Raw genomic sequence first — 57,671 nt, forward strand, 5'->3', positions numbered from 1 at the left:
TATAATAAACAAAATGTTATTATACACTAACCAGGAAAAATAACTTCACTTCCAGACTTGCTTCGTTTTGTAATCGCAATTTTTAGATATGCCCTCCATTCGATTTGCATAACTTTTTTTATAAAAAATTTTTCCTGATTATCTATTGAAATAAATAATGAAAAAAATTCATATCGCGTACACCTGCAATATCAGGAAACCAGACATGGAAGATGAACGCTACGGAGAATTTGAAAGCCCGGAAACTATTGAAGCAGTCACAAGTGCTTTGGAACGATCTGGTGCTACAGTCGAGTTGATTGATGTCGATTCCGATATATATTTTCAACTTGAAAAACGCCGCAACAATATTGACCTGGTTTTTAATAACGCTGAAGGTCTTTATGAAAAAGAATTACGCGAAGCCATTGTTCCATTTTTTTGCGAACATTTGCATATCCCTTATACCGGCAGCAGTCCGAAAACATTCATTAACAAAATGGACAAAACTGTAGCAAAAAGAATTGTGGCTTATGATGCCGTGCCAACCGCGCGTTTTCAATTGATGAAGCCAGGCGACCCTCTTGATTTACCGGCCTTTCCTCTGATGGTCAAACCTTATAGCGAAGGAACGAGCATAGGCATCAGCCAAAAAAGTAGAGTAAATGATATGGCTGAGCTTCAGGAAATGGTTACCAATATCCATACGCTTTACCATCAATCTGCTTTAGTTGAAGAATTTCTACCCGGAAGTGAATACACAATTGGTCTTATTGGAAATTATATCTTCCCAATTCTGGAAATTGATTTTGCCAAAATTCCTGAACAGCCATGGGTACGCGACCCGTATGTAAAAAACATCGAGAATCCCTATATTTCCCACCTTGACTGGACCGGTCAATTAAAAGAATTTGCGTTGCTGGCTGTTGCTGCACATGAATCTCTGGAAGTTAAAGATTATAACCGCATGGATTTTCGGAAACGGGATGACCAGTTCTATTTTCTGGAAGCGAATGTCATCCCAGGTATTCATCCAACAGAAGCAGATCTTACAAATATGTGCCGCCATGCCGGTATTAATCATGCAGATATGATTGCATTAATTGTGCACACTGCTGTCCAGCGGCTCTCAAAAACCTTCCCGGAACGGTTTTCAGGTAAAACCGAGCTGCTCCAGAATCAAATCACAAACGTAATGGCCAATATCGTTCCAGCAGGCACGATAACTTATCGGAATCAGATCTACACACTGCTTGACAGAAAACATGGAGCACAATAACAAAATGATCGTACCTATCTCAGAAAGTCTCTATCCGGATCTGTTGAGAATAGCCCTACAGGATATAGGAACCATATACCGATCGGAAATTGAACAAGAGTTGAATGATATTTCTTTTGGGAAATGCTTCGGTATCAGCTTAATGCACAATGATGAGTCCATTGGTTATGTCATTGTAAAAAAGACAATTGATACCTATCACCTGATGACCATTGCAGTTGACAAGAATCATCGTGGCAAAGGCTACGGTTCAATGATGCTCGATGGCATCTTCACCGAAATTGAAAAACGAGGTGGCAGAATTCTTAATGTCACTACGGATGCAGATGCAAATGCAAGCCTGTGTTTCTACCTGAAAAATGGGTTTGTTCTCACCGGAATAGTTCAGGACGAATTCATTTCCGGCGTCGCGCAGGCCCATCTTACCAGACGTATGGGTTACAAACCCTGAAATGTGCGACAACAAAATACTGGCACAACTTTTCCGTTCAACGCATACAGACCTTCAACCTGACCGCAGGCTTACGTACGCGCAATAGACGTAACCATCTCTTCATAGATTGCAAAGGATAAACGATGAGAATCAAAGCAATAAAAATGGACGGGTGTGGTAATTCATTTCTGGTTGTAGATGAAATGAAAACACCACTGGCAGAAATGGATAAAGTGCATCTATCCAAGGCGATGGCTATTCAACATGATACTGACGGAATTTTATATGTAAATTTTCTACAGGGCATGCCAACAATGCGAATCTTTGATCGTGATGGTACCGAAGAAACCATGTGCGGCAATGGATTACGCTGTGCAACTCGATATTTTCGAGATAATTATATACCCAACGACTGTTTCACAATCATGACTGGTGATGGCATTAAACATGTACGAACAAATAATCATACTGTCGAAGTCAATCTTGGAAAAGTTCGAGAGTACCAGCAAATTAATGAGCAGCTACATTTTGTATTTACCGGTGTCCCGCATGTTGTTGTTATTGGCTATTGCATTGATATAGATACAGCTCGAAATCTGGGCAGATCTCTGCGAACGGAAAAATCCTTATGTGAATTTGTAGGTCACCCAGAGGGAGTGAACGTAAATTTTATCTGGCTTGAAGAGGATAGCATTTCAATACGTACCTACGAAGTGGGTGTCGAAAATATTACACAAAGCTGTGGTACTGGCAGCGCAGCAAGTGCTTTTGTTGCTTCGCGTGTCTTCGAAACAGCATTTCCAATCAACACGAGGTCTTTAGGTGGAAACCTGGAAATTACATACGATGACGAATACTTATCCATTAGCGGATTGACGCGGTATCAGGGAAGAATAACAGGATTTATTAATACCCCTTTTACCAAACCGGTGTCTCCAGCTTACTATTGGCCACGCGAATATGCATGGGACAGTCTATAGATTAAGACAGCCTGATGATAGTTTGATGAAACTGACCAATAAAACAGGTGTTTCAACGCAAGGCCGGTCTGCGTCTGAAGAACCTCAAAATACAGCAGACATCATTAATTTCCATTTATTTGACTCTTGATATGGATTTCTCAGTCATAAAATTTTTATTAATTATGATGGCAATGGCACTTGCAGATGTATTCTGGACGCTTTACTTTATCGACGTGGAGGGTAGAAAGGCTCATAACGCATCCCTTTGGTCAGCAATGATCATACTGGTTACTTCATTCACTGTTACAAACTACGTCGAAAATGAAATTTATATTCTGGCCGCCTTCATTGGCGCTTATCTGGGAACATACTTCACGATAAAATGGAAGTTGCGAATAGAGTCAGGTGAAGAGAATTTCTGACTGATTACAGAGCTCGACATCACACCAGTCTGTCACTTGATTTAACGTATAAATTCAAAGTTTATAAATAAAATGCCAGATTGGTTTAATTGATAGGTTGATCTTATTTGGCTACAAAAACTGAATTTTCTAATTTTCTGAAGAAAACCGAGTTGCGCGCATACAAACAAGCATTGTTTGCTGTACGCAACGAACAGGATGCACTGGATATCGTCCAGGATGCAATGATGAAACTGACTAGGAAATATAATGACAAACCTGTTGAAGAATTACCCCTTTTATTTCAGAAAATTTTACAAAATACCATACACGATCATTACCGGCACCAGAAAACACAGTTATTTTTGACCACTCATTTTTCCTCATTTACTTCGTACCAAAAACGCAATGAAAATGATTTGCATGATTATGATTATCTGGAAGCAGTACCCATGCCCGATAATCTGGACTTCGGCAGAAACCCTGATTCTGCGCTGGAACAAACACAAATAATAAATATTATTGAAAAAGCATTGGAAACCCTGCCCTCACGTCAACGGGAAGCATTTTTACTACGTTATTGGGAGGGTATGGACGTCAATGAAACTTCCATAGTCATGGGTTGTTCAGAGGGAAGCGTAAAAACACATTGTTTTCGCGCAGTAACAGCACTTGCCAGTATTTTGCAAGAAAGAGGTATCAGATTATGAATGATGAAGAACTGACAGGAAAAAAAATTGCGAAACTATTAAACCATAGCCTTAATGAAATTGATCAAGATACAACCGAGAAATTGAAGGCTGCCAGAAAAACTGCCCTGGAAAAACTCGGATCATCGGAAAGTATCATTCATTCCGGGAAAAATATTCTGGAACGCCGTGGATTTTACTGGCTTAAAAATATCACACTAACGTTTTTATCTATGATTATTCTGTTTCTGATTTGGAATGGCTACACTTCGAAAATAAATCATGAAAATGCTAACTCAGCTATCACTAATGGCTATATACAAACTGATGACCCGATCGAAGACATATTTCCGGATGATGAATAAGCAGTACTTTTCACTTTACATATAATCGTTCAGTTATACATATTTTATAAAAACATTATTGCTGATTTAAAATTTTTTGTGACTGATAACAGTTATCACTTCTTCTGGGTCTAAATGCAGCAATTGACCAATTTGTTCATAATCCTTGGGCAAGGCGGCGTCATCCCATCCATTGGCGGCATGCCTTGCCAGATTGACAGCCAGTAGTACATTTTTTACACGCTGCTGATCGTGGCAATTATCATCCATCAGGGTTCTTAGCAATCCAGGTAGTTTCCATCGTGTAATCAGTGCGAACTGGAGTGCATGCAGTGAGAAACCCAGTAACTTTTCTTGTATTTGCCTGCTGCGAACGGCTTTATTTTTCGTTTGTAAGTGCTTGATTTTCAGCATTGCTTTTGGCGCATAGCACCACATCAATATTTCCGCAATATCATACATTAATGCAGCTATCCGTATTTCTTCATAATGCAGATCCTGCAAACGAACGGCCCAATCATATGCATAAGCTGATGCCATTCTGTTACGTTGTGTTACTTTCAGCAAACAAACCAGTGCTTCCCTATGGTCAGTTCCCAGTAAATCCTCAACGTATGGTTTAGCAGAAGCAATTTTCAAAGTATTTTCCAATCCAAGCATCAACAGTGTCTGCTCTACCTCCATAATTTCATGAATTTGTGAGCGTCCTCTGTGAAGCTGAAAATATCGCATAAGTTTCACTACCATCAATGGATCATTTTTAATAATCTGAGCGATATTTCGAGCACTGAGACGATCAACATTCTCAATTACAGCAGACAATTTTCGCGCGGTCTGTTTTAGAACAGGTATCTCAGCCTGTGCCAAGTATGTAACGCACTGATCCAGTTTGGAATTGTTTTCTTCTACCATGATCGATGTACAGCACAAATTAACATACTGATTTATATCATGATATATTGCAATTTCTCATTAGGAACAAAGGGCAAAAAAGCTGCTTCTCTTTTAATCAATTCATCCACAACGCCTCCAGATTATAATATTTACGCGTTTCCGGCAGCATAATATGAACAATGACATCACCCATATCCACCAACACCCATTCGCCGGATTGCTCACCTTCCAGTGACAGTATGCTTCCACCGGCACCCTTGATTTTCTCCCGAATATTATCAGCAAGTGCCTTTGTCTGACGTGAAGAACTTGCGCTTGCGATGATAATATAATCAAACATTGATGTTAATTTGGCGACGCTTAATACTTTAATGTCAGACGCCTTGATCTCTTCAAGCGCATCTACAGAAATTTTAACCAGATTATCTGAATTCATTTTTTCCTGAGTACAGGTTATGTGTTTTAATGTAATCTAAAGTGATATCGGGCAACAGATAACGAATACTTTTACCAGTCTTAACAAGACTACGTATTTGAGTTGCAGAAATATCCAGTAATGTTGTATCCGCAGTATAAATCATACCACTGAAGTGCCTGACCAGGTCTCGTGGATCGGTTGTCCATCGTGATGCACATTCAGACAATATCTTTTGTGGTAACTGAGTAGAGTCTGACACACGAATACAACCGGGCCGTTCAACGATAATCAGATGACATAATTGAAACAGTTCACGCCAATGATGCCAGCAATGAATTTTCACAAAAGCATCTGCCCCGATAACGAAACAGAGCACGGCTTTACCGTCATATTCCTGGTGATATTCTTGCAGGGTTGACACTGTGGTACTCACGCCTGAACGTTTTGTTTCACGGTCATCCATGGAAAAACGGGTATTATTCTGAATGGAGAGCGATACCATTCGGACACGATGATGTTTGGATGCACCCGGTGAATCGCGTAAACGAGGTTCGCCGGCAGGTACAAAAAAAAACTGATCGAAGCAGATGGTATCTATCAGTTCTTCAGCTACGCGAAGATGTCCGTAATGTAAGGGATCAAATGTTCCGCCATAAATACCAATAAGTACTGGTCTTTCTGTTGATCGTCCGCTGGAGCATGATAAATCAGCGTACATACAACAAACAGGTTACAGTAATGCCAAACGCATATCTGTTAATACTTCTACCAGATGTGAGGTAAACCGTGCAGCAGCAGCACCGTCAATTACGCGATGATCGTAAGATAACGAAAGTGGCAGTACCAAACGTGGTACAAACTGACCATCTCTGAAGACCGGTTTGTGGCTGGCTTTGGAGACACCCAGAATGGCAACTTCGGGCGCATTGATAATGGGAGTAAATGCTGTGCCGCCTATTCCGCCGAGACTGGAAATAGTAAAGCTGGCTCCCTGCATCTGTGTTGGTTTAAGCCTGCCATCTCGTGCCAGAGATGCCAATTCGCCCAGTTCCCGGGCTATGGCCACTACACCTTTTTGATCGACATCCCGTATTACGGGTACTACGAGACCATTGATCGTATCTACAGCAAAACCAATATGATAATAATGTTTAACAATCAAACTGGTCTCGCCATTGACGGATTTATCCAGTGATGCGTTAAATTCAGGAAATTTTTTTAACGATGCAATTAATGCTTTCATTAAAAATGATAACAACGTTAACTTGACTGAGTCTTTTTTATTTGTTGCGTTGGATTCTTTGCGCAATGCCTCAAGATCAGTAATATCCGCTTCATCAAATTGCGTAACATGCGGAATCATCACCCAGTTTCGGTGCAAATTGGCACCAGCTATTTGCTTGATTCGTGAAAGTGATCTAACTTCTACAGGGCCATGCTTGGCAAAGTCAACTTGAGGCCAAGGCATTAAATCCAGCGGCGCACCCGTTGTGGCGCTCCTGCTGTCCATTTGTATTTGTGATAGCTTGGCTTTTACATATGCCTGAACGTCTTCTTTCAGAATTCGCTGTTTTCGACCGCTGCCAGTAATCATATCCAGATTAACGCCTAATTCACGTGCAAACCGCCGTACGGATGGACCAGCGTGTGCTTTTGAAGGCAAGGATTCTGTTAAAAGCGGATCCGGCGACGCAGGTTGTTCCTTCTTCAGTTTCGTCTGTGGTTGTTCCTTCGTCGACTCTTCCTGTGTTAGAGGTTCAGCTGATTCTGATTCTGATTCTGATTCTGTTTTTGTTTCTGTTTTTGTTTCTGTTATTTCCTGTTGCTCAGTCTCAGGCTGAGAAGCGGATTGTGTGTCTGCTGCTTCAGTTTTATCGGGTTCCTTTTTAACTGAATCCGTCTTTTTCTCTGAATTTTCAGCTAATTCCTTCACTTCCATCACGGCAATAGGTGTACCTTCGGAAACCTTGTCACCTGTCTTGACCTTAAGCTCTTTGATAATACCCGAGTAAGGCGCTGGGATATCAATAGTTGCCTTGTCCGACTCCAGCGCTAGCAAAGAATCTTCAGCACTTACCTCGGAGCCAACCTGAACAAAAACCTCAATGACAGGAACATCCGAAAAATCCCCGATATCCGGAATATGCACTGTTTTAAGTTCACTCATATGCTTTCCTTGAATTTTTTATTGAAAAAGCAATACTGAGGTACTGACAGCACATGAAAATTACACCTTTCGGATATCATTATTACGCCACTTGCAGTATGTATAATATTAAAGGGTCACAGGATCCGGTTTCTCCGGATCGATACCTAATTGCTTGATAGCCTGCGTGACTGCTTTAGCCGGTACTTTACCTTCATCAGCCAGTGCCTTTAATGCCGCGACAGTTATATAATTTCGATCAACTTCAAAAAACTGGCGCAACTTTTCACGCGTATCGGAACGGCCAAAACCATCCGTACCTAATACCCGGTAGGTACCGGGTACAAATTCACGAATCTGGTCTGCGTAGGTTTTCATATAGTCTGTCGCAGCGATTACAGGGCTCTCTTTCCGTTTCAAACAGTCTTCAATATGTGAGATTCTCGATTTTTTCTCAGGATGCAGCATATTCCATCGGTGTATTTTCAAGGCTTCCCGCCTTAACTCGGTGAAACTGGTCACACTCCAGATGTCTGCATTTACGCCATAATCGCGTTTCAAGATATCTGCAGCAGCAATTGTTTCTCGCAAAATCGTTCCCGATCCGAGTAAGTGTATATGCGGATCTTTACTGCGTTTTGCAGCTTCCCTGAACAAATACATTCCTTTCAGGATAGACTGCTCCATACCCTTAGGCATCTCCGGATGAGAGTAATTTTCGTTCATTACTGTAATGTAATAAAATACATCCTCCTGGTTCTGGCACATACGGCGCAAACCATCCTGAACAATCACAGCCAGCTCATAAGAGAAAGCGGGATCATATGATACGCAGTTAGGAATTGTGGATGCCACGATATGACTATGACCGTCTTCATGCTGCAAACCTTCTCCATTGAGCGTAGTTCTACCAGCCGTTCCACCTATCAAGAAACCACGGCACCGCATATCGCCCGCAGCCCAGATCAGATCGCCGACACGCTGAAATCCAAACATGGAGTAAAAAATAAAAAAAGGAATCATTTGAATGCCATGCGTGCTGTAGGAAGTTGCAGCCGCAATCCAGGAAGACAAAGCGCCGGCCTCATTGATACCTTCCTGCAGGATCTGACCATTTTTGTCTTCCTTGTAATACATCAACTGATCTGCATCCTGAGGTGTATAAAGCTGGCCAACGGACGACCAGATACCCAATTGACGAAACATACCCTCCATACCAAAAGTACGCGATTCGTCAGCGACAATCGGTACGATATGTTTTCCAATCTGTTTATCTTTAGTCAGAATATTCAGTATACGCACATACGCCATTGTCGTTGAGGATTCCCGTCCTTCGCCGCTGGGCTTCAACACGGATTCAAATGCACTCAACGACGGCACTTCCAAAGGCTCAGCCTGACGTTTACGGCGATGATAAAAGCCGCCCAATTCAGCACGGCGCTCACGCATATAAACATACTCATCTGAATTTTTCTCAAATGTCAGATAGGGTACGTCATCTATTTTGTCATCAGGTATATTGAGACCAAAACGATCGCGAAATGCCTTTAAGGATATTGTTCCCATCTTTTTCTGTTGGTGGGTGATATTCTGCGCCTCTCCCGATTCGCCCATTCCGTAGCCTTTTATCGTTTTGGCCAGGATCACGGTCGGCTGCCCCTTGTGCTTCACCGCTTCAGTATAAGCTGCATACACTTTATGCGGATCATGCCCACCTCTGTTCAAACGCCAGATATCATCATCCGACATGGTTGCAACCATTTCCAGCAACTCGGGGTACTTGCCGAAAAAATGCTTTCGTACATATGCACCATCTCGAGCCTTGAAATTTTGGTATTCACCGTCAACACATTCCATCATGCGCTTCTGAAGCAACCCTTTGGTATCTTTGGCAAGCAGCGGATCCCAATATGAACCCCAAATAACTTTAATGACGTTCCACCCAGCACCACGAAATGCGGCTTCAAGTTCTTGAATGATTTTACCGTTTCCTCTGACCGGTCCATCCAGGCGCTGCAGGTTACAATTAACGACAAAAATAAGGTTATCCAGTTTTTCACGTGATGCCAGCGTTATGGCGCCCAGGGACTCGGGCTCATCCATTTCTCCATCGCCCATAAATGCCCATATTTTGCGTCCATCCGTATTTGCAAGACCACGGCTTCCAAGGTATTTCATGAAGCGTGCCTGGTATAAAGCCATGATAGGCCCAAGTCCCATCGATACAGTCGGAAACTGCCAAAATGAAGGCATCAGCCAAGGGTGTGGATATGAGGACAAACCATTACCGCCAGCCTCCTGACGAAAATTGTTCAGATGTTCTTCAGTCAATTCTCCGGCTAGGAAGGCGTAGGCATAAATACCTGGTGATGAATGCCCCTGTACATACACCAAGTCGCCTCCATGCTCCTCGCTGGGTGAATGCCAGAAATGATTGTATCCAACATCATACAGTGTAGCAGCGGAAGCAAAACTTGCAATATGTCCGCCCACATTAGTAGAACGATTAGCTCTGAGCACCATTGCCATAGCATTCCAGCGTACGTATGAACGAATACGATGTTCTATTGCATTATCACCCGGCGAACGCACTTCCCTTCCTGTCGGTATGGTATTAATGTACGCCGTATTGGCACTATATGGCAGATATGCGCCCGAGCGCCGCGCCTTTTCTACCAGTTTTTCCAGTAGAAAATGAGCGCGTTCCGGGCCCTCGTTAATCAACACAGATTCCAGCGCATCAAGCCACTCTTGCGTTTCTTGCGGGTCTATATCAGGATGTAAATCCATGTTATTCAATTGGTAGCCATCAATTAATCATCTTGTATTCTGTAGAGTACGTTCTGCCGCGAGTATAGTATTACATAGTAACATCGTAATTGTCATTGGACCCACACCCCCAGGAACAGGCGTTATATAGCCTGCCACCTCTTTGGCCGTCTCAAATTCGATATCACCACACAGGCTCCCATCCGGCAACCTGTTAATACCAACATCAACAACAGCGGCGCCGGCTTTTAACATGTCTGCGGTTATAATTCCTGGCCGACCGGTGGCGACCACCAGAATATCAGCCGATCGCGTAAACTGCGCCAGATCTTTGGTTTTAGACGTGCAAATCGTAACAGTGGCACCTCGCTCCAGAAGCATCATTGCCATCGGTTTGCCGACAATGTTACTACGGCCGACAACTACAGCGTGTTTTCCTTCAATTGCAACTTTGCTGTGATCCAGCATCACCATCACCCCATACGGCGTGCAAGGTATGAAATTAGTATTGCCGGTAACTAAAGCGCCTACGTTACAAAAATGAAAACCGTCAACATCCTTTTCTACTCCAATCGAAGCAATAACTTTGTTATTTTCAAAATGTGATGGTAACGGCAATTGCACCAATATACCGTGAACGTGACTATTACGATTCAAGACATCGATGCAATCCAGTATCTCGTCCTGCTCGGCATTACAGGAAAATTGATGTACTTCGGAATGAATGCCGATTTCACTGCAGGCTTTGACCTTATTGCGCACATAAATAGCTGAAGCGGGATTGTCGCCAACTATGATAACCGCGAGTCCAGGCCTTGTTCCCTGCTTGGTTAATTTTGCTGCACGATTCTTCCATTCTGCACGAACATTCCGTGCAATCAGTTTTCCATCGATAATATATGCGCTCATTTAATCGGCAGCCGTGCTTCTGATTTAAGTCGATTGCTTGTTTTTCTTGATTTTCAGATAATAAATCAATAATCCGACCAAAAATACTGGTATTACAAACAGCGCTGCCGAAATCAGCCCCGCAGCCAGTATGGCTATCGTACTATTACCTGGCATAAATAATGTAATGAACCATATTACAACAAATGCAACAAATAATCCGCCATAGAGCATTATTTTCTTGCCTCGATCATATAGACGCCAGAAAGCGCCAGAGACCTGAATATCATCGATATAATGTTCAAACACCTCTACCAGACTCTGATCATTCGGTTGCGATTCATAACCTATGACGACAGCCAAAGCATTACTTCCATCCTCCATTGACGCCATTCGTTTCAGAAACTCTATGCGTTTGCTGGCTTCTTTTGGCTTGGTTCCATCCCGTATTAGCATTACCTCCATAGCCTCAAATGCCGTTTCACGCGGATTCTGAGCTTGCTTTAACCCTTCAGCATACTTCCACATGACACCAATCAAATACAGTTGTGTCGTCAAATCCCTGAACTGAGGTGCAAAATCATAATTTTTATCTTTGACGAACCCAAGCTGAGTAGCCAGAACATCTCGCCCATAGTCAATACAAGCATCAACTGGTGAGTTATCAGGCACGGTGTTTTCTTCACTGTTCACTTCCACATCATTTGGTTTTTCATCCATCTTGCAATCACCTTAATTATTTATGACGACTTCTTCATATCATATATTATATACCGGCTAACAGGGATGAAAGATGATCCGGCTTATTAAACGCACATGATATTCAGACTGGCGTTAATTTTTCAGATACCCAAGCGTTGCCAAATTTTCGACGTCAGCTCAGCGCTGTTCATGGTGTAAAAATGCAAACCTGGCGCACCTTCTTTTAATAAGCGCTCGCACATATCCGTTACAACATCCAAACCAAAAGCATGGATAGATGCGGTATCATCTCCGTACCCTTCCAATTTTTTACGAATCCAGCGAGGAATTTCAGCTCCACAAGCATCTGAGAACCTCACTAATTGTGAGAATTTATTGATAGGCATAATGCCTGGTACAATTGGGACTGACAACCCCATTGATTCACATGATTCGACAAAATAAAAATATGCATCCGCATTATAAAAATACTGAGTAATCGCAGAATCGGCGCCGGCTTCAATCTTACGCTGAAAATTTTCCAGGTCTGCTTTGTACGAACGGGCTTGCGGATGACACTCAGGGTATGCTGCTACTTCAATATGAAAACCTTGACCAAATGCTTCCCGTATATATTTGACGAGCTCACTTGCATAACGAAACTCACCTGCTTGTGCCATGCCAGATGGAATATCACCACGTAAGGCAACTAATTGCTGCACACCTGCAGCCTGATATGTTTCCAAAATTGAGAATATATTTTTCCTGGTGGAACCAATGCAGGAAATATGCGGCGCAACACTATATCCTTCAGACTGCATTTCGAGTACAGTTTCGAGTGTGCGTTCCCGAGTCGAACCGCCTGCACCAAAGGTCACTGAAAAAAATTTTGGTTTATGCTGCGCAAGTTTTTTGCGCGCTACTCTCAATTTCTCAACACCTAACTCTGATTGTGGAGGAAATAATTCAAAACTATAAGTGGGAGAAAACTTTTTTTGTGATTCCATGTTGGATAATTGGGAAACATTAGAATTTACGCTAACAGACAAATATGATAATTCTTGCGTTTAGAAATGCAGACTTCAAGACACCTGAATTTTCGATGATGTAATGTACTTGCATATCGTGTTTCGAGAACACAAAACTAGAATCATATTACTCAGTATATGCTTTCCGATAGCACAATACCCATGAAAGTTAAACAGGAGCTATGGACAAATACACATCTATTTGTAACCTGCTCAACTAATAAAAAGATCTAAAAAAAGCTAATTGAGTGTTGAGCAAATTTTTTGAATGTTTGTTTTGGCTGTTGTATTTTAAAATCTCAGGTTGAACAAGCTCTGATACTTGATGAAAAGAACTTGTTCAACTTTTTTCAGCCAGTCTTTGAGTAACTTAGTAACGATACATTTCAGGCTTGTATGGTCCGTTCTTGTTCAACCCCAAATAAACAGCCTGCTCATCAGTTAATTCTGTCAACTGAGCCCCGAGTTTCTTCAAGTGCAATCGAGCAACTTTTTCATCGAGATGCTTAGGCAAGACATACACTTCTTTTTTATATTGTTTTCCATTCGTCCAGAGTTCCATCTGAGCCAACACTTGATTGGTAAATGAATTTGACATAACAAAAGACGGGTGTCCCGTAGCGCACCCAAGATTTACCAGCCTTCCTTGAGCCAGCACAATGATTCTGCGACCTGTTGGAAAAATCACATGATCCACTTGTGGTTTGATATTCTCCCATTGATATTTTTGGACAGAAGCGATATCAATCTCGGAATCGAAATGCCCGATATTGCATACGATAGCCTGATCTTTCATTTTCAGCATATGATCGTGGGATATGACTCTCACGTTGCCTGTTGCTGTTACAAAAATATCAGCCTTATCACAGGCATCTTCCATAGTTACCACCCGGAAACCTTCCATTGCTGCCTGTAATGCACAAATTGGGTCTATTTCAGAAACCCAAACGGTAGCACCTAGTCCACGCAGAGATTGGGCACAGCCTTTACCAACATCACCATAGCCACATACCAAGGCTATCTTTCCAGCAATCATGACGTCAGTAGCACGCTTGATACCATCAACCAGTGATTCTCTACATCCATAAAGGTTGTCAAATTTTGATTTCGTGACAGAATCATTTACGTTGAATGCTGGGAATGGAAGCTCCCCGTTCTTTTGCATTTCATACAATCTGTGTACACCTGTGGTTGTCTCCTCTGTAACACCATTGATACTCGCCAGTTTGTTGGAATACCAATTTGGATCAACTGCCAGTTTATTTTTGATTGATGCGAATAATGCCTGTTCTTCTTCATTCGACGGATTAGCAATAACAGAAATATCTTTCTCTGCCTTGCTTCCAAGTATCAGTAGTAAGGTGGCATCGCCGCCATCGTCCAGAATCATATTTGCATTCTGCGACTGATCTGCAGATTTCCATTCAAAAATCTGATGTGCATAATCCCAGTACTCTTCAAGAGATTCTCCCTTGTAAGCAAATACCGGAATACCCTGGGCTGCGATCGCAGCAGCAGCGTGATCCTGTGTTGAGTAAATATTACAAGAAGCCCAGCGTACTTCGGCACCCAGCGCAACCAGAGTTTCAATCAACACTGCTGTTTGAATGGTCATGTGCAGAGATCCGGCAATACGTGCTCCGGCTAATGGTTTCTGTTCTGCATATTCTTCACGCACTGCCATCAAACCGGGCATTTCTGTTTCAGCGATTGCAATTTCTTTTCGCCCCCATTCGGCCAAGGCTATATCTGCTATTTTATAATCTGTAAAATTGCTTCCATTTGGATTAAGCACAGCGTTCATAGTCTTTCTCCTATAACATCGAACGAGCGCCGTTTTATTGATATCCACAAGCTGAGCCTCACGGAATAATTTCCGCTGCAGCGCCCCTCAGCGTTGTGAACCAAATAATTAATTAAAATGAAATGAGTTTTTAGATACCTGCTTCAGCACGCAGAAGTTCAGCTTTATCTGTAGCTTCCCAGGAAAATTCAGGTTCTTCGCGTCCAAAATGCCCATATGCAGCTGTTTTGGAATATATCGGACGCAGCAAGTCTAATGTATGGATAATTGCTCGTGGTCGTAAATCAAAGTGCTTTTCAATCAGTTGAATAATTTTACTATCTGGAATTCTTCCGGTTCCAAAGGTATTAACCATCAAAGAAACGGGTTTTGCAACACCAATTGCATAGGCAACCTGCACTTCACACTGACCCGCAAGACCTGCAGCCACAACATTTTTGGCTACATAACGCCCCGCATAAGTCGCAGAACGATCAACTTTCGAAGGATCCTTGCCAGAAAAAGCTCCACCTCCATGGCGCGCCATACCGCCATAAGTATCAACAATAATTTTGCGCCCTGTCAACCCGCAGTCCCCCATTGGACCGCCGACAACAAAACGACCGGTCGGATTGACCAGATATTGGGTTTGATTATTCAGCATTTCTTGTGGCAGAACGGGTTTGATTATTTCCTCAACAACGGCCTCTGTTAGGACATCATGGGAAATATCAGGGCTATGCTGAGTAGAAATAACCACTGTTTCGATATATTTCGGCTTGCCATTCTCATATCTGACAGACACCTGGGATTTTGCATCGGGGCGAAGCCAAGATAATTTTCCGTTTTTTCGCAAAACTGACTGCCGTTCAACCAGTCGATGCGCATAGTAAATGGGCATAGGCATCAGTTGCGGCGTTTCATCACAGGCATAACCAAACATCAAACCCTGGTCACCCGCACCTTGGTCCATCTCCTCTTCTTTTGTTCGATTTACACCTTGTGCAATATCGGGAGACTGCTTATTAAATGCCGTTAAAACCGCACACGTCGTTGAGTCAAACCCTATATCTGAACTGGTATATCCTATATTTCGTACCGTCTCACGTGCAATGACATTATAATCTATTGTTGCATTTGTGGTTATTTCACCTGATAAAACAATTAGTCCGGTGCTGCACAATGTTTCGCAGGCCACTCTAGCATTGACATCCTGTTCTAAAATTGCATCAAGTACAGCATCTGATATCTGATCGGAAACTTTATCCGGATGGCCTTCTGATACCGACTCGGATGTAAAAAGATAATCGCTCATGATCTACCTTATTTTATTTATAAAAGCCTTAAATAATACCAAATTATCCGTATCTTATAAACCCCGAACCTGAATCACAAAGTAGTCATGCCATTTTTTTATCTTTAAAACCAATAGCATTCTACATCTTTTGGTTACCTAGAATTCAGTTTGACACTATCAATATCACATAGAACAAAATTCGATTTCCGGCAGTTCGACAGTCGTTAGCCATACGATATGTAAACTCAGAAATTCCAAGATGCTATGGGAAAAAAACTATGGATACGCTCTAAAATAAATCTTGTTACAGGGATTTTTATTTGAACGTTTCTATTTGAAAAGCTGGCTAAAATTTGTTAGTGGAAGCTTTAACGGCAGAATAGAGGAAAAAATTAGAACTACAAGTGCTGTTTTTATGAAAAATTGAGGAAATCGTTTTGTTATAGCTTTACTGCAATCCAGCTTCAAACAAAAACCTGTCCTCTAGGACCATATAAAGAGATATTTCCAGCTGCGCTTTGCAGTGAAAGATGAGCACGTTGAGCGTGCTGCAATCGGGTAGAAATCACTTTCCCATTTGTCAGGTTTATCTGCTGGGCGGACTTCGCTAGCTCTATCAATTGAAACCAGCTTGCTGTTAACTCTTTTTTTGGCTGCTTTGCCAACCATGACCGCATTCCACTCTTATCGAGTGAACAACCCGAAATTGATAAATATCGCAACCGCTGATCAGACAAACCTTCCAGCTTTTCTACCAGGCGGGCTTTATCAGAAACCAGCATGTCTAGTTCATCTATCCGTCCCTGAATCAACGCATCTTCTTCTTTTTTCAGTATTTCTATAAAATTTTTAACTGTAGAGATCTCATTATCAATAACAGTTGCGAAATCCTCAAGGCTTTGTAAGTCAATCATTAAGAGCGGTCTTCTTTAGTGTTTATCAATTCTTTCACAGTTTCGAGCAAACGGTCCGCAACCACATCGGGATTGACCTTAAAAGTTCCTTCACTAATCGCCGATTTTATCTCCTGGACACGAGACATATCAACTACAGCGTCATTACTGGATATGCGTTCCGACGATTTCAAATTTATCGCCTGTGCGCTGATATGAACAGTATTACTAGTATTTTCAGGGTTAATGCCAGAAGCAGAGGCATTTTCTGGTCGTTTCTTGCCATCTCCCCCTGAAACATTTGATACTGAATGTATAGAATTGTCGATTTTCAATTTGAAATCCTTATCAATTATTTTAGTTAAATGTCTCATCGACAATCTGGGAAAAAACTTTAGCCAGATTTAACAATGATATTGAACGTTTTATTTTCCACTTTCAATAAATTTTGTGAGTACGCATTAGCTTAGATACTAACGTTGAGATAAAGCTAATGCAAGGAAAAACCAAAGTTTATTCTGATTTTGATGCAAACCATCTGAAATCATACGTATATTACAAATGGTTTTTGGTCAATTTTTATAATTGATTCAACTTCTATTCGTAAAGTCCGTTAAATCTCACTACTTTTCGTGTTTTTTTACATCCAAGACGCTTAATTGGCATTTTGTTCATATTTAACAAAAGGAACTAAGATGGACTATTCCACAATAACAATACTGATTGTTTTAAGTCTGTTGTTGGTCTATATGATTTTGATTTATAACAGCCTCGTTCAGCTGAAGCATAATGTCTCCAAGGCCTGGTCCAATATAGACGTATTACTTAAACAACGACACGATGAACTCCCCAAACTTGTTGAGACATGTAAGCAGTATATGGGATACGAGAAAAATGCATTGGAAGCCATTATTAAGGCACGTTCCGCAGTTTCTCATGCGCAACAAGACTCGGACATCAAGGCATTGGGTGTAGCTGAAACACAGTTACGCTTGGGCCTGGGAAATTTATTTGCGCTGGCAGAATCCTATCCAGAACTTAAGGCCAATCAATCGTTTCAGCACTTACAAACCCGTATCACGGGACTTGAACATGATATAGCTGACCGTCGTGAATTTTATAACGAATCCACAAATATCAACAATATACGTATTGAACAGTTTCCTGATGTATTGATTGCAAAAATTTTTGGATTTAAACCATTTGATTTACTGGAGTTTTCCGAGTCCGACAAGGCAGACGTGAACGTAAGCCTGTTATTCCAATGATATCGATTGAAATTGATGCATTATTAAACGAAGACAGCCAGCTTTTTTTGCTGTTTACCCTCACATTAATGGCACTTGTTTGCTTCTGGCTGGTTTTTTATTACCTCAAGCACGCACGACTTATTGAAGACACACCAACTTCAAAAATTCGGTCCGCCGCCCAAGGCTATGTTGAAATTATGGGTACAGTATCAATGGCCAGCAACCACTTGCTTTCTGCACCACTCTCAGGTACTGCGTGCGTGTGGTTTACATATAAAATACAGCAATATCGACGCACAGGTAAAAGCAGTCACTGGTCGACAATAGAAGAAAAAACGAGTACTGAGCAATTTCTTATTAAAGATGATACCGGGACCTGTGTCATTAATCCCGAAGGCGCAGAGGTTCAAACAACTTACTCGCGTACCTGGTATGGACATACAAAAAAACCGGTCCAGGCCAAAAAATCAATAAATTTTTTCAACATCATCATCGGCAAGCGCTATCGGTACATAGAAAAAATTATACAAGCTGACGACATTCTTTATGCGCTCGGTGATTTCAAGACAAATGGCGGGGGGCGTAATGTACCAGGCATCCACCAGATGACCGGCATAGTAATTCGTGAATGGAGACACAATTACAAGCTAATTTTAAAACACTTCGATCGAGATAAAAACGGAGTGATAGACATGACCGAATGGGAAGAAGTAAGAACGGCTGCCCGCCAGGAAGCTGAAAAACGCAGACAGAAGTTAACGCAACTCCCAACTGTTTTTTCACTCGGGAATACAACAAAGAAACAACAACCATTTATTCTATCTACTCTCGGCCAACAAAAACTGGTCAAAAAATATCGGCTGTTTGCAATCCTCAGTCTGATAGGCCTTTCCTTATTCACCGTACTTGCCTTCACACAGACACAGGCTATTCAATTATCAAATATATGATTAATCCAAACTGACAGGAATTTCTGTTTCTTTTTCCGGTTCGTTTGACAGGATCATTATAGCCACTCGCCGATTGCGCATTCTACCCTCGATGGTGTCATTAGTATCTACTGGTCTGTTCTCTCCATAACCAATTGCCGTTAATCGTTGTCCATCCAAACCACTGCCTATAAATAATCGAATAACGCTGCTTGCCCGTGCAGTTGATAATTCCCAATTGGATGGAAAAAATGCATTATGAATTGGCAGATTATCAGTATGCCCTTCAACCTGAATTTCATGATCGTGGTTTTTTAACACTTGCGCCACTGCCTGTAACGTATCAATTGAATCATCGGATAATTGTGCTTCACCGGGAGAAAAAAGTACGCTGGCATTTATTTCTACTGTAATACCCAGATTGCTCTGTGTGACTCTGACTTTCCCATTATCAACCAATGAAGCCAGCACCTTCAGCACATCTTTTGCCATAGACTGCATTACTTCCTGCTTTTTACTGCGCCGAAACTTTTTTTCTTCAATAATCTTAATAAGACTTTCTTGCTGTAACTCTTTTTGTATTAATAAAGGCGTTTGATCCTGCCGTATAGGTTCCGGCTTAACCACTGGATTTTTAAAAGCGTTTACTAATGACCCGCTCAGTACTTTATATTTGCCTTCATTGATGGAAGAAACCGCGTACATGACTACAAAAAAAGCAAATAGCAGGGTTATAAAATCAGCATACGAAACCAGCCAGCGTTCATGATTCTCATGAACTTCTTCATTTGAGTAGAACTTTTTTCTAGCCATATTCACTTATCAATATTAATCAACCGAGAGCCGCAAATTTATTTTTCCACACAATAACTCATCAGGCGATTCTCTATTAATCGCGGATTTTCACCATGTGCTATGCCAACTAATCCGTCGATCAACATTTCACGAAAAACCAACTGCTCATTGATAATGCTTTTCAGTTTGTTCGCTATCGGCAGAAAAAACAAATTTGCCAGGCCTACACCGTAAATTGTGGCGACAAATGCAACAGCAATTCCGCTACCCAAAAGACTGGGTTCAGTCAGATTTTCCATGACATGTATTAAACCAAGAACTGCGCCAAGAATACCGATGGTCGGGGCATAACCACCGGCTGCTTCCCAAATTTTTGCGGACTGACGCTGAAATGAAACTTCAGTTTCAACTTCTATTTCCAGTATTTCACGCAGTTTTTCTGCTTTGCTTCCGTCTGCAAGCAGCAACAATCCTTTTTTTGTCAGGGGATCGGTCGCAGATTCTGCATGCCTTTCAAGGACAAGCAGACCTTCTTTGCGTGAAAGATACGACCAGCCTACAACTTGTTTGATCAGGACCTGGGTGGGTCTTTTCGGCGGAAAAAAAATCCATTTAGCCATTTTGACACCATTAATTAATACTTTTACCGGGCTTTGCAAAAGAACAGCACCAACAGTACCGCCCATAACAATAAAAAAAGCTGCGAACTGCAATAATGCACCCAGATGACCACCTTCGAGCATCTGTCCGCCCATAATTGCCGCTAATGCCAGAGTAATTCCGGCAATACTGCTTACGTCTATCTTCGTTTTATTACTCATCATCTGTCCCGAAACCACCTGTGAATAATATGTTTCAGGCGTTAAAGATTTCTCAGGCGGCTGCGCAAACGTGCTATGGCCTGTGTATGCAGTTGACATACACGTGATTCACTCACCCCCAGAACTTCACCAATTTCACGCAAATTCATCTCCTGCTCATAGTGCATACCCATTACCATTTTCTCGCGTGGCGGCAGATTTTCTATTGCCTGTACCAGCAGCGCTCGCAGATTTTCATCGACCAGTGTTTCCAACGGATTACTCTTATCATCCGCAAGTAGTCGATCCAAAAATGGTTCTTCATCATCCTGCTGGAAATCTTCGTAATATATCAACTGTGCACCACGAGCGCTCTGGAGTGTCGAATGATATTCATCCAGCGATATATTTAATTCATCGGCAAGGTCCTGTTCACTGGGAACACTGCCGTTTCGCTGTTCGAGTGCGTTCACCGCGGCTTCAATTTGTCGCATTTTTTTTCGCACACTGCGCGGCAACCAATCAGCATCACGCAATTCATCCAGAATTGACCCGCGAATCCGTTGCGCGGCATAACTCTCAAACTGTCGTCCGTAAGACCCTTCGTAGCGATTTATTGCATCCAGAAGACCTATCATTCCAGCTTGAATCAGATCATCCACCTGAACGCTGGCCGGAAGTTTAGCCATCATGTGATAAGCAATACGCTTAACCAAAGGTGAAAATTCACCAACAAAATCTTCCTTGCTTTTAATTCCAGTCGCTGTATACATATTTATCAAACCGTTAAATTTGTCATACTCAAATGACTCGTGTGAATGAGGCGCTGCATAAAACTTTCTACCAATCCGTTAAAATAATCTCTACGCGGGGCATACAGAACATTTTCTGCCAGGAGTCTGAAGTTATTGCCGGTCTGTGAATCTGGAAATAAGCTTAAAGCTGGCTTGCACAATCGTCTTGATTGCGATATTTTTTCATCCAATTCAGTAAATCCTGCAAATTCGGGTGATATCCCCAGATACCTTTGAACAATACAAGCAAAGTTTTCAAACACATTCTGCGCTATTAATTTTGTCTCAGCTTTATTGATAAATACCAAAAAGTGACGCTTTGCATATTCCCTGTTCATCATTTTGATTAACGCGTAGGCACCCGTCAGTGAAACTGCTGAGCCTGATATGACAACCATGACCTGCTCTGATGCAAGACTCAATGGCAGCACTTGTGTTTCAGCATTCATGGCTGTATCAATCAAAATGAAATCGATTGGTTCTGTAATCTGACTAAAACACGTGATGAGTCTTTCCTGATCTGCCCTGTTCAGTCCAGTCAAAGCATGTATGCCTCTTTGAGCGGGCAGAACAAATATATTATCCGGTCCCGGAACAATAACCTGTTCCAGCTTTCTGTCTTGCCTTATCACATGCGCAAGATCAAAGCGCGCTTTTAATCCAAGTCTTGTGCAGATATTATGCGGATATGCATTCTCATCAATCAGTAAAATCCGTTTATTTTGTTCAGCTAATGCCGCCGCCAGATTAACGGTTACTTCTGTTCTGCCTACCCCTTTTGCCCCACCTGTAACGGTAATTACCCGTGTCGAGCTGTCTGTTTGCAAAGTAACCAGATTACGCAATCCAGCCGCTTGATCATGTGAAAAATTAGTCATGTTTTGTACCTGCGCACATTTTTTGTTCATGATTATCCATGTTGGTGTTTTTTGACATGACTAACGCAAATTCAGCATCTTGAAGTGTAAATGCCGGATCACTTGGCTTCGCGCTGAAAATCCGATGTAAAAGATATCTCGAATTTGCTGTATGAATATCTTCGGGTACTTTTTGACCATTGGTCACATAATGAAGCACCAGCTTGCGTCTAATTGCCGCATCAAGTACCACACCCAGCCCGGCAGCCTCATCCACCTTTGTTATGATGCATCCAAGAATGCCGAACTTGCGATAAGCTGTAATAATTTCATCGAGTGTTCTGTCGCTTGAGGCCGCGCTTACTACCAGCATTTTGTTAATATTCGTTTCGGAACTGCTTAGGGTTGCAATCTGTTCAGCCAGCATCTGATCACGATGACTCATGCCAACGGTATCTATGAAAACGATATGCTTATTTCTGAGCTCTGATAATGTAAGCTGGAGATCGTCTGCATCTTGAATGTTTCTCACCGAAATACCCAATAATCTGCCATAAATTCGTAGTTGTTCATGACCGCCAATCCGATAGCTATCTGTAGTAAGCAACGCGACTTTTTCTGCACCGTGTCTAATTACACTTTTTGCGGCAAGCTTCGCTACTGTTGTAGTCTTGCCAACCCCCGTGGCGCCGACCAACGCATATACACCACCCTTTTTAATCATTTCATCATCAGATGCCGTATGCAGGTTGAACGTTAAAGCTGAAACCGCGTGTTTCATACTCTGAATATAGTCAAGCCCTTCTGGTAATTTATCTACCAGGCGTCGCGACAATAATGGGCTGAAACCAGCATTTAATAACGCTCGCAACACCTTCATTTTTTCAGGATTACGCTGCGCTTTGTTCCCCCATGCTACAGTTGCAAGCTGATCTTCAAGCGTGCATTTCATCGCATGAATTTCCTTCATCAAGGCCTGAACAAATTCTTCGGACACTATATTTTCTGGTATACCTGCAGCCGTAGTATCCTCTGTTTTTGGCACATCACTTTGTGACAATTGAGCAGGAGAATAAAAATCTGCCTTGATTTCATGCTGTGCTGGCTTGTTTTTTTGCGGTGATTTTGGTTGATCTGTCTGCTGCGCATCAATCAGGCTGGTCATATCAGTATCAGCCAACGCCATTATTTCAACACCAGCATCGGTCTGCCTGTTGGATAAAATAATGGCTTCGGCACCCAGATCCGCCTTGACTTTACGCAGCGCTTCGCGCGATGTAGCAGCTAAATATCGCTTAACTTTCATGATTTACCTCCAATTAAGGAAGTGACTTTAATTTTCCGGGTATCGGGTACCTCCGCATGCGCAAGAACTCTGATCTGCGGCACGGCTCTGCGCAGAAAATGGGAGAGCAGGTTACGGATTGGCCCGGGTACCAATATAACAGCCGGCAGGCCTAGTTTTTCCTGCTGACTAGCGGCAGCAGCAGCTTCTTTTAGCAACATGTCTGCCAGCCCAGGTTCTATCCCGCCACCCTCTTTGCCGCTGGTTTGTACAACCTGCATCAGAATATTTTCCAGCTCATGATGCAAACTAATTACTTGCAGCTCTGTGTTAGCCGGGAAGAACTGTTCGACAATTGCGCGTCCCAGTGCGGCACGTACGTATGCTGTCAGCTGCACGGTATCCTGAGTAGCAGGCGAATGCTCGGTCAATACGTCAATGATGGTGCGCATATCACGAATATGCACATTTTCCATCAGCAAGTTCTGAAGCACTTTCTGTACAGAAGACAACGGCAGCAGTTTTGGAATCAGATCTTCAATTAATTTCGGTGATTTAGCGCTTAGATGATCCAATAGAAGTTGAAGCTCCTGTCGGCCCAGTAATTCGGAAGCATGCGAATGAATTAAGTGATTGATATGCGTTGTTACGACTGTACTGGCATCGACAACGGTGTACCCGTTTGCCTGTGCCTGCTCTCTAAGTGAGGCTTCTATCCAGACTGCGGGAAGGCCAAATGCAGGATCACTTGTTGGTGTACCTGGCAGTGTTATGGTTACCCTTCCCGGATTAATCGCAAGATACATTCCGTTATATGATTCTCCCTGCCCAATTACTGATCCCTTTAAAGTAATCTGATAGGCGTTGGGTCGAAGTTCGAGGTTATCCCGGATATGTACTACAGGCGGCAGAAAGCCTATATCCTGCGCGAATTTTCGGCGTATACCGTTAATCCGCTTGAGCAAATCACCCTGCTGCGCCTTATCGACAAGCGGTATGAGTCGGTAACCCACCTCCAAACCCAGCGTATCAATTGGGGTCACATCATCCCAGCTTGCATCCTGCTGCTCGATTACAGGTACGACAGCAGGCTCCGACTGTTCTGCCTCCTTCTCTTGGGCACTCTTTATCATAAAATATGCACCCAACCCCAGCGTACTTGCCAGTAACAGGAATACAAAATGCGGCATTCCAGGCACAAGACCCATTACCGCAAGAATACTTGCCGTAATCACAAGTACCTGCGGTTGTGTAAACAACTGGCCCAATACTTGTTCGCTTAAATCTTCATCGGTTGTAACACGACTAACCACCAGTCCGGCAGCAGTTGAAATTACCAGTGCCGGAATCTGCGCAACCAGGCCGTCACCAATGGTTAAAAGTGTATAGTTTCGAGCAGCCGTATCCAGGTCCAAATCGTGTTGCAGCATTCCCACGACAAGCCCACCGATAATGGTAATCAGCATGACCATTACGCCTGCAATAGCGTCACCTCTGACAAATTTACTCGCACCATCCATCGAACCAAAAAAATCAGCTTCTTTGGAAATGGCCGACCGGCGATTACGCGCTTCTTCCTCTCCTATCAAACCAGCGTTCAGATCAGCATCAATTGCCATTTGCTTACCAGGCATTGCATCTAATGTAAACCGCGCACTTACTTCAGCAATACGCCCAGCTCCTTTGGTTATCACAACAAAATTGATCACCACCAGAATAATGAAAACAACTAGACCAACAGCGTAATTACCACCGACAAGAAAATGCCCAAAAGCCTCTATAACCTTTCCTGCCGCATCCGGCCCTGTATGTCCATCCAGTAAAACAACACGTGTAGATGCAACATTTAAAGATAAGCGCAACAGTGTCGTTATTAGTAGAACAGTAGGAAATACCGCAAAATCGAGAGGGTTTCTTGTATACAAACTTACCATCAAAACTATAATGGCCAGCGCAATATTGAATGTAAATAAAACATCCAGAATGAATGGCGGTAATGGCAGCACCATCATCCCGAGGATCATGATGATCAATACCGGACCGGCCAGTGCTTTCAGGTTGTTTCCGGTCATTAAACTGGAAAATGTCAAAGTTGTATTCATGATGTTAAGTTACATTAAAATCCGATATGAGCATCGGTAAATAAACACCTAAATCCCATTGCTTATTCATTATTATCAGACGGAAGCACATCCAGCTCTTGCGGCACATTGATTTCTCCAGGCGGCGCAGGTTTGTCGCCACCGAAATTCTGATAACGCTGCAGTTGGAAAATATAAGCCAAAACTTCTGCAACAGCGGCATATAGTTTTTCCGGTATTTCAGCATCCAGTTCTGCGTGGTGATACAACGCACGCGCAAGTGGAGGCGCTTCCAGTATGGGTATATGATGAGCCTCGCCCAATTCACGTATACGCGCAGCAAGTAAATGTACTCCCTTGGCAACAACCTTGGGTGCACGCATCGAATTACTTTTGTAGCGTAATGCAACTGCATAATGAGTCGGATTCGTCACTATAACGTCTGCTTCAGGTACTTCAGACATCATCCTGCGCCGAGCGGCTTCACGCTGCAAGCTTCGAATGCGGCCTTTAACCAGGGGATCTCCTTCGCTCTCCTTGGCCTCTCGCCGGATTTCTTCTTTGGTCATACGTAATTTCTTGGCATGACTCCATAATTGAAAAGGCACATCAATCGCAACAATTAATATCATCGCGCCAGTAATCAGTAAAAAACTCAATACCAGCAACTCACCTGTTCGGTTAACACCTGAAATCACTGGTATCGCAATCAATGACAATACTGAATCTCTGTTACCCCATATCACTAAAGCAGCAACACTGCCTACGACCAGTGTTTTGGCGATTGCTTTCAGTAATTCTGTCAACCCATGGATTGAAAAAATCCTGCCAAACCCTGAAACCGGATTTAAACGCTTGAAATCGGGAATGAGCGCCTTGGAGCTAAACAACCAGCCACTGAGTAGCATGGGTGCGGCAAACGCTGCAACAATCAACAGAATTAACAGGGGGATTAATGACCAGAGACCTTCAATTGATAATTGGCTCAGACGCTTAACTATCAAATCAGCCTGAAAAGCCATATTTCGATCTATTTGCATACCTGCATGCATAATATCCGACAATTGTTCAACCAGTTTTCCACCCATAAAAATCAGGCCGGCGGCGGCTGTCAGCAATAAAACAAACGTGGTTAATTCCTGTGAACGGGCAACTTGCCCTTCCTCCCGCGCCTTCTGTATACGCTGTGGCGTCGCTTCTTCCGTACGTTCTAAATCACTGTCTTCAGCCATTTCTCCTCCAATTACCGCCATTCATATTATGAGCACCTGCCCAAAATTTGATGTGGAGAAAAAACAAGTTTCATCCCGTTATTTTGTTATTGTCGGGATGAAACATTCTGGGAACTAGCTGACAAACGAGTTAGCTCAGTTCATGTCACACTTCAAGTTATTCGAAACCAGGTTCAGAAATTAGAATTTATACAAGCAATTGATCAATAACAGTATTTGACCACAGTTACAGAATTTACCATTGGATAAAAAGCTAATCTCGGATAAACTGTTAGTCTGATACAAGGTTTTTGTCAATCTGGAGGTAAGTCATTGAAAATTTTAGCAGCGATATTATTTCTCATAATTTTGTACAGTCTCGGCTCGGCCTTATATTACATGTACAAAGATACAGGCAATTCGACACGTATGGTTAAATCATTAAGTATTCGCATCGGTGTTTCCTTGCTGTTGTTTATAATCATGATGATTTATACTTACTTTGAGCATATTGCCTGAATAAGCGATCATTGATTCTTAGGTTTTAAGTTAATACATACAATAAAAACCGGTTCCACTCGCCGGCTCTCCGAGAGAATGAGAAAAACCATCCGAAATATGGATGTAGTAGTCGTTGGAGCCGGAGCAGCTGGGATGATGTGTGCCGCTGAAGCAGGTAAACGCGGACGTTCCGTTCTGCTGGTTGACCATGCATCAAGACCAGCCGAAAAAATTCGTATTTCAGGAGGGGGTCGATGTAATTTTACAAACCTGCATACCGGTGCAGACAATTTTCTGTCAAGTAACCCGCATTTCTGTCGTTCGGCGCTTGCACGTTATACACCGCATGACTTTATTGCATTACTGGAAAAACACAATATACGTTACCACGAGAAAAAAAACGGACAGCTTTTTTGTAACAACAGTGCTCAACAGATCATAGAGATGCTCATGCATGAGTGTAATTTTGCCGGAGTCTCCTTTCAATCACCCTCAACAGTGTCAAAGATAGAGTATTCCGGATGCGGTTTCTCCGGTCAAAACAGGCACAAACGGTTTGTTATTCAGACAGAGCGTAATACGCTAGTTGCACATTCTCTGGTCATTGCCACTGGTGGTTTATCACTACCCCAAATTGGTGCGAGTGATTTTGGTTATCAAATAGCCAGACAGTTTGATATTCCAGTTACGCCGTTACGACCCGGACTGGTTGGTCTCACGGTCTCGTCAGACAAGCTCCCCGATTTTCAAAATATGCCGGGTGTAGCTATTGATTCTCGAGTAAGCTGGCAAAATAAGATTTCATTTAGAGAAAATCTTCTGTTAACACACCGTGGATTCAGTGGACCGGCAATTCTGCAAATTTCTTCATATTGGAAACCTGGCACGACAATCAGCATCGACTTACTGCCTCAAAACAGTCTGCAGGAAATTTTTATTACACAGCGACATAGCAAACAACAATTACATAATCTGCTCGCCGATTTCCTGCCGAAACGGTTTGTAAAAATATGGTGTGATTTTGTTCTGGAGCATTTATCACTTTCGCATTTAAAGGATGCGCCTGTCAGTCAGTATAATAATACCGCGTTGTCGCAAATAACCGAACTGATACACAACTGGGAATTTGCTCCAAACGGAACAATGGGTTACAAGAAAGCTGAGGTAACACTAGGAGGCGTTGATACACACGCTCTGTCTTCGAGCACGATGGAAGTCAAACAAATTCCCGGTCTTTATTTTATCGGGGAAGTAGTTGATGTTACAGGACAGTTGGGTGGCTTTAATTTTCAGTGGGCCTGGTCATCGGGTCACGCTGCAGGTCAGGTAGTATGAAACACGCTACTCTGCGCTTGTCTGCTTATGAAGCAATCATACCCTTTTCATAACATACAGGGTCAAATTCAAATACGACAGAAGAATCGTAAATTAATGCTTCATTATTCTTGTCCTTATAATCCACATGACTCAGGAAATGTTTCATGACATTAATACGTGTACGTTTTTTATTATCACTATGCACAATATACCAGGGCGCAAAAACAAAATTAGTTTTGGCAAACATTGCATCTCTGGCCTCAGAATAGGCCTGCCATAGCGCCTGTGCCTTCTCATCAATAGGACTTATCTTCCATTGCTTAAGAGGATCTTCTCGACGTGCGCTGAGCCGTTTTTTCTGTTCTTGTTTTGAAATATCGAGATAGTACTTAAAAAACACCAAATCAGCATGTGTCAATAAATGTTCGAAATTAGCCACTTCATTCATGAATTTCAAATACTCATTTTTTCGACAGAACTTCATTACCTTTTCAACACCAGCCCGGTTATACCAGCTACGGTTAAAAAAAACAATTTCCCCAGAAACTGGCAAATGCGGAACGAAACGTTGAAAATACCATGCACTTTTTTCACGGTCCGATGGCGCGCCTAATGCAACTGTTCGTACTTCTCTTGGACTCAGGTGTTCGCTGAACCGCTTGATGGTTCCATCTTTACCGGCTGCATCTCTGCCCTCAAAAAGCAAACAAACTTTACGGCCATTTTCAATTACGCTTTTGTGAAACTTAACCAGTTCTACCTGTAGTGCATACAGTTCTTGCTTGTATAGTTTCTTATCCACGATATTCAGTACAACATTACGGTTTTTTTACACAATCACCATCAACATAAAACCACCGTTCTTTTTCAAATACAAACCGACTAATTTCGTGCAACCGATAAGCGCGCCCGGCAATTTTGTAACGCGCTATGAATTCTACAAGCGCAAGTTTCGGTGACAGCTGTTTATGTTGTTTGACAGAAAGATTCAACCATTTTTGACGAGAAGTCAATTCTAATGACAAGGGACGTGTTTCAGGATGCCATGTCTCTAACAGATAATCCTTACGATACAAGGTGTATGCCGAATAACGAGAGCGCATTAATTCTTCGGCGTTCTCAGGCACTTGCCCCATGTCTAGATAACGGCCACAACAATTAACATAAACTGTACTGAGACCGCATATGCAGCTGGCGCCCGCTTCTATATTCATGATCCAAACACTCCTTTAAAGAACACAAGGAAAATCATTAACAGTGTCGGAAATGGCTTATATTAAGGGGTATGTATCGTTTGTAATCAGTCGATTAGTTCACACACAATAGAAAAATGTGAAAGCAAGCCACCATTCCGGAACATACCCTCATGAAATCAGTCTTTTTATTGTTTTTAATAGTCAATGTAGTCATGCCATAATAGTACTATTCACATGACGTTTATTGTTGTTTTCTGGCGATTGTAATTATTTACAAACGCATATGATAATCATTGTGAAGGCAGGGGCGAAAACATTCTTACCACCTGTACAATCGATTGATGTTTGAAATAACTAGCAGCCGTATTAAATAAAGCAGATCAACATATTGTTATAAATATCAATTCTCCGTTGTATCCGTCATTTCAACGGTATTTTCCGTTGACCCGGCGTCATTTTCTTCATTTGCAACTGCTTTCATACTCAAACGAAGCCGACCTTTATCATCTGCTTCGAGAACCTTGACACGCACAGACTGACCTTCACTCAGATGATCGGTAACGCTATTTACCCGCTCATTAGCGATCTGGGAAATATGTAATAAACCGTCTTTGCCAGGTAATACACTGACAATTGCCCCGAAATCAAGCAACTTCAATACGGTGCCATCATAAATCCGCCCAACTTCCACTTCTGCTGTCAAATCCTCAATGCGTTTCTTTGCCAGTTCACCATTTTCTGCATTGACACATGCAATAGTGACCTGCCCATCGTCGGTGATGTCGATCGTCGTACCTGTCTCTTCTGTTAATGTTCGAATTACCGCGCCTCCCTTTCCAATCACATCACGAATTTTTTCAGGGTTTATTTTTATTTTTATGATGCGTGGTGCATGGATAGAAATACTGTCGCGTGTCACCGGCATAACTTCTTTCATGATATCGAGTATATGCATACGCCCTTCACGTGCCTGTAACAACGCTGCATGCATAATCTCTTTGGTAATGCCCTGTATTTTGATATCCATTTGTAAAGCGGTAATGCCTTTATCAGTTCCAGCCACCTTGAAATCCATATCTCCAAGATGATCTTCATCGCCTAGAATATCGGTTAACACTGCAAAGCGGTTGCTTTCTTTAATCAAACCCATGGCTATACCCGCAACATGTGCTTTTAATGGCACACCGGCATCCATTAATGCGAGGCAACCACCGCATACCGAGGCCATGGAACTGGAGCCATTAGACTCGGTTATTTCCGAAACAACCCGAAGTGAATAACCAAATTCCTCCTGTGAAGGAAGCACAGGCACCAGCGCGCGTTTCGCCAAACGTCCATGCCCGATTTCTCGCCGCTTTGGAGAACCGACACGCCCGGTCTCACCCGTCGCATACGGGGGCATGTTGTAATGCAGCATAAAACGTTCAGAATAATCACCCTGCAACGAATCTATTTTTTGTTCATCACGCGCCGTGCCAAGTGTAGCCACTGCCAATGACTGCGTTTCGCCGCGGGTAAAAAGCGCCGAACCATGCGTTCGCGGCAAAACACCGCTGCGAATGGTGATGGGCCTGACTGTTCGTGTACCGCGACCGTCAATTCGGGGCTCACCATCCAGGATTTGATTACGCACAATACTTGATTCAAGCGCAAAAAAAGCCTGCTCAAAAGCACTTTGTTCCGGTCCATCCTCATTTCCAACGCCAAGCGTTTCTATGCTTTTCTGACGTATGGATGCAATTGCTTCCGTCCGCGCCTGCTTCTGCCTGATTTGAAAAGCTTCTCGTAACGCAACTTCGGCGATTTCTGAAACCATTTTTTGCAAAGCCGTATCTTTTTCTGATGGGGTCCAGTCCCAGGCGGTAACGCCGGCCTCATCTGCCAGTTCATTAATTGCATCTATCACTGCCTGCATCTGTTCATGACCGTATACAACGGCGCCCAGCATGATATCTTCAGACAACTCCATGGCTTCGGACTCGACCATTAACACAGCGCGTTGAGTTCCGGCAACAACGAGATTCAACTGAGTATCTTTCAATTCGGCCGTTGTCGGGTTTAAAACATATTTATCATTAATATAGCCAACACGCGCGGCGCCAATGGGTCCGTCAAACGGAATTCCTGACAGAACCAGCGCCGCAGATGTTCCGATGATTGCAGGAATATCGGCATCTACGTCTTCGTTGGATGACAAAACGGTAGCCACGACCTGCACCTCGTTATAAAAACCCTCGGGGAAAAGCGGTCGTATCGGACGATCAATAAGACGAGAGGTCAATGTTTCTTTTTCTGATGGGCGGCCTTCCCGCTTAAAAAAACTACCAGGAATCCTCCCAGCAGCATAAAATTTTTCCTGATAATCAACTGTCAGCGGGAAAAAATCCTGCCCCGGGCTTACTTGTTTTGCACCTACAACTGTCACAAGTACAACAGTATCATCCATAGACACCATCACCGCACCGTGTGCCTGCCTGGCGATTTCACCTGTTTCCAGAGTGAGCTGGTGTCGTCCGTATGTAATACTTTTCTTAATCGATTTCAATTAACAGTCCTTTTGTAAATTCGACGCTGACAGAGATGGGCGTATTCAGGTTACGCGTCATCCCAAGCGAGTGGTTATTATTCTGGTGTATCTATTTTCGTAGGCCAAGGCGATCAATCAGCGTTTTGTAAGTGTTAATATTCTGGCGTTTAAGATAATCAAGCAATTTACGTCGACGACCAACCATACGCAGTAAGCCGCGTCGCGAATGATGATCTTTGACATGTATTTTAAAATGGTCGATTAAATCGTTGATGCGCGCGGTTAACAGCGCTACCTGTACTTCCGGCGATCCGGTATCACCTTCTCCTCTTTGAAAATCCCGCATAACACGCGTTTTTTGATCAGTCGTTACTGACATACATTTCTCCAGTTAAAACAAATGTAAAAATTTTGTAAAAATCGTGAATTTTACTCCTTAATATGAACCTTGTCCAAAACAGATCAACATTCGGATTGCCTGCAGTTTTTATTTAAAATTCTGCTAGCAGCATGAATCGGATGACAAGGCTTTAATAATTCATTTTTACTTCTTCAATTTTCCCGGCCTATACTTAGTGCACATAAAAATGATTAACGGTAGACAGAGCTGTAGATTCCAGTGCTAACCTGTTTGCGTCTCCCCAGCCAAAACCTGAGTTTCCTCTTCATCATTTCCGGAAGGGTTGGTAAACTGGTCATTCAGCTCCTGTATATAATCATTCGATTCATCAACAATTTCATCAATCGTACGCTCCGTGACTTCATTCCACCCGGCTGGTTTTTTGAAAAGCATTGACCGGTAAGCAGCTGTACTTTTACTAAAGGCACCGATATATTGTTTACATGCCTCGTGATCATTTCCCATATCCTCAGCAAGTTTCTTTTTGATCCTGTCAGCTACACGCTTACGCACTGTAAAGTGAACAATAATCAGAACAAGCAACCCTGCAAGCAATGTGGCTTCCGAAAAAGATTCAGTTCCGGGCACCAATGTACCCAATAAACCCCAGGAATCAGACAAATGCAGGCCGACGCCGACAATCAGGGCAAGCGCTGAAATGATAATGCCATCGAACAGTAGCACTTTATTCTTCCATTCAGTGAGCATTTCTGTCAGTTTCACGACAATTTGATTCTTAATCGACTTTGCTGTCTGCTCGAGTTTGCCAACAATACGGTACGAGCGTTCCACTTCAATTTGCTGCATGCGTGTATAGATATCCTTTAAATCTTCCTCCCGTTTTTTTTCAAACCGTTCCTTTACCCTGGGATCGCTGATCGGCACCGCCACATCCGGATTGTAGATTCGATAAAAACGGCCTGCTATCAATCCGACTTCAGCAAGTGATCGCTGCCAAGCAGATACCACTTCTTCGGGATTATCTTCCTGAGCAGTTACATCCATTTGATTGAGAATATAGAGAAATTTGTTGGCGTCAGCACGGTTAACACTCGCCGATACCAAATAAGCAAGCGTATCCTGCATCGCTTTCGGTTCTGGATGACGTGCATCAAAGAATACCAATACCAGATCGGAAAGATTGATTATATGCTGAGTTAGGCGCAGCGTTGAAGCACGCTGACTATCAGCGTCAAAACCCGGAGAATCAATCAGAATCTTTCCACGAATATTTTCCGATGGACAGGTTTTCAATTGGAGGTAGGCGTCGATTCTTTCCTGTCCTGCTTCAGAAATTTCTTCAATACTTTTACTAATATGAAAAAAAGGGAAACGCGGGTCCGCATCAAGCGCTACTCCCGGTAATGTTTTTGCTTCGTTATGACGGCTGTAACATATGACGGTAAACTTGTCATCGACTGCCTGGTTACCCGTTCGTTGCAATTTCATGCCCAAATGTGAATTGATGAACGTTGATTTACCTGCCGAAAATGTACCCAGAACGGCGATCATTGGCCACCAGGTTACACAAGTAGCAAAAGATTCATCTCGGTTTAACAATCCCATGCTATAAGCAATATAATCCATTTTCCGAAAACTTTTAACGGCCTTGGCAAGCACCGGATTATCCGGGTGCTCATCAGCCAAGTGTTTTTCCAGGCTGTTGAGAAGTTTGTTTATTTGAGTTGAACTATATGACATATAAGCCCCTTTTCTTTTTTATAAAAGGCATCACGCTAAAGATACCCACAAAAAATCGCAAATAAAATTTTCTTGACTGACATTACCGAATGAATAGCATGTATCTGTACATTTGAATTATCTGGCATTTTCACATTCTCTATTAGAGTGAAAAAAACCATGTACGCATGAAGATCGGATAATTGCTGTTTCATATTCGAAACAACACAACTTAAGTAAGTAAAATTTCAGTAAAATTCAAGAACCAAGCGATGCGATTCTACCAAGAACAAGCTTGGCTTACCAGCAATTGGTCACGCTGAAAATTTGCTGTTGTGAAAATGCCCATTCTTTGTTAACAATCCATATTTTTAACCTACTATTTATTCCCTATTAAACAAAGAAACAATTGCGGTGCACTTGTCACGATTTAATGATCGCAAAAACCCCTGACAGATTATACAAGGCAAACCATGAGTAATGATCAAAATAATAATACACAGCATCAGGAACGCTCAGCTCACGTCGGGCGTTATGTATTAATTGGTGCACTGACAGTCGCACCACTCTGGATAACCTGGCTGGTTTTTGAATTTGTCTTGAAAATGCTGGCCCAGATGGGTGAACCCTTGCTGAGAGGACTTGCACGCGCTGTTCGTCCGCATTCGGATACAATTGCCAACTGGTTGCTTGACTCCAGTTTTCAGCAAGGGGTTGCCGCACTGTTAACCATTGCCGGACTGTACGGAATCGGGCTGCTCGCTTCGTTTGTAATCGGGAAAAAGGTGATTGATCTTTACGAGGATATTCTTGCCCGACTGCCGTTGGTTCAAACTATCTATGGCGCCACCAAACGTTTCCTCAATACATTGAGCAAGCCACCCGTCACGGGGCGCAGAGTCGTTCTGATTAACTTTCCATCTTCGGAAATGAAGGCTATCGGGTTTATCACTAAAGTGCTGCACGACACAGAAACCGGCGAAAAACTCGCAGCAGTTTATGTGCCCACCTCACCCAACCCGACTTCAGGCTACATAGAAATTGTACCGATTAAGAATATTATTATGACCGACTGGAGTACTGAAGAAGCTATGACATTTGTTGTTACCGGTGGAACAAATTCTCCGGAGAAAATACACTTTTCGAGTCCGGACAATATCACAAGAGATATGCACAAAGGATCAGACTGATTCGTGGCATCTACATCTACTGTAATCCCTGACAAATTGCTTCAGAAAATGTTATTTTCAGCCGTTATCAATAAAACTTCTAAACCCTGATAGAATTGTGGATTGAAAAAAACAAACTATCCCAAAAGTATCCCTCAGACTGACCCAACTGGAAAACAACAGGAACAATGGATACAAATTTAAAATGGCTTGATCTTGATTCATTCGATACCGATGATCGCCAGAAAATAACAAATTCGATTAGCCATTTTATTAAAAACCATCCAGATGCCGGTATGGACCATAATCTTGACTGGTTGACGACAAAATGCGGCCCTGGAAAATCTGTAAAAGTCTTTGTCAATCTCGCACAAGATGGTTCGATAAATGGCTATGCGCCTTTTTTTATACACCCGTCTGCCTTAAGCTTCAGTCTGTTTGGCATCGCGTTATTTGACTATCGTGTTAATCGCTATGCTATTACGGCGCAACCGCTACTGGCTAATAACCAGTCGTCACCAGAGACTTTATTCGAAAGCCTTTTTTGTGAAATGCACAGGATTTTGAATTCCCGCGATGTTTTGTTCGGTCTCGGCGTTGCACTCGAGTCCAGTTTCGGGCGATTTATGATCGACAATAAAGCACTTTCAAAGAAATATCTGGTGCTGCCATATGGCGATGCGTATCAAAGACGGACAATTCGACTACCGGAAGATCTCGAAAAGTATATTAGTGGCCTTGGTTACAGTACACGTTATGAGGTACGTCGCGCGATAAGAAAATTGAATAAACAGGCCACCGTTGCATATCGTGTTTATACGCGGCCTGAAGATGTAGCGGAGCTGGTACGATTACTACATTCGATTTCGGTCAAAACCTACCAGCATCAGTTGCTTAATCTGGGAATTTCAGAGGATGAAGAGACATATCGCAATTTGTCTTTTGCAGCTGAGAAAGGTTGGCTAAGAAGTCTGATACTTTTCTGCGACGATAAGCCAGTCGCATTTGAGCATGGTTTTTTTTATCATAATGTCTATTATCTGACCCACATGGGATATGATCCAGACTGGTCAAAATCGTCTGTAGGAACAATCGCCCATATCTATACAGTCGAACACTTGATTCAAAGAGGCGCCATACAATTTGATTTTTTGTATGGCGACAATGGCAGTAAAAAAAGATTAAGTAACGAAAGCCATCAAGAGCAAAACTTTTACCTTGTTCCGCGTGTATTTCCGTTATCTACAATCGCGTATGCATTACGATTATTCAATACAACGACAGGCCGAGTTGGTCAATTTCTGGAAAAATACGGTATCAAATCCAAGCTGCGACGCTTCCTTCGACGAAAAACGACACAATCCTAAATTTTATTGATAAGTGAATATGTCAATCCCACCAGCAACCTGGAAAAAACAAGCACAGGATAATTCAAGAAATAATGCTAGCGCTGCTGATAACTCTGAGTTAGAGATATCACTTGAACAGGATCAACGCTGGCTGGCATCACTCGTCCATGGAGACGACAAGTATCTGGACCAATTCGTACTTGAGCAGCGTGGCAAACCGGTAGGCTGGGCTACTTTCTTTGTTCATCCGTCTGCGCTGCGCGTAACCCTGAATGGCTGGACACTTTATTCACACCGAATCCGTCGCTATACTTTATTTGCCCCGCCTTTGCTGGACAACCGCGCCGAACCGGATCAGTTACAAAATCTGCAGAATTTGTTTATGTTGGTACATAGCCAGCTTGGCAAGAATGAAGCAATCTTTTTGCAATCTGTCACCGATGGTTCAGCGTTGGCACAACTGTTAACAGAAAATTCACCACTACGTGAACAGTTTCATATTTTTGAATACGGTAAGCGTTACACGCACCGCTTTATCGATTTTACCGGAGATTACGACCAGTATTTAAAACAGTTGGGATCAAGTACGCGCAATGATCTAAAGCGAACGCGCAAACGTTTTTTAGCTGCTGTCAATAGTCATCAAACCGTTTGTTACCGCTCCGCCGATCAAATTAATGATTTTCTGGATGCAGCCATGGCTATATCGCCACGCACATACCAGTACACACGACTAGGAGGTGGGCTACGGAACCGACAGCAATTGGCAAGACAGTACGGCATCACAGCCAGACATGGATGGTTTCGCAGCTACGTTCTTTTTGCTGATCAACAACCCATTGCATTTCAGGTTGGCCATTTATACAACGGTTGTTACCATGCTCAGGAAATCGGTTATGATCCTGTCTGGGCAAAGTTGCAGGTGGGTATTTTTCTTCACACAGAGATTCTGCCTGATCTGATCGACTCAGATGAAAAGGTGAAACGATTCGATTTTGGCAATGACGACAGCCTGCATAAAAAAAGACTTAGCACGACAGCGATAATTCAAAGCTATGTATACCTCGTCCCGCGAAATGGACGAAATAACCTGACTGTCAAAATAATGCGTACTTTCGACCAAATTTCGGAGACCATTGGACGGCTGCTTGAGAAATATAATTTGCGAAAATATGCTGACAAATTATTGTGCAGCAAAAACTGAACACAAACCAAAGCGCATAACGATTTCAGCATTTGCTACCGCATGCCGGAATCGGAATATCCGTGGAAGTTGACATGATCAATCGCGATGCTCTAATTCAGTTTTTCGATTTTCTCGGTCTAAAAAGACCGCTCGGATGGATATACTTCCGGCTTCAGACATTCGGGTTACCCAAAATAGCACCCTGTATTATTCGTATTCTGCCACATGATAACAATGCTTACACACAAGGACTTGTCTTTCATCAAGGCCAGCTTTATGAGAGTACCGGCCCCACGAATGCATCACGGCTGCGCCATCTTGATTATCGCAATGGCGCTGTTCAGCATGAGATCAAGGTTGACCAGGAATGGTGCGAAGGTATTGCCATCCTGAACAATCAACTGGTCCAGTTGACATATACATCCGGTAAAACGCTGAATTACGACATCAATACGCTGGAAAGACTGGATAACCGGTTTAGCTATGAGGGTGAAGGCTGGGGACTCGCCGGTTGCGATGGCGGTTTAGTAATGAGCAACGGGAGTAATGAACTGGCTTTTAGAAATGAACAGTTTACTGTTACATCCATTTTGCCAGTTACCATGAACGGTCGACCACTCAATTGTATAAACGATCTGGAGTGTGTTTGCGACAAAATCTATGCAAATGTTCAATTTCATAATCATATTTATGAAATCGACCGTTCCACGGGCAAAGTGCAGCGGGTAATTGATTGCCGGGCAATTATTTCCCGCTCGGGCAGGCGCAATTTCAAGGACATGCTCAACGGTATTGCATACTTTCCGGATACCGGAACTTTCTACGTTACCGGCAAGAACTGGCCGACATTATTTGAGATTCGTATTCCTCAATGAAGAAAGACCATCACAACACCCCGACCATAACCAAACGGACTATTAAGTATTTTATAGTGTGCGGTTCTTCAATACAGTACGGAATTAACCATGCGCTTTATAATTGCACACATGTTCCAGTAATCCGAGACTGGCTTCTTCAATCATGTCAAGCACCGTTTCGAATCCCTGATCTCCACCAAAATATGGATCAGGTACTTCATGATTGCTATAGACGCCCTTACTGTAATGCATCATTAATTCAAGCTTGTGACTGAATCGGTCCGGACAGCGCTGTTGTAAAATCGATAGATTCTCATGGTCCATTGCCAGAATATAATCGAATTTAGCAAAATCGTCAGGGTGAACTTTACGTGCCCGCAAATCATTCATTTGATAACCGCGCCTCATCGCCGCACCTTGAGCACGGCGATCCGGTGGGTTACCGACATGATAGGCATGTGTTCCAGCGGAGTCGACTGAAAACGCGTGTTCCAGATTGGCCTTTTTCACCGTATGTCTGAACACGGCATCCGCGGTGGGAGAACGGCAAATATTCCCCATGCAGACGAAAAGTACTTTAATTTGACTTTGGGATTCTGGTTTCATAGACAAAAATGACAAAATAAATAAAGGTAATTTACGTACACGATATTATACAGTGTTAATTCCAATCCGAGCATACCCAGCCAGACCTTAAGCAATGTTACAGTCCAATGCCGGCATAACTCAAAAAATTAGGTGCAAAATTTTCAGTTTCGTAGATTTCGGACTGGGAAATAGCATTTGTAATCACCGCCGATCGCCAGGCCATCAGGCTGGTCTGAGGCTCAAATATCCCGTGTTCGTAACGACTGAAATTCTGAACAAAAATTCTGTTTCGTACGTGGCCATCCCATTGCACAGAGAAATCCCGATTAACACAAAAGCAGTCGTTTTGATCGAAGCGAATAAGATGTTTTATAGCCTCGACAAATGCAGGAATACTGTTTTTAAAGCCTGTGCACAAAATAACGATATCTGCGTCAAGACACTCATTTTTCAGTGTAAAATAATTAAAAAGATAAATTTGATAACAATTGTCGGCATGACTGATGCCTTCCATCCTTCGGTAAGGAAGAATCCTGAATTGAACCGTCGACTGATCGACATTCTGTGCATAATAAAGCTCGTTATAAAGGCTTTGCAAATAGGTCGGCGTATTTCCATCACTGGTTAACTTCTGATAGTCAACAATTTTTTTCTTCAACTGAGCGTCAACTGCAAAAAATTCCTTAGCATAATTGGGACTGAAATACTCGTTGACAAAAGCTGATTCATCGAGCGGTTCCAGGTTCGGTCTACTGGAAACAAGCGACACCGAATTTGCACACCCCCACTTTCCTTTTATTACATTCCTGAAGATTTCCACACCCGTCTGGCCACCGCCAATGATAACAACACGCTTGTCTCGCACATCAATCTGCTGCAGAAAGGAAGATTTTGCGTGAAAACAGGTGTTACTGATATAGGGTTCTGCGCAGGCTGGTATTCTGGGGCTGATACCCGTGCCCAAACAGATATTTTTGGCCTTAAATTGCTTTGTATGATTGCCGATGGTGAATAACCGACCATCATAGCTTAAACTGTCAACTTTGAAATTAAACGACAGTTTTTTTGGCATCTGTCGGACCACCCACTGACAATACAATTCAAATTCTTTTCTGGTAACCACCTGTCGATTGGTATTCATAAATGCATGGAACAGCCCGTTTTGCACAAGATAATTTAAAAATGAGTATGGGCTTGTGGGATCGACACCTGTAACCAGATCCTTCAGAAACGCCGTCTGCATATCAGAATCCGGAAACAATATTTCCGAGTGCCATTGGAACATTGGCTTTTCATCAAAAAATCGCGTTCTTAATGTATGATTTTTTTCCGAGACTGCTGCCAGACTCAAATTAAAGGGGCCAATTCCGATTCCGATCAGATCAAGTACATTATCCATAAGCGCTTTCTCTATTCACCAGGGGATTTTCAAGCGGGCTGCCCAATAGCGGTTTGGGCCGCTGAACAGAATCTTGATACCCGATTTCAAAACGAACCTTATTTAACAGAACTCTCTGTAAACTCGGTGTCAGCAAGCTGGGTACCCCTGCTTGCGTTGGATAGTTTTTCTCGTACTCAGCAATAACTGAACCCAGCAACTGATAAAACTGCGCCTCCTTAAAACGGTGTGAAATATAAAGCGACTGAGAAATGAATCTCAGTACTGAAACAAAATGACCGGTAATCAGATCGTAAATAATATGTCCTGAAGGCAGATAATCCAGTCTGTTCAATACTTTCTCAGAAAATTTCTCTCGCGTTACCGGCGGCAGATTTTGATTTAACCGTAGATCACCCTGAAAATCCTTGATGATTAAACCTGAAGGCGTATTGTTCTTGAGTTTTAACAGTGTATTCTGCCCGTGCGCAACCAGGCCGATGCCATATCGGGATTGAAGGTGGTACAGCGGAAGCACAACTTTACTAAAATACTGCTTTAACCATTGCTCAACAGACAGTTTCGATTTTTCGATCAACAGGCCTATTAAAGACTTGCAATTCTGATCCAGAAATGACAATGACCCGGTCATGAGGCATCTTTCATCACTGCCCAGTTTTGAAGAGCTGGGCTCACGCCAGACTGCTCCCAGAAATTCCTTATACCGATATGGCGCACTTTTTATATCAATATAATCTGATGGCACGTAACTAAAAGCGGCAACATCCTTTAAACAATCAGTATTGGCCGACACAAAAACCGCATCCTGCCTGAGGATGGATTCTATCCCTTCTGAAATTTCCGAGGCGATTGAGATATACCGCACGGGAATACCGCGTACACATGAAGTATTTAGAATCGAAATCGGCAGTTTGATGTCCAAAGCCAGCCTGTTCTGGCAGTTTGAGAAAGTTCTTATCGATACATGCGGTTTATAGCGATCACCTGCCCTGTCCAGTAAAACAATATTTTTACAATTAATATCTTTTTGAAAAAAAAGCTGTATTTTATGCTCCCACTGCCATACATGCACCGGCACAATATAATAGGAATGATAATCAATATTATTTTTCTTACATAAAAATTGTAAATAATTAATCTCGCTTTCAGCCAGATCGGCAGTAATAATATTCTCGAATGATTTATTTTGCTGACAGTTTATAGTCAGCAGACTCTTCATGATTGCAACCCGAAGAAATTGAGTTTCCCGAGCATTCTCCGGCGCGAATGCTGACAAATCACATGGTGTCCAGCCGATTCTACCTTTGTTCAAGATAAGTTTGGGATGGCCATTGAGTCGTGATTCAATGCCAAGAGAATCCATTTGATAAAGCGCATTTACTGAAACAGATTTTTGCAGCATAATTTGATCGCTGTACAGCGTGTGCTGCATTTCCTCTATAAAATTCGCCAGCGTGATATCGCTCATTTTTGTCAGATACTGCGTCTCTTTAAAAAACAGTGCGGCATCCGGCTTTCGCCCGTCGCATCGCCTTAACGTATCCGGCTTGACAACCAGGTCGCCCCATATTCCCTTGAATGCGTGAAAGCGATAAATGACTTCACCGTTTATGTCTAAGGTAAATGTGTTCTCATTAGCTTGCTTTACCACATCTGACAGAATTTCTTCATAAAACAGCTCGCTGATTGCCTTGGCAATAAGGTTTCTGTTCGCGATTTCCCAGGTCATAAGTGCCTGCCGGCAAACAGCCTTTCCCGTGTGCACTCCAGAAGAACAGCACGTTTATGTGGAAAATCAAATACTTTAATTCTCCTCCAGACCGGAAAGGAATCAACATATTGCAGAACCTTCTGATTATCCCACCGAGGCTCAGCCATAACCTTTAACGTTCTCGGATCGTCAAGAAAGAGATAGTGCACCACGCATTTCAACACGGCATCAGTATTCTTTATGCCCAGGAATTTCCGATTACCTATCAGAAAATGAAACCCCCTATCGTAATCATCACAGTCATAATAAGGACCCAGTCTGTCTTCCTTTACCCAATAAAATTCAAAATATCCAGCCGGTTCACTGTCAATTTCCATGATTACAGGTATCAGATGCGGATCGCCCAGATTCTTCTCAATATATTCCCGGTGATGATCAATGCTGCCTTCAAGCTCCCAGTAAACCGATACACGCTTACTATTGTGCCATTGTGAAAAAACAGTTAAATCCTTGTCCGGATCGATTACCCTGAACGTAATTGTTTTGTCGATCTCATAGATATATCGCTCGTACAGCAGTGTGTTTTTTTCCGGGTTATACCGCAAAGGATGCGAAACATTATTGGTTCTCACCCAGGCTACAGGATATAGTGCGCGTTCGCTCGATTTGATCCAGAAAGGCGAAAATTGAAAAAATTCGCTGCGGCTGATTTTCATCACGCGATCCTGAAGCTGTATATCAATATGCTGAACACCTGGTTTGAAATGTTCTTTTAACCATATTTCCTGATCCAGGAAAAGATTTCTCAACACCAAGTTCGGTTTATGCATAACAAATATTTTTGGAAAATTTGTACAATGGATTCTCGATTTCGTTATAAATGGCCAGAGGATTTTTTTCTGTATTTTCATTCACCCCATTCAAGCTGCAATAGAAATTTCCTTTTTGTTTTAAGGTGCTTGAATACAGCAAATAATCAACAAATGAACCGTCTAACAGATTGCCATTCTTTTTCTCTGTAAGATATTGAAAAAGCATGTCCAAAAGCTTTGCTTCAGTACAGATACATTGTGTCGCAAGCGCATTGATCAAACTGAAGGTCGAATTGATAACAAGATAATATCCCAGCAGCGCGTGCGTCATAGAATCATCCAGAACGTTGCCATTGTGCAGATCGAGCGTCGAAACCTCAGTTTTCATTTTTTCATAGCCGAGCCGGGTATAACCTGTACCCTGGCAGTCCCTGAAAATTACGCCGCAGGGATAACTGTCAATTAATTGAACGATAATATTCTGCTGATGTGCGCCAAAAAGGATGCCATGATTGGCATGAGCCATGATGAACGGATTCAGCACATTATCCAGATACAGGGAAAACCATTTGACTGCCTTAATATTACGTGATGCCAAAAAACCGTTGCCAGTATAAGGATTTGGCTGGGTTATCGTCGAAAGGACGATAGACTCGTTCTCCGCTGGCTTAATGAAAGGATTCTCCCTGATAAGGACAATGGTTTCCAGAATAACTGGTTGTGGTGTATGCTTGATTGCCAGAAATGAGGGTTCATTCATAATCGAAAAGTTTTTATTTGCAGCGAGAAACTGTCGGCCGTTGTCAGAATTCATTACTTCGTGAACCTGCACCCCCCTGACAACTTCGGCAGCCTGTAAATGCCTGATCGAATTTGTAATCCTCAGAGAAAGCGAAAACTTGAGCATATAATCACTATCTTCGCAGTAAATAGATCGCAGAGAACTCGTTGCTTTCCATTGCAGTTTCCCCGCCTTGTTAATCGGTATCAAATCTCCACTGCTTATAAGATGATTGATTTTGCCACTTTTTTTCAGCGTCTCGAATTGCCAGGGATGAAACGGAAAGGGCAGGTATTCACTGTCAACGGTACCTTCCTGGTCACGTTTATAAAGATCTGAAAACCAGTCGATATCTTCAAAATATTTCGAATGATTCTGAAAAAAACAGGATTGCTTGAGTAATCCCCATCTGAGAGAAAATGCATTGCCGAATTCGGGAGCATACAATCGGTTGTCACGCTTGCTGAATTCTGATTTGCTTTTTGGGCAAGGATGAACATTGTGCCCCAGCAACAGAGCCTGCTCGGCGTCTATAAAAGACAGTTCCGGCTTTCGGTTAAGCGCATCAAAATCAGACCGTCTGTATTTCAGGATTTCAACCAGATTCCGGCAGCTTTCCATGATTCTTGAACACAGCGCAAGCATACCGGCATCTTGCGCATCATTGGCTAATATCTGAAAAAGCTCCTGAACGAACACTTCAAAACTAATAAATTCTTTTTGAGTACCGGTTGTCCTGTAGAACGTATTTTTAAAGGCATGACAGCCGACTCCGGAATAATTTTCCAATACAATACTTATCGCGTTGTGCTCAGTGCTGAAAACAATTTCATTGTCATTAATCTCGAATTTTCTCCATTCCCTTAAAAGAGAATTTATCAGCGCTGTTGCTGCAAACTTCTCAGCAAGCTGTTCTGGATTTGAAATATGTTGGACCATCATTGATTTACAGTCATTCAGATGCAAAGCAAGGCTTTAAAGCACCGATCGCTCTTTCAATAAATTTTAATAATAAGATAAAGAGCCAATATTGTAAATACTAATCATTCTTATTAGTGTTATTATTATGTTTAATATTAAATTGGCTTCTCTATATTATTTAGACATCTACATTTATGTACCCAAAAAAAATCGGCATCGATCCGTCTGTGAGGTTCGCTTTTCCTGTTGCAATTACAGGTGCAACCCAGAGCCTGCTGGTAATCACATTACCGATAATCACAGCATTAACTGGATTGAAGATCAGCCTGATAAGCCCTGTTATGGGACTGGCAGCACTTGCCTTTCTGGTCGGCGGTTACTACTTGCCGCGACGAGCCGTCCCCGGACGACGTCGTCGGCTTCTAAAACAGCTCTTGATTGCGGCAACCGCCAGTCAAATTTTATTTGTCCTCACCTTATACGCTGGCACTGTGGAAATAGTCGGCGCTATTACTCTGGCGTCCCTGCTGTTCATTACGCGTTTTTGCTATGGACTGACTGTTTCAGGCATCTATCCCATCGTTCAGGCCTGGATGGTCAACGAATGCGTAAATAGTGAGCGCTCCCGGCATCGAATACTGACATACCTGAGCGCAACCGTAAGCGTTGCCCGAATTGTCGTACCGCTGCTGGCAGCTTGTCTGGCCATATTTCAACCTGTAGCAGTACTGGCATTACTGATTGGACTACCGCTTTTAGCGCTTCTGGTATTACCTGAAGAGACCACCCGATATAAAAATGATACTGAAATTTCGCTGACACTGCCGACTGCACGCTGGCCCCAAACCGCCATTGCTATACCTACCCTGCTGATACACATGAGCCTGGGACTTTCGGAGTTCATTATCGGTCCTTATCTTGCCTTTGAATGGAATATTTCACTGAACAGCACGCTGACTTATACTGCGCTACTCCTTGCAGTCATTGCCGTCTGCATGGCACTGGCACAACTGGCAAGTCTGCATTTTCGTCCCAGACCCGAGCGGGTTCTTGTATGGTCACCATCCGGTATGGCCTGCGGTGCAGCACTTGCGGCCATTTATCCGGCCGCTCTGCCTGCCGGATTGATATTAATCGCTGTTTCACTTGCATTGCTGTTACCGGCCTCAGCTGCCGGTGCAGTCATTAACCGTGCCCCCCAGGTGCAAGCGCATGCAAGCTCAGATTTGTACACAGCACGGATTCTTGGACATCTTCTGGGCATCGCCTTTGCCGGTCCGCTGTTTGAAATCGCCCCGGGCCTGCCGCTGTTTGTTGCTGCAGCAATTGCACTGATGGCAATACCAGCCGGCGCTGAACTGCGGTATACGCTGATCAAGCATCACTGAATCAGCGCAAAGAACAATCTGTGGCTGCAGACGAATGCAATCGTCTGCAATTCTAAAATCGAATAGAGTGATTCAACCCACATTATTTAGCAAGGAAATTGGATCGTGACTTGACTACCGGGTCTCCATAAAAAAACCCGGCGCAATCTTGCGCGCCGGGTTTTTTTATGGTAAAAAACTATGCAGTAACTGTAAAGAAATCTACAAGGTTTGCCGTGACATCGTCAACTGACACACCTACCAGATCAATGGTGCTTCCCGCACCCAGATCAACGATAGTTCCATAAGGGGCTTCGCCGCCCGCTTCACCATAGCCCGTCAAGTTTGCAGCCAGATCTTCCGCCGTTGCGATACCGGTACCGTTAATATCGGCCACGATCATAAGCTGGTCCGAATCAGCGTTAAATCTTTGCACGGTATCGTTGCCGTCGTTGCCTCTGTAAAAGATCTCGTTAGTCCTGTCATTGTTGGAATTGGATCCAGAGCCATAAATCAGGTCGTCACCTTCCTGACCGTACAACTGATTGTCGCCTGAGCCACCAGAAATCCAGTCGTTTCCGGCATTTCCCAAAATCACATCATTTTCCTCACCGCCAAAAATCACATCAGTGTCGTCGCCGCCAATGATAAGATCACCACCGAGTGAGCCATAGAGAGCATTGATGCCGGTTACACCATAAAGCGTATCGTTATCTTCATTACCGAAAAGCTGATCGTTACCTGTCGCACCCCACAGCAAATCATCGCCTGTACCGCCTTCAATCCAGTCATTACCGCTGCCGCCGTAAAGCAGATCATTACCTGCTTCACCGAACAACAAATCGTTACCACCTTCAGCGTAGGCCACATCATCACCGTCACCCAGATAAGCCACGTCATTGGAATATCCCAGTCTTACGCCATCATCACCGCCACCCGCAAGCACTACAGATGAACCGTACGTCCAAATAACTTCACCATCATCAGATCCGAAGAAGAGACCAGTACCTCTTAAAATATCAGTCATACTTTACTCCTATTGAGTTTTGTTAACAGTTACTAAGTTTTTACGAGACTAAGCTCGCGTGGGTTCTCTGTGTCAGGCATATAACGTTTTATGCGGCTTTTTAAACAGTAAAAGAGTAAAAACGTCACAAAAACACTCAACACATTAATGAGAATTGTAATCATTTACTTTATCATTCGCAATTGAAATTTAAATTTTTTAACTTTTAGACATTGAAGGTTTTTAATAACCGAAGACTAATGCCTATTCCATCTGTATTCAGTTAAAAAAATATAACCCAATATTGTTAAAGATTTTCACGACTACAAAAAGCCATGAGCAAGGACTTGATCGTATAAATGTGAAAGCAACTCGTTATTGTGGCTACACTTTTGTCACAACCGCCGTTATTTTTTCGCCAGCAAATAACAGGGAGTTATTTTTACAAGATCGCTCAACCTACCGGATGCAGCCAAACGCTTGAACAGATGTACCCAATCTTTCCATATCACTGCGCAGGGTCATAACCGTAATCCATGCTGCACAACAAATAACACAAAAAAGTTTTCAGTCAGTTTGTTCACACGCATGAATCCGCAGCACAATTTATTTACATGGCGTGCACACTGCGCTCGCAAACAGCATGCGAAAAAAGCCTGGATCTATTTATTTATCAACATTGTTTTACGGATCTCCTTCCAGAAACAACCAACAGTAATATGAACAACGCCAGCCCCGTCAGCAGCGCAGTATCGGGCTCCGGGACCACGCGCAGGTCAGAATCAAAAGATAAAATCTGGTAATTGGGCTGCATGTGAATTTTAATTACCTGCGTGATGGAAAACGGCTGATCTATGCCGCTGACAGCGACCCGTCCAAAGCTTTCGTTAAATCCCAGGCTACCGCTGATGGCACTGCTGCCGGCCATTGTTGCACCGTCGGTATCAAAGGGAATATTGGACGTATTGTAAAAATAATCCACTTCAACCGAATTGAGTGGATTTGCCCCCAGTGTGCCAGCAATATCCGCAGTAAAAAAACCTTCATTGCCGATACCGTTCAAGGTGAAATCATTATCGGAAATTTCGATTGTTAATGTGCCACCGTTTGTAGAAGAAATTGACAACTGGCGTAAAAAAAGATCAGCCAGTATATCGCTGTTGGGTGGATAAGGTTTGGATGTACCCAATGACGCGGTCAGAAAGAAATTGGGCGTTCCAAACGATGTTGAAAGCAAACCGGGTATGCTGCTGTTATCCGGCGCAACATTTCCACCACCGCCAGCTATCTGATCTGTCGCCGTTACTACCGTTGGAGAACCGGTCAGCGGCGTATCGGAAATCCTGAGCATTAATGATGCCTGGCTTACACTGACACTCATCAGAGTAATGGCAGTCAGTGTTTTAAAGTATTTGATCAAATATGTTTTATGACTAGTCATGTTGAAATCCTCTGAAATACTGTATTGATTGAGTCCGCATACATTGCATGCGCGTTGCATGCAATAGTATGAAATTCTGAATATTCCTCATTATTAGTTACCAGTTAAACGCATAGGTCACGCCAACCATGCGGCCGGGACCGGTAGCAAAGCCATACGGTGTCTGCGATGCCTGGCTGATTAGTGGAAAATAATTCTCATTCAGCAAATTTTTCACTGCAACGGTAAAATATCCCGGACCAACAGCTAGACTGGTCGTCAGGTCCACCAGCACATAATCGTCAATCGGCATCCCACCAAACTGCGTTGAATTCGGGGTACGGTCAGCGACGTAAAACGCCTGCATCCTGTTTCGCCACCATTCAAACGGACTGTATTCCAGAAATCCGGTCAACTTAACCGGGGAAATCCTGGTACTAGGCAGATCTTCGTCAAATGAACCGTCATCATCCAGGTCGATCTCACCTTCCGCCCAGCTGACGGTACCACCGACATTAACCTGTTCTGTAACCTGGTATGCCAGTGAGCCTTCAACACCCCAGATACGTTCAGGAAGCTTGACAATACTCAAATCCCTGGTATATGTGGTGCCATTGTTCGATTCGCTGTAAAAACCAACAGCAGATGCCTGCACCGGGCCATACCGTCCTCGCAGGCCAAGCTCGTAGTTGTGCACCTTTTGCGCCTCAGACGCCAGCTGACCTGCACTAACTACGCTGATATTTGCATCCCTGATGGCACGGCCGATATCAGCGAGCGAAAAGCTTTGGGAATAGCCACCATAAAGTTCCAGAAATTCAGTCAGAAAAACGACAGCGCTGCCGTTAAACAGCGTGTTGTCATACTTGACTTCCTCGCCGCTGATATTGGCACCAGCCCGATTGATCACATCTGAAATGTCGACGGAGATAGCTTCCTGGCGGACACCGCCGCGAACTATTCCGTACTTGCTGACAGGCAATTCAAGTTCAAAAAATCCCGCCAGTGCATCTTGTTTCATAAAAGGAACGACAGTCGGTCCGTCGAGCCCCGCCTGAACAACCTGATCGCGAAGATAATCCAGCCCCCAGATTGCACTGAATTCATAGTTTTTAACTGTTATGGGAGTATTGATCGTTACACGACTACCAAATTTCTCAGCGCGTACTTCGGTCTGAGCAAATCCTGGAAATTTGGCAAAACGGGCTATCTGATCGTCATAATAGCCTTTCACCGAAACATGGCTGCCAAAAAAGTTTTTGTTAATGTAATCGACACCAACCAGCGTGTTTTTGGTACCCGGCTTAAATGGATTGAATTTCCCGCGGACTGCCGGGGTCTTGATGCCATTTGCAGGATCACCGAGACCAAAGGTAAAGTTAGTGTCCTGTTTGATATTGAAATGATTAACCGTAAACTGTACCCGCTGCCGGTCATTATCGAAATTAAACCCCAGTTTTCCAAGAATATTAAAGTTGTTGGTATCGGCAATACCACCCTGTACACCAATCGGATCGGGTGGAATGCGATCGCCGCTTGCATCAAAAAATTGACCGCGTTCACCGTAGGTGCCGGATACCAGGTAATCCATATTCTCCCTCGTACCGGATATCCGGTGCGTTGTTTCCCACATGATCGCATCGTCAAACCGCTCCGTTGAAAAACGGATACCGCCCTTAGAAAAGCCTTCCCTTAATTTTTTGGAGGCGTGCTTTGTGATGATATTGACCAATCCTCCGGCTGCGCCGAAACCGTAAGCAGCTGTACCGCCACGCACCACTTCGATACGCTCGATCGCATCCACATCGATCGTGTTCAGATCACGGCTTGAAGATCGTAGTGCCGTTGACTGAGGTATACCATCAATCAGTACCAGATAGTCTCGACCCCGCAGAGTTTGACCGAAAGTGGATAGTGCTTCAGTACTGGGTCCGAGACCCGGCACAGTTTTCGCCAGCACATCACTTAAATTACGCGCATAGCCTGCCTGTTGTTGTATTTCCTCGTTTGTGATCACAGACACAGACCGGGTCGTTTCAGAAACAGGTGTTTCGGTACGCGTGGCCGTCACTACCACCGGCTCCATGCTTTTATTTTGCGCAAACACCATCGCGGAGGTCAAACAGCCTGCTGGTATTAACAGGGTGACGATCATATTTCGCCACAGGTGGGTGAATTTTATATTTAACATTATTCTTACCTTTAATTAATGTATATTAGAATGATATGTATTACTATTCTCAATTACTTATATGCTGCAAATATTGATTATGTTTTTGAAAACTGCTGAAGATTATTTTTTGTTATTACGAATAGTGCCGGAATACGCTCAATCGATCTTTCATTGGATTTTTCGCCATATCAAATGGCCGCCAATCGAAAATTTCTTTTATTGATCTTCCGCTTAAAAATGCTATTTTGCGTTGAGCAGTTACTCTCATGACTGATTTTTTCTATTGTGCTCAGTGATCACATTACATTCGTTTTCTGCTACCGACGGGTCTGAATCAAGCGACACCGATCTGAAAGAAGTCGCCGTTTTGTTCAGGGTCTGGTTGCGGCGAAACCACCATGTGTATATGCCGGTAACAAAAAGAATTGTTGGTATAAATCCCGTTACAAAAATCAACATACGACCCGACAAACCGGCAGCCGTTCCGATATGCAGCGGATATTTCATATCCGCAATCTGCTGCCCCGTCCCGCTGCTTTTAGCATCATGCGCCATCATCACATCGCCTGAAAAACTGTTCAATGCAACATAACTTGTACCATTCGGGTGTGAATCATCCGGGTATTTCAATCGCACGACGAATGGCATTTCCGGTTTAACAGGAAACCTCAGCCAGGTTGCATTAGCACCGGGTATTTCCGACTCGGCCGTCCGCAGCAGCGCACTCGGCAACTTTTGTATATCGTGCGGTTCAATATGTTCAATCAATGGCGGCTCGGACAATCCAGGTCCACCGAACACAGCAACCAATGCGGCATTGGTCGGTTTGTAGAAAACCATCGCTGCACCAGTCAGCGCCACAACAAACAGCAACAGCATTGAAATCAATCCGGCCGAGCGATGCAGTGCGAACCAGCTTGCAAATCGTGTTGACTTGCGAGGAACACGCAACGCATTCACTAGTTTCCGCCAACCCGGCCAGGCCAGCCATAATCCGGTCAACACTGTTAATAACAGGATCAACCCCAATATGCCGTTTACGAATAAACCATAATCATCAGCCAGCAAATGGACATGCAGGTCGTGTAAAAATCCCAGAAAACCGGCATGCTCATCGCGTCTGCCAAGGATCTCCAGAGTCCATGGGTCGACATAAACCTGCTCTAATACTTCATTCTTTTTTATCCAGTATTCAATACTATGATCAGGCTCACGAGGTAAACGGGCCAATAATACCGCATGACCGGTAAAGTATGATTGCACCTTGTGCGTCGCCTCATCCAGCCGCATTACATCGGATTGCGGTTCTACGCGCCACAGATTGGCATTGAAATACACATCCAGTTCGTCATCAAAAACCAGAATACTTCCGGATAAACCCGACAAACTAAAGAACAGACCGATAATAATACCGATCCACAAATGAACTTTTTGTATCAAATTTCACCTTCCAGTCAACAAATGAAAATTACGCAATCCCAGGCTCAATCTGTTCCAGCCCTACAGGTCAATTTTCGATACGTAACCGTGATAACAACGGGCTTTCAATCGAATCGCAATATCCTGTGATTTTGGCAAATACTCAAATAATCATTCAGACAACAATCCTGTAACCCTGCACCCATACCGGGAAATATATACGCCCTGTCTATTGCAAAGAGCAAATACTTCCTGAAATTTCCTGAAAGCTCTATGGATCAATTACACAAATAAAAGTGAATATTAATGATAATTGTTCTTATTTGCAATATGTTGTTATTGATTTCATATCATTATTTATCACGTTCCAAACCAAACAGCTGAATACTGCCACTATTTGCCAGCAGTACGACTCTGGCAGCGTTCCTGGAGCGCCGCGCCAGTTTTTACATTGCAGGGAGTTATTGTGTGTAGGGACAAATCAGATGGCAGATAACTGACTGTTTATATGTGTTAATCTTTCATGGCACAATATATGTCTGATTACAAAGCATTTGTGCATGTAACTGATTACGAATAACATAGCAAGAATGATATTCGCGTTGACTGTCTGCCAGCACCGGCCATGAATTTGTTCAGCATTCGCCATAGCTCTCTTCTTGCCGTGGTTTTGTTATTTTGTGGTTGTTCTAATCTTTTATATTATCCTGACACGCGACATCGTTATTTTGATCCTGAAGCCGTTGGGTATACGCCGGAAACAGTTTTTTTTACTGACGCTGCCCAGAGAAGATTACATGGATGGTGGTTTTCTGCACAAAAATCACCAGTAAAAGCGACTATCATCTTCTTTCATGGCAATGCTGAAAATCTGACCTCACATTTCCTTCAGATAGCATGGATCAGTCGCGAGCATTACAATGTCTTCATTTTTGATTATCCCGGATTTGGACTGTCCGAGGGTCATCCCACACCCAAAGGCTGCGTCGAATCTGGCCATGCGGCCGTCGACTGGGTCAACAGGCATAAAGTACAAGGCGGCCCGATTATTATTTACGGGCAAAGCCTGGGCGGTAACATTGCCCTGAGAACAGCATTGGATAAAAAAGACGAAATCAATCTAAGACTGGTGGTTGCAGACAGTACATTTGACTCTTTTCAGCAAATAGCACGCTTCAAGCTGTCTCATCACTGGGTGACATGGCCGATGCAGTTGCTGAGTTACCTGCTTTTAAGCGATTATTGGGCTCCCGGAAATCTGTCATCATTATCACCTGTTTCAGTTCTGGTAATACACGGCCAACAGGACAAAACAGTCGAGCCTGTCTTTGGGGAAAGAATTTATAAACAGCTGGCAGAACCGAAAACATACTGGATTATCCCGGACGGTAGACACACCGATGTGTTTCTGAGACATAACCAGAAATACCGCAGTGAATTTTTGACTTTCCTGGAACGATTAAATCAGCACTAAATTCCTCAAACCCTGTTGCTTGTCTGCATCACGCTGCTTCCCGAACGGTTTTCGTTTGACAGGTCCAGAAAGTTTAAGTAGATTCATTCGGGTTCTCAGCAATGTTTATAGGCTGGGACAAATTCCCGAAGTTTTATTTAAACTTTATCTTCTTTTCAATCGTTCGCGCGATATCGGTTAGGAGAAGAGAAACAATGATAGGAGAATTAAGATGGTACGCAACAGCCTGGTTGTATTCACTGCAAGTCTGTTTTTATTTCCGATGTCTGCTTTTGCCGCAGGATATGGCACGGCGGGATGTGGACTGGGCTCGATGGTCATCGGCTCGGAACGTGGTCCGGAGCAGATTTTTGCCGCAACCACCAATGGCACCTCGGGTTCTCAAACCTTCGGCATGACTTCCGGCACATCAAATTGCGGCGACCACGGCCTGCTTAATTTAAGTCAAGAAAGAGAAATATTCGCCACCGAGAATTACACCAGTCTGGTAAAAGAAATGGCCCGTGGTAAAGGCGAACATCTCAATATTCTAGCCAGCATGTATCACTGCCCCGCCGCGCAGCACCAAGCATTCGGTGCATTGACACAACAAAAATTTAATGACATTGTTCCAGATGCTGAAACAACACCGGATATCCTGCTAAGCCAGTTAGAAACCTTGCTGGGTCAACATCGCACACTGTCGAAATCCTGTAATATTCAATTATCAGCATTAGACTAAAACGCATCACGGGTATCATCATTCGCCGGTACCCGTGCATCCTGCACCCCGATCTACGGGTTCTTCGTGCCACCCTATTTACTTGCCGCCGGAATAGTAGCTGTCTGCTTTTACTTGTTCCCTGACAGCGCTTACTCCAGAAACAATCATAGCAACGATTACCTGACCGAACTTCAGCAACAAGCCAAACAGTTGCAACTGAGTGAGCAGCGTGTCTGGCACCTGTTGCTAAAATACAAGCCGCAATTATTCGGTGGCGTCGTCAGTGAAGCAGACGGCATGGATTTTTTCAATGCGCCTGACGGGAAAACCAATCCAGAATCCGAATTGACGGCAACGCTGGCAAGTTTTTTTTTCACCACAGAAGATCCGGCAGATAACAGCGAGCATCCGCAATGTAATTTTCCCGCTCGTTTCAAATGGTTGAACCAGCAACTACAGTTCGACACCAACCGCCTCCAGATACAGAAATGCGACCGACTTGAACGCTGGATCAACGAGCTGGACCCGGTGGGTGTCACACTGGTTTTTGCATCCTATTATTTAAATAATCCGGCTTCGATGTTTGGTCATACACTGGTGCGCATCGACAGCAGGGACCGGCAAGACGACAAGAAGCTCACAAATTACGGGGCAAATTATGCAGCGGTTCCGGATACCGATAATCCGTTTCTGTATGCCTGGCGTGGCCTGACCGGCTCATTTGAGGGAAGATTTGCCATCTTTCCTTATTACACCAAGGTTCAGGAATATAACAATCTGGAAAGCCGTGATCTCTGGGAATACGAACTCAACTTCACAGAAACACAGTTAAACACCATGCTGCTGCATCTATGGGAACTTGGCGGCACCCATTTTGATTATTATTATTTTCAGGAAAACTGCTCCTACCATGTTTTATCGCTTTTTGAAATCGCCAGACCGGAACTGCATTTAAAAGATCAATTCATTTTCAGCGTTATACCCGCTGATACGGTCAAAATCGTCGTAGCACAGGACAATCTGGTCAAAAGGGTCGTATATCGACCGTCAATTGTGAGCCAGTTGAATCAAAAAAGGCAACTGATGACCAACGCACAGCGCCGGATTTTTCGTGCTCTCGTCAAAGAGAAATTGACACCGGACGCCCCCGAATTCAAACAGCTCCCGGATCGAACTCAAGCACTTTTGCTGGATGCTTATATGGACTTGCTTCAATATCAAAGTATGCGAGAGCAACGCGCTGGTGAAGTAAAAATTCCGTACCCGGTTTTACTGGCACGTAGCCGTCTGAATACTGACGATGCAGAACATAATTCCTTATCTTACTTCTCCAGTCCACCGCATCTCGGCCACGGCGCAGACCGTCTACGGATTGCTGCGGGCCATAATGATCGAGAACCTTTTATAGAATTTGCCTACCGGCCCGCCTATCATGATTTAATGGCCCGAGACGAGGGCTATGACAAGGACTCAGAAATCATTTTTATGGATTTCAAGCTGCGCTATTTTTTCGAGTCCGAGCGCATACGCCTTGACCAGGCGCGGTTGTTATCAATTACTGCACTAAACCCGTACGACCCACAGTTTGTTAAGCCATCATGGCGCTTCGATTTCAGCATAGACACGCTCAGAGAGCAGGACTGCGGCTATTGCAATACAGTTTCAGGCAGCTACGGCAGAGGCATTGCCTACCGTCCCGACTTTTTCTCACCGATTTTGTTATTTTCGTTTCTGGATCTGAAGGCCGACGTTTCCAGTCATTTGAAACAGAATTACCGGTTTGGCGGCAATGCGGAACTGGGCGCGTTTTACAACTTCAACCATCAACTGAGAATCAGGCTGGCGGGCAGCTACCGTGTGTATTTTCTTGGAGACAAGAAGCGATTTTTCACCACGCACGTTGTCACTCGATATGCGCTCACACAAAATCTCGATATGCGGATGGAATACAACCGATATGACCATAACAATGAGAGCATCTTTGCTGTAAATTATTACTTTTAGCACGCTGTTACTGACTGGTCAATTGGCTGCAACGTATTTTCTCTATTACATTTTACGAATAACGAGACACGACCACGACATTTTATGATTGAAGCTTTTCTGGCCGTTGCAGCAGGTCTGATATTGCTCGCCTGGAGTGCAGACCGTTTTGTAGAGGGTGCCGCCGTCACCGCCCGCCATTTCGGTATGCCGCCGCTATTGATCGGCATGGTAATTGTCGGTTTTGGTACATCTGCGCCCGAAATGGTGGTGTCCGTGCTTGCCGCATCGCAGGGAAATCCCGGTATCGCGCTCGGCAATGCTTATGGTTCAAACATCACCAACATCGCCCTGATTCTGGGACTCACTGCGGTCATCAGCCCCATAACCGTACACTCGCTGGTTTTGCGCAAGGAACTCCCTGTCCTTGCCATTGTGACCATGCTGGCAGCCATACAGCTCTGGAATGGTCATATTTCCCGTCTCGACGCGGGCGTATTGCTTGGCGTGTTTGGTGTACTGATGACATGGGCAATCAGGCAGGGACTGCAGGAAAAAACCGACACACTGGGTACGGAAATCAAGCATGCACTGGAATCCCGTGAAATGCCTATCCGGCGAGCTGTATTCTGGCTGATTACCGGACTGGTGCTGTTGATCATAAGCTCCCGTTTGCTTGTCTGGGGCGCAGTGGCCATCGCACAGGGATTCGGTGTCAGCGATCTTGTCATCGGCTTGACCGTCGTAGCTGTTGGCACATCACTGCCCGAACTTGCTTCTTCAATCATCGCTGCCCGCAAAGGTGAACACGACATTGCACTCGGCAATGTCATTGGTTCCAACCTA

Annotated in this window: 52 protein-coding genes and 1 riboswitch (1 of these 53 running past the window's edge); of the genes, 19 read left to right on the forward strand and 33 right to left on the reverse strand. The window is 43.4% G+C overall.

Features of this window, described 5'->3' with window-relative positions; all coding sequences use genetic code 11:
* Positions 1-205 precede the first annotated feature (205 nt).
* The 6 genes from BMY62_RS08145 to BMY62_RS08170 all read left to right on the forward strand — a co-directional run bounded on the left by BMY62_RS08145 (position 206) and on the right by BMY62_RS08170 (position 4,108).
* The gene (locus BMY62_RS08145) at positions 206-1,258 is read left to right on the forward strand and encodes a D-alanine--D-alanine ligase family protein (protein ID WP_177170332.1); all 1,053 of its coding nucleotides are present in this window, start codon (positions 206-208) and stop codon (positions 1,256-1,258) included.
* A gap of 4 nt (positions 1,259-1,262) precedes the next feature.
* The gene (locus BMY62_RS08150) at positions 1,263-1,709 is read left to right on the forward strand and encodes a GNAT family N-acetyltransferase (protein WP_177170333.1); all 447 of its coding nucleotides are present in this window, start codon (positions 1,263-1,265) and stop codon (positions 1,707-1,709) included.
* Positions 1,710-1,834: 125 nt separating this feature from the next.
* Entirely contained in the window at positions 1,835-2,671 is an 837-nt protein-coding gene (dapF, locus tag BMY62_RS08155) for a diaminopimelate epimerase (RefSeq protein ID WP_090658493.1), read from the forward strand.
* A gap of 164 nt (positions 2,672-2,835) precedes the next feature.
* Positions 2,836-3,075 carry a hypothetical protein gene (locus BMY62_RS08160; protein ID WP_256207503.1) on the forward strand — a complete coding sequence of 80 codons (240 nt, stop codon included), beginning with the start codon at positions 2,836-2,838 and terminating at the stop codon, positions 3,073-3,075.
* A 107-nt stretch (positions 3,076-3,182) separates the two neighbouring features.
* Entirely contained in the window at positions 3,183-3,764 is a 582-nt protein-coding gene (locus tag BMY62_RS08165; protein ID WP_090658496.1) for an RNA polymerase sigma factor, read from the forward strand.
* Positions 3,761-4,108 (forward strand): DUF3619 family protein, encoded by a 348-nt coding sequence (locus BMY62_RS08170; protein ID WP_090658498.1) that lies wholly within the window; start codon positions 3,761-3,763, stop codon positions 4,106-4,108. The genes BMY62_RS08165 and BMY62_RS08170 overlap by 4 nt, the downstream gene beginning before the upstream one ends.
* Positions 4,109-4,174: 66 nt before the next feature.
* On the opposite strand, the gene BMY62_RS08175 is transcribed toward BMY62_RS08170, so the two are convergent.
* The 12 genes from BMY62_RS08175 to flgM form a co-directional block, all read right to left on the reverse strand.
* Entirely contained in the window at positions 4,175-4,999 is an 825-nt protein-coding gene (locus BMY62_RS08175) for an HDOD domain-containing protein (RefSeq protein WP_090658501.1), read from the reverse strand.
* Positions 5,000-5,096: 97 nt separating this feature from the next.
* The gene (rsfS, locus tag BMY62_RS08180; RefSeq protein ID WP_090658503.1) at positions 5,097-5,417 is read right to left on the reverse strand and encodes a ribosome silencing factor; all 321 of its coding nucleotides are present in this window, start codon (positions 5,415-5,417) and stop codon (positions 5,097-5,099) included.
* Positions 5,404-6,117, reverse strand: a complete 714-nt coding sequence (gene nadD, locus BMY62_RS08185; protein WP_090658505.1) for a nicotinate-nucleotide adenylyltransferase — start codon at positions 6,115-6,117, stop codon at positions 5,404-5,406. The genes rsfS and nadD overlap by 14 nt, the downstream gene beginning before the upstream one ends.
* 12 nt (positions 6,118-6,129) lie before the next feature.
* Positions 6,130-7,566 carry a dihydrolipoyllysine-residue acetyltransferase gene (locus tag BMY62_RS08190; RefSeq protein WP_090658507.1) on the reverse strand — a complete coding sequence of 479 codons (1,437 nt, stop codon included), beginning with the start codon at positions 7,564-7,566 and terminating at the stop codon, positions 6,130-6,132.
* A gap of 108 nt (positions 7,567-7,674) precedes the next feature.
* Positions 7,675-10,335, reverse strand: coding sequence for a pyruvate dehydrogenase (acetyl-transferring), homodimeric type (gene aceE / locus BMY62_RS08195; RefSeq protein ID WP_090658509.1), 2,661 nt, complete (start codon positions 10,333-10,335; stop codon positions 7,675-7,677).
* A 27-nt stretch (positions 10,336-10,362) separates the two neighbouring features.
* A complete protein-coding gene (folD, locus tag BMY62_RS08200; protein ID WP_090658511.1) occupies positions 10,363-11,223 on the reverse strand; it encodes a bifunctional methylenetetrahydrofolate dehydrogenase/methenyltetrahydrofolate cyclohydrolase FolD in 861 nt (286 codons plus the stop codon).
* Between the two features lie 24 nt (positions 11,224-11,247).
* Positions 11,248-11,922: an ABC transporter permease gene (locus BMY62_RS08205; protein ID WP_090658513.1), complete on the reverse strand. Its 675-nt coding sequence runs from the start codon at positions 11,920-11,922 to the stop codon at positions 11,248-11,250.
* A 122-nt stretch (positions 11,923-12,044) separates the two neighbouring features.
* Complete coding sequence (metF, locus tag BMY62_RS08210; RefSeq protein ID WP_090658515.1) at positions 12,045-12,890, reverse strand: methylenetetrahydrofolate reductase [NAD(P)H]; 846 nt, start codon at positions 12,888-12,890, stop codon at positions 12,045-12,047.
* 391 nt (positions 12,891-13,281) lie between these two features.
* Positions 13,282-14,715, reverse strand: coding sequence for an adenosylhomocysteinase (gene ahcY / locus BMY62_RS08215; protein ID WP_090658516.1), 1,434 nt, complete (start codon positions 14,713-14,715; stop codon positions 13,282-13,284).
* Between the two features lie 17 nt (positions 14,716-14,732).
* Positions 14,733-14,810, reverse strand: a riboswitch (S-adenosyl-L-homocysteine riboswitch).
* Positions 14,811-14,845: 35 nt separating this feature from the next.
* Complete coding sequence (metK, locus tag BMY62_RS08220) at positions 14,846-16,009, reverse strand: methionine adenosyltransferase (RefSeq protein WP_090658518.1); 1,164 nt, start codon at positions 16,007-16,009, stop codon at positions 14,846-14,848.
* Between the two features lie 446 nt (positions 16,010-16,455).
* Positions 16,456-16,905 carry a flagella synthesis protein FlgN gene (locus BMY62_RS08225; RefSeq protein WP_090658520.1) on the reverse strand — a complete coding sequence of 150 codons (450 nt, stop codon included), beginning with the start codon at positions 16,903-16,905 and terminating at the stop codon, positions 16,456-16,458.
* Positions 16,905-17,219 carry a flagellar biosynthesis anti-sigma factor FlgM gene (gene flgM / locus BMY62_RS08230; protein WP_256207506.1) on the reverse strand — a complete coding sequence of 105 codons (315 nt, stop codon included), beginning with the start codon at positions 17,217-17,219 and terminating at the stop codon, positions 16,905-16,907. The genes BMY62_RS08225 and flgM overlap by 1 nt, the downstream gene beginning before the upstream one ends.
* A 360-nt stretch (positions 17,220-17,579) precedes the next feature.
* On the opposite strand from flgM, the gene BMY62_RS08235 reads away from it, so the two are divergent.
* Both BMY62_RS08235 and BMY62_RS08240 read left to right on the forward strand, forming a co-directional pair.
* Complete coding sequence (locus tag BMY62_RS08235) at positions 17,580-18,152, forward strand: LemA family protein (protein ID WP_090658524.1); 573 nt, start codon at positions 17,580-17,582, stop codon at positions 18,150-18,152.
* The gene (locus BMY62_RS08240) at positions 18,149-19,084 is read left to right on the forward strand and encodes a GIDE domain-containing protein (RefSeq protein WP_090658526.1); all 936 of its coding nucleotides are present in this window, start codon (positions 18,149-18,151) and stop codon (positions 19,082-19,084) included. Before BMY62_RS08235 ends, BMY62_RS08240 begins: the two co-directional genes overlap by 4 nt.
* Here the strand turns inward: BMY62_RS08240 and motD are convergent, their stop codons facing one another.
* The 7 genes from motD to flhB all read right to left on the reverse strand — a co-directional run bounded on the left by motD (position 19,085) and on the right by flhB (position 26,907).
* Complete coding sequence (gene motD / locus BMY62_RS08245) at positions 19,085-19,876, reverse strand: flagellar motor protein MotD (RefSeq protein WP_090658528.1); 792 nt, start codon at positions 19,874-19,876, stop codon at positions 19,085-19,087.
* A 38-nt stretch (positions 19,877-19,914) separates the two neighbouring features.
* On the reverse strand, positions 19,915-20,661 hold the full coding sequence (locus BMY62_RS08250) for a flagellar motor protein (RefSeq protein WP_090658640.1): 747 nt from the start codon (positions 20,659-20,661) through the stop codon (positions 19,915-19,917).
* A gap of 59 nt (positions 20,662-20,720) precedes the next feature.
* A complete protein-coding gene (locus tag BMY62_RS08255; RefSeq protein WP_090658530.1) occupies positions 20,721-21,431 on the reverse strand; it encodes an RNA polymerase sigma factor FliA in 711 nt (236 codons plus the stop codon).
* A 5-nt stretch (positions 21,432-21,436) separates the two neighbouring features.
* A complete protein-coding gene (locus BMY62_RS08260) occupies positions 21,437-22,330 on the reverse strand; it encodes a MinD/ParA family ATP-binding protein (RefSeq protein WP_090658532.1) in 894 nt (297 codons plus the stop codon).
* Positions 22,323-23,615, reverse strand: coding sequence for a flagellar biosynthesis GTPase FlhF (gene flhF / locus BMY62_RS08265; RefSeq protein ID WP_090658533.1), 1,293 nt, complete (start codon positions 23,613-23,615; stop codon positions 22,323-22,325). The genes BMY62_RS08260 and flhF overlap by 8 nt, the downstream gene beginning before the upstream one ends.
* Complete coding sequence (flhA, locus tag BMY62_RS08270; RefSeq protein ID WP_090658535.1) at positions 23,612-25,696, reverse strand: flagellar biosynthesis protein FlhA; 2,085 nt, start codon at positions 25,694-25,696, stop codon at positions 23,612-23,614. The genes flhF and flhA overlap by 4 nt, the downstream gene beginning before the upstream one ends.
* 62 nt (positions 25,697-25,758) lie before the next feature.
* A complete protein-coding gene (gene flhB / locus BMY62_RS08275; RefSeq protein ID WP_090658642.1) occupies positions 25,759-26,907 on the reverse strand; it encodes a flagellar biosynthesis protein FlhB in 1,149 nt (382 codons plus the stop codon).
* Between the two features lie 312 nt (positions 26,908-27,219).
* Between flhB and BMY62_RS08280 the strand changes: the two genes are divergently transcribed.
* Positions 27,220-27,405: a twin transmembrane helix small protein gene (locus BMY62_RS08280; protein ID WP_090658537.1), complete on the forward strand. Its 186-nt coding sequence runs from the start codon at positions 27,220-27,222 to the stop codon at positions 27,403-27,405.
* A 78-nt stretch (positions 27,406-27,483) separates the two neighbouring features.
* Positions 27,484-28,722 (forward strand): BaiN/RdsA family NAD(P)/FAD-dependent oxidoreductase, encoded by a 1,239-nt coding sequence (locus BMY62_RS08285; protein ID WP_090658539.1) that lies wholly within the window; start codon positions 27,484-27,486, stop codon positions 28,720-28,722.
* Positions 28,723-28,747: 25 nt separating this feature from the next.
* On the opposite strand, the gene ppk2 is transcribed toward BMY62_RS08285, so the two are convergent.
* The 5 genes from ppk2 to BMY62_RS08310 all read right to left on the reverse strand — a co-directional run bounded on the left by ppk2 (position 28,748) and on the right by BMY62_RS08310 (position 34,528).
* A complete protein-coding gene (gene ppk2 / locus BMY62_RS08290; RefSeq protein WP_090658541.1) occupies positions 28,748-29,506 on the reverse strand; it encodes a polyphosphate kinase 2 in 759 nt (252 codons plus the stop codon).
* A gap of 16 nt (positions 29,507-29,522) precedes the next feature.
* A complete protein-coding gene (locus tag BMY62_RS08295) occupies positions 29,523-29,918 on the reverse strand; it encodes a YchJ family protein (protein WP_090658542.1) in 396 nt (131 codons plus the stop codon).
* 382 nt (positions 29,919-30,300) lie between these two features.
* Positions 30,301-32,445 carry a polyribonucleotide nucleotidyltransferase gene (pnp, locus tag BMY62_RS08300; RefSeq protein WP_090658544.1) on the reverse strand — a complete coding sequence of 715 codons (2,145 nt, stop codon included), beginning with the start codon at positions 32,443-32,445 and terminating at the stop codon, positions 30,301-30,303.
* Between the two features lie 91 nt (positions 32,446-32,536).
* On the reverse strand, positions 32,537-32,806 hold the full coding sequence (rpsO, locus tag BMY62_RS08305) for a 30S ribosomal protein S15 (protein WP_090658546.1): 270 nt from the start codon (positions 32,804-32,806) through the stop codon (positions 32,537-32,539).
* 243 nt (positions 32,807-33,049) lie between these two features.
* Positions 33,050-34,528: a dynamin family protein gene (locus BMY62_RS08310; RefSeq protein WP_090658548.1), complete on the reverse strand. Its 1,479-nt coding sequence runs from the start codon at positions 34,526-34,528 to the stop codon at positions 33,050-33,052.
* Positions 34,529-34,980: 452 nt separating this feature from the next.
* Here BMY62_RS08310 and BMY62_RS08315 point away from each other — a divergent pair, with 452 nt between their 5' ends.
* The 4 genes from BMY62_RS08315 (at position 34,981) to BMY62_RS08330 (ending at position 39,086) form a co-directional block, all read left to right on the forward strand.
* Complete coding sequence (locus BMY62_RS08315) at positions 34,981-35,697, forward strand: DUF502 domain-containing protein (protein WP_090658550.1); 717 nt, start codon at positions 34,981-34,983, stop codon at positions 35,695-35,697.
* A gap of 167 nt (positions 35,698-35,864) precedes the next feature.
* Complete coding sequence (locus BMY62_RS08320; RefSeq protein WP_090658552.1) at positions 35,865-37,043, forward strand: GNAT family N-acetyltransferase; 1,179 nt, start codon at positions 35,865-35,867, stop codon at positions 37,041-37,043.
* A 19-nt stretch (positions 37,044-37,062) separates the two neighbouring features.
* Positions 37,063-38,229 carry a GNAT family N-acetyltransferase gene (locus BMY62_RS08325; RefSeq protein ID WP_090658554.1) on the forward strand — a complete coding sequence of 389 codons (1,167 nt, stop codon included), beginning with the start codon at positions 37,063-37,065 and terminating at the stop codon, positions 38,227-38,229.
* Positions 38,230-38,303: 74 nt separating this feature from the next.
* Positions 38,304-39,086: a glutaminyl-peptide cyclotransferase gene (locus tag BMY62_RS08330; protein ID WP_143058774.1), complete on the forward strand. Its 783-nt coding sequence runs from the start codon at positions 38,304-38,306 to the stop codon at positions 39,084-39,086.
* 84 nt (positions 39,087-39,170) lie between these two features.
* On the opposite strand, the gene BMY62_RS08335 is transcribed toward BMY62_RS08330, so the two are convergent.
* The 5 genes from BMY62_RS08335 to BMY62_RS08355 all read right to left on the reverse strand — a co-directional run bounded on the left by BMY62_RS08335 (position 39,171) and on the right by BMY62_RS08355 (position 45,301).
* Complete coding sequence (locus BMY62_RS08335; protein WP_090658644.1) at positions 39,171-39,674, reverse strand: low molecular weight protein-tyrosine-phosphatase; 504 nt, start codon at positions 39,672-39,674, stop codon at positions 39,171-39,173.
* Between the two features lie 97 nt (positions 39,675-39,771).
* On the reverse strand, positions 39,772-41,055 hold the full coding sequence (locus tag BMY62_RS08340; protein WP_090658561.1) for a lysine N(6)-hydroxylase/L-ornithine N(5)-oxygenase family protein: 1,284 nt from the start codon (positions 41,053-41,055) through the stop codon (positions 39,772-39,774).
* Complete coding sequence (locus tag BMY62_RS08345) at positions 41,048-42,784, reverse strand: IucA/IucC family protein (protein ID WP_090658562.1); 1,737 nt, start codon at positions 42,782-42,784, stop codon at positions 41,048-41,050. The genes BMY62_RS08340 and BMY62_RS08345 overlap by 8 nt, the downstream gene beginning before the upstream one ends.
* Positions 42,781-43,596, reverse strand: a complete 816-nt coding sequence (locus tag BMY62_RS08350) for a GNAT family N-acetyltransferase (protein ID WP_218142954.1) — start codon at positions 43,594-43,596, stop codon at positions 42,781-42,783. Before BMY62_RS08350 ends, BMY62_RS08345 begins: the two co-directional genes overlap by 4 nt.
* Positions 43,589-45,301, reverse strand: a complete 1,713-nt coding sequence (locus BMY62_RS08355) for an IucA/IucC family protein (RefSeq protein WP_218142955.1) — start codon at positions 45,299-45,301, stop codon at positions 43,589-43,591. The genes BMY62_RS08350 and BMY62_RS08355 overlap by 8 nt, the downstream gene beginning before the upstream one ends.
* 173 nt (positions 45,302-45,474) lie before the next feature.
* Here BMY62_RS08355 and BMY62_RS08360 point away from each other — a divergent pair, with 173 nt between their 5' ends.
* On the forward strand, positions 45,475-46,668 hold the full coding sequence (locus tag BMY62_RS08360) for an MFS transporter (protein WP_090658567.1): 1,194 nt from the start codon (positions 45,475-45,477) through the stop codon (positions 46,666-46,668).
* Positions 46,669-46,846: 178 nt separating this feature from the next.
* On the opposite strand, the gene BMY62_RS08365 is transcribed toward BMY62_RS08360, so the two are convergent.
* The 4 genes from BMY62_RS08365 to BMY62_RS08380 all read right to left on the reverse strand — a co-directional run bounded on the left by BMY62_RS08365 (position 46,847) and on the right by BMY62_RS08380 (position 52,686).
* On the reverse strand, positions 46,847-47,674 hold the full coding sequence (locus tag BMY62_RS08365) for a calcium-binding protein (protein WP_090658569.1): 828 nt from the start codon (positions 47,672-47,674) through the stop codon (positions 46,847-46,849).
* A gap of 652 nt (positions 47,675-48,326) precedes the next feature.
* Positions 48,327-49,094, reverse strand: a complete 768-nt coding sequence (locus BMY62_RS08370; RefSeq protein WP_143058775.1) for a hypothetical protein — start codon at positions 49,092-49,094, stop codon at positions 48,327-48,329.
* Positions 49,095-49,191: 97 nt separating this feature from the next.
* Complete coding sequence (locus BMY62_RS08375) at positions 49,192-51,264, reverse strand: TonB-dependent receptor (RefSeq protein WP_090658573.1); 2,073 nt, start codon at positions 51,262-51,264, stop codon at positions 49,192-49,194.
* A 246-nt stretch (positions 51,265-51,510) separates the two neighbouring features.
* Entirely contained in the window at positions 51,511-52,686 is a 1,176-nt protein-coding gene (locus BMY62_RS08380) for a PepSY-associated TM helix domain-containing protein (RefSeq protein WP_090658574.1), read from the reverse strand.
* 604 nt (positions 52,687-53,290) lie between these two features.
* On the opposite strand from BMY62_RS08380, the gene BMY62_RS08385 reads away from it, so the two are divergent.
* The 4 genes from BMY62_RS08385 to BMY62_RS08400 form a co-directional block, all read left to right on the forward strand.
* Positions 53,291-54,139 (forward strand): alpha/beta hydrolase, encoded by an 849-nt coding sequence (locus BMY62_RS08385; RefSeq protein WP_090658575.1) that lies wholly within the window; start codon positions 53,291-53,293, stop codon positions 54,137-54,139.
* Positions 54,140-54,350: 211 nt separating this feature from the next.
* Positions 54,351-54,860, forward strand: coding sequence for a DUF3015 domain-containing protein (locus tag BMY62_RS08390; protein ID WP_090658576.1), 510 nt, complete (start codon positions 54,351-54,353; stop codon positions 54,858-54,860).
* A 66-nt stretch (positions 54,861-54,926) separates the two neighbouring features.
* On the forward strand, positions 54,927-56,846 hold the full coding sequence (locus BMY62_RS08395; protein ID WP_256207510.1) for an Lnb N-terminal periplasmic domain-containing protein: 1,920 nt from the start codon (positions 54,927-54,929) through the stop codon (positions 56,844-56,846).
* Between the two features lie 84 nt (positions 56,847-56,930).
* Positions 56,931-57,671: the 5' portion of a calcium/sodium antiporter gene (locus tag BMY62_RS08400; protein ID WP_090658580.1), read on the forward strand. It continues 228 nt past the right edge of the window; the window shows 741 of its 969 coding nt (coding positions 1-741); the start codon lies at positions 56,931-56,933; its stop codon lies off the right edge, out of view.

The sequence above is a fragment of the Nitrosomonas marina genome (assembly GCF_900111605.1).
Lineage (GTDB): Bacteria > Pseudomonadota > Gammaproteobacteria > Burkholderiales > Nitrosomonadaceae > Nitrosomonas > Nitrosomonas marina_A.

What these genes read in the sequence shown, in the direction of transcription:
- BMY62_RS08145 (WP_177170332.1), top strand. Translation starts at nt 206, where the DNA reads ATGGAAGATGAACGCTACGGAGAATTTGAAAGCCCGGAAACTATTGAA.
- BMY62_RS08150 (WP_177170333.1), top strand. Translation starts at nt 1,263, where the DNA reads ATGATCGTACCTATCTCAGAAAGTCTCTATCCGGATCTGTTGAGAATA.
- dapF (WP_090658493.1), top strand. Translation starts at nt 1,835, where the DNA reads ATGAGAATCAAAGCAATAAAAATGGACGGGTGTGGTAATTCATTTCTG.
- BMY62_RS08160 (WP_256207503.1), top strand. Translation starts at nt 2,836, where the DNA reads ATGATGGCAATGGCACTTGCAGATGTATTCTGGACGCTTTACTTTATC.
- BMY62_RS08170 (WP_090658498.1), top strand. Translation starts at nt 3,761, where the DNA reads ATGAATGATGAAGAACTGACAGGAAAAAAAATTGCGAAACTATTAAAC.
- BMY62_RS08175 (WP_090658501.1), bottom strand. Translation starts at nt 4,999, where the DNA reads ATGGTAGAAGAAAACAATTCCAAACTGGATCAGTGCGTTACATACTTG.
- rsfS (WP_090658503.1), bottom strand. Translation starts at nt 5,417, where the DNA reads ATGAATTCAGATAATCTGGTTAAAATTTCTGTAGATGCGCTTGAAGAG.
- nadD (WP_090658505.1), bottom strand. Translation starts at nt 6,117, where the DNA reads ATGTACGCTGATTTATCATGCTCCAGCGGACGATCAACAGAAAGACCA.
- BMY62_RS08190 (WP_090658507.1), bottom strand. Translation starts at nt 7,566, where the DNA reads ATGAGTGAACTTAAAACAGTGCATATTCCGGATATCGGGGATTTTTCG.
- aceE (WP_090658509.1), bottom strand. Translation starts at nt 10,335, where the DNA reads ATGGATTTACATCCTGATATAGACCCGCAAGAAACGCAAGAGTGGCTT.
- folD (WP_090658511.1), bottom strand. Translation starts at nt 11,223, where the DNA reads ATGAGCGCATATATTATCGATGGAAAACTGATTGCACGGAATGTTCGT.
- BMY62_RS08205 (WP_090658513.1), bottom strand. Translation starts at nt 11,922, where the DNA reads ATGGATGAAAAACCAAATGATGTGGAAGTGAACAGTGAAGAAAACACC.
- metF (WP_090658515.1), bottom strand. Translation starts at nt 12,890, where the DNA reads ATGGAATCACAAAAAAAGTTTTCTCCCACTTATAGTTTTGAATTATTT.
- ahcY (WP_090658516.1), bottom strand. Translation starts at nt 14,715, where the DNA reads ATGAACGCTGTGCTTAATCCAAATGGAAGCAATTTTACAGATTATAAA.
- metK (WP_090658518.1), bottom strand. Translation starts at nt 16,009, where the DNA reads ATGAGCGATTATCTTTTTACATCCGAGTCGGTATCAGAAGGCCATCCG.
- BMY62_RS08225 (WP_090658520.1), bottom strand. Translation starts at nt 16,905, where the DNA reads ATGATTGACTTACAAAGCCTTGAGGATTTCGCAACTGTTATTGATAAT.
- BMY62_RS08235 (WP_090658524.1), top strand. Translation starts at nt 17,580, where the DNA reads ATGGACTATTCCACAATAACAATACTGATTGTTTTAAGTCTGTTGTTG.
- BMY62_RS08240 (WP_090658526.1), top strand. Translation starts at nt 18,149, where the DNA reads ATGATATCGATTGAAATTGATGCATTATTAAACGAAGACAGCCAGCTT.
- motD (WP_090658528.1), bottom strand. Translation starts at nt 19,876, where the DNA reads ATGGCTAGAAAAAAGTTCTACTCAAATGAAGAAGTTCATGAGAATCAT.
- BMY62_RS08255 (WP_090658530.1), bottom strand. Translation starts at nt 21,431, where the DNA reads ATGTATACAGCGACTGGAATTAAAAGCAAGGAAGATTTTGTTGGTGAA.
- BMY62_RS08260 (WP_090658532.1), bottom strand. Translation starts at nt 22,330, where the DNA reads ATGACTAATTTTTCACATGATCAAGCGGCTGGATTGCGTAATCTGGTT.
- flhF (WP_090658533.1), bottom strand. Translation starts at nt 23,615, where the DNA reads ATGAAAGTTAAGCGATATTTAGCTGCTACATCGCGCGAAGCGCTGCGT.
- flhA (WP_090658535.1), bottom strand. Translation starts at nt 25,696, where the DNA reads ATGAATACAACTTTGACATTTTCCAGTTTAATGACCGGAAACAACCTG.
- flhB (WP_090658642.1), bottom strand. Translation starts at nt 26,907, where the DNA reads ATGGCTGAAGACAGTGATTTAGAACGTACGGAAGAAGCGACGCCACAG.
- BMY62_RS08285 (WP_090658539.1), top strand. Translation starts at nt 27,484, where the DNA reads ATGAGAAAAACCATCCGAAATATGGATGTAGTAGTCGTTGGAGCCGGA.
- BMY62_RS08295 (WP_090658542.1), bottom strand. Translation starts at nt 29,918, where the DNA reads ATGAATATAGAAGCGGGCGCCAGCTGCATATGCGGTCTCAGTACAGTT.
- rpsO (WP_090658546.1), bottom strand. Translation starts at nt 32,806, where the DNA reads ATGTCAGTAACGACTGATCAAAAAACGCGTGTTATGCGGGATTTTCAA.
- BMY62_RS08310 (WP_090658548.1), bottom strand. Translation starts at nt 34,528, where the DNA reads ATGTCATATAGTTCAACTCAAATAAACAAACTTCTCAACAGCCTGGAA.
- BMY62_RS08315 (WP_090658550.1), top strand. Translation starts at nt 34,981, where the DNA reads ATGAGTAATGATCAAAATAATAATACACAGCATCAGGAACGCTCAGCT.
- BMY62_RS08320 (WP_090658552.1), top strand. Translation starts at nt 35,865, where the DNA reads ATGGATACAAATTTAAAATGGCTTGATCTTGATTCATTCGATACCGAT.
- BMY62_RS08325 (WP_090658554.1), top strand. Translation starts at nt 37,063, where the DNA reads ATGTCAATCCCACCAGCAACCTGGAAAAAACAAGCACAGGATAATTCA.
- BMY62_RS08330 (WP_143058774.1), top strand. Translation starts at nt 38,304, where the DNA reads ATGATCAATCGCGATGCTCTAATTCAGTTTTTCGATTTTCTCGGTCTA.
- BMY62_RS08335 (WP_090658644.1), bottom strand. Translation starts at nt 39,674, where the DNA reads ATGAAACCAGAATCCCAAAGTCAAATTAAAGTACTTTTCGTCTGCATG.
- BMY62_RS08340 (WP_090658561.1), bottom strand. Translation starts at nt 41,055, where the DNA reads ATGGATAATGTACTTGATCTGATCGGAATCGGAATTGGCCCCTTTAAT.
- BMY62_RS08345 (WP_090658562.1), bottom strand. Translation starts at nt 42,784, where the DNA reads ATGACCTGGGAAATCGCGAACAGAAACCTTATTGCCAAGGCAATCAGC.
- BMY62_RS08350 (WP_218142954.1), bottom strand. Translation starts at nt 43,596, where the DNA reads ATGCATAAACCGAACTTGGTGTTGAGAAATCTTTTCCTGGATCAGGAA.
- BMY62_RS08355 (WP_218142955.1), bottom strand. Translation starts at nt 45,301, where the DNA reads ATGATGGTCCAACATATTTCAAATCCAGAACAGCTTGCTGAGAAGTTT.
- BMY62_RS08360 (WP_090658567.1), top strand. Translation starts at nt 45,475, where the DNA reads ATGTACCCAAAAAAAATCGGCATCGATCCGTCTGTGAGGTTCGCTTTT.
- BMY62_RS08365 (WP_090658569.1), bottom strand. Translation starts at nt 47,674, where the DNA reads ATGACTGATATTTTAAGAGGTACTGGTCTCTTCTTCGGATCTGATGAT.
- BMY62_RS08370 (WP_143058775.1), bottom strand. Translation starts at nt 49,094, where the DNA reads ATGACTAGTCATAAAACATATTTGATCAAATACTTTAAAACACTGACT.
- BMY62_RS08375 (WP_090658573.1), bottom strand. Translation starts at nt 51,264, where the DNA reads ATGTTAAATATAAAATTCACCCACCTGTGGCGAAATATGATCGTCACC.
- BMY62_RS08385 (WP_090658575.1), top strand. Translation starts at nt 53,291, where the DNA reads ATGAATTTGTTCAGCATTCGCCATAGCTCTCTTCTTGCCGTGGTTTTG.
- BMY62_RS08390 (WP_090658576.1), top strand. Translation starts at nt 54,351, where the DNA reads ATGGTACGCAACAGCCTGGTTGTATTCACTGCAAGTCTGTTTTTATTT.